The organism is Thioalkalivibrio sp. AKL9 (genome assembly GCF_000377825.1).
In the GTDB taxonomy this organism is placed as follows: domain Bacteria; phylum Pseudomonadota; class Gammaproteobacteria; order Ectothiorhodospirales; family Ectothiorhodospiraceae; genus Thioalkalivibrio; species Thioalkalivibrio versutus.
In genome coordinates this window covers 285,304-342,974 of sequence record NZ_KB905104.1, presented here as the reverse complement: position 1 = coordinate 342,974, position 57,671 = coordinate 285,304, and the positions used below count along the sequence as shown (strand labels likewise).

The window sequence follows — 57,671 nt, the reverse complement described above, 5'->3', positions numbered from 1 at the left end:
AGCTTAACAAGCGTGGCCGGATCATGCGGGCCCGCCCGGGTGCCAGCTCACCCGGTCGCCGACGCGCAGGATCCCGGAATGCGCGACTTCAAGGCAAATGCCGCTGTCGAGACCGAGGGCTCGTGCGAGGTTGTCGCCCACTAACTGGTTGAGATACCCACAGGGCGGGCGTGGCCGTCCGATCTTCAGGACCGCCTCTCCGATCCGAAGAAAGCCACTCTGGCGGGGTATGCGGTACCAGTCGGAGACCACGAGGTTGCGGCGATGTTCCCCGGGGGCGATCGGGCGGCCGCGGCGCTGTGACGCCCGTTGCAGTTCCGGGGCCGTGATCAGTGTGACCGGACAGCTCTCGACCGCATGCCAGTGCCCGCGATGGGTGGCGTAGCGATCGCCCCGGAGTCCACTGCCGGCGATGGCCTCGATGGACTCGATCGAATCCATCGGGTCGCCCGCCGCGGCACAGACGTGGATTGCCTGCAGGTGCGCGACGGGCAGACCGAACCATTCCGGGCGCCAGGCACGCAGTCGGTGGATCATTGCGGGAGGTCTCCTGTGCGGCTGAACAGGGCGATATCGGGGGCAGGCAGGTCCAGTGTGCATCCGAGGCGGGTGGCAATCCACTGGAGTGTGGCCGGGCCGTAGAAGGCGACATGGGTGGGGTCGCGGCGATAGTGCCAGCGACGAAAGCCGGCCGCCGCAGGGGGCCATTCGGTCATCACGGCCAGGACCCCGCCGGGGCGCAGTCCCGCGACCATGGTTCCCAGCGTGTTCAGGGGCGTGTGCAGGTGTTCCAGGACCTCGGTGCAGGTAAGGATGTCCCAGCCGTCGTCGGGCGGATCGGGTTGTGTGGGAGCAAAGGCCGGGTCCCAGAACGCCATCGTGTAGCCCCGGTCTTGGAGCAACCCGGCGAGCACGGGTTGCGGACCGCAACCCCAGTCGAGTCCGTGGGCCGGGGGTGGCCGCGCCTTGACCAATGGTTCGATCAGTCGCTGCAGATGGGCGCGGTAGCCGGGATCATCCGGCCGGTTCTCGTGGGTCTGGTAGTACGCCCTCTCCACCTCGCGGTGGGGCCAGGCGTTGCGTTCCAACGCGATCACGCCGCAGTGCTGACAGCGGCGATAGTCTCCGGGCGAGGCGTCGCCGATGCCGCGGTGGTGAAACGGCCGGGTGGACTGCCCGCACAACGGACAGGCGTCCGGGGCGGGAACGATCATCGGCGCAGGTACCGGAACCACGAGGCGATGTTCAGCAGACTCATCAGCGACTGCGACAGGTAGGTATAGGCCGCCGCCTTCAGGATGCGTTCGGCATGCGGGTAGTCGGGCGGGTGCAGGTAGTTGCCCTCGCGCAGCATCGGCATGGCACGGCGGAAGCTGGCGTCGAACTCGGTGGGCAGGGTGATGAAGTGGACCAGGGCGGCCAGACCCATGGACAGCACCCCGGCCAGGAAGAACAGGATCCCCGGCGCCGGGTGCCGCGCCAGCAGCGTAATGAACGGAATGGCGATCAGCAGCCAGGCGCCGATTTGCTGGCCGTAGCGTGTCATTCCGACCAGCGTGCTGCGCATGCGCAGTGGCGCATAGCCCTGGGCGTGCTGCACCGCGTGGCCGACCTCGTGGGCGGCCACGGTAATCGCCGTCAGCGAGTGGCCGTCGTGGTTCTCCGGTGACAGGCGCACGGTGCGCGAGGCAGGGTCGTAGTGATCGCCGTCCTTTGTGGTTTCCACCTGGACCTTGTGCAGTCCGTGCCGGTCCAGCAGCTCGCGCGCCAGCTCTGCACCGGTGCCATCGTAGCGGTCCGCCGGGCGGTGGTATTTCTTCATGGTGTGGCGGACCCACCAGCCCGGTGCCCAGGCAACGAGCAGGAGCAGAGGCACAAGCAGGATCAGGAGACGCATACGCTCATGATCTCCCGAAGCCCGAGGCGTCGGAAAGAGCCAGCGTCTCCCTGGGGCCTTGGGAGCGGGGTCGCCCGCGAAGCCCCTGCCCGGGAGTTGCCGCGGCAGGGGGGATTCGAGTGCACGCCCCGCTCACGGACAACCGCTTCAGTCGTCGGCCTCGTCGTAGTCGCCCTTGTGCTTCGGATTCGGGCGCGCCCGCCGGTCATCCGAGTAGTCGTCGCCATCCTGCTCGTTGGCCGGTTTGTCCTGCAGAAGCCGTAGATTGGCCGCCGGGGCGCCGCCGTCCTTCTCCTGACCGAAGTAGATGGTCTGGTGCGGGAACGGGATCTCGATGCCGGCGGCGTCGAAGTGCTTCTTGACCAGGCGGTTGAACGCGCGGCCCAGACCGAACTGGGTGCCCGGCAGGGTCTTGATCCGGACCCGCACGTTGACCGAGCTGTCGGCCAGTGCGGTGACACCGTGCACCTCCATCTCGTCGAGGATGTTGGGCCCCTGGTCGGGATCCTGCTGGAGTTCCTCGAAGGCCTCGCGCAGGCGCACGATGACCTCGTCGATGTCCTCGCGATAGGCGACGCCGTATTCGCCGACGTGGTAGGCGAACTCGCGCATGTAGTTCGCGACCGCATCCACTGACGAGAACGGGATCAGGTGGTAGGTCCCGGAGAGGTCGCGTACGCCGAGCGAACGGATGGTCAGGCGTTCCACCACGCCCGTGGTGCCGGCCACCGTGACGACGTCGCCGACGTTGATTGCGTTCTCCAGCTGGATGAAGACGCCGGTGATCACGTCCTGCACCAGTTTCTGCGCCCCGAAACCGATCGCCAGGCCGAGGACACCGGCACCGGCCAGTAGCGGGCCGATGTTCACGCCGATCTCGGCGAGCACGATCATGGTGGTCATCACGATCAGCACGATGGCCATGGCGTTGCGGAAGATCGTCAGCAGGGTGGTCTCGCGGGCGGTCGGGCCGCCGCCACCGGTGTTCGGGTTCATGCGGTGCTCGACCCAGCTGGCGAAGACCAGCCAGATGGCCAGCACGCCCAGCAGGATCAGCGCCACCGAGATCGCGGTACCCAGCACCGCCATGCCCATATCCGAGGCCAGCCATGTGGTCAGGCTGAATGCACCCCAGGCATCCGCGACCACGGCCAGCACGACCAGCAGGATCACCAGGCGCATCACCTTCAGCGCGTTGGGGATGTAGGAGTTCAGGCGCAGCTCCAGCGACGGAAACTTCTCCCGTGTCTCTTCGGGGACCCGAATCCGGCGGCCGATCAACTGGGTCAGGAGGTTCGCGACGAAGATGCCCACGAAGATGGCGAGCAGCGTCTGTCCGGTCGCCTTGGCCATGAAGGGGAGCGCATCTTCCGGCCGGGTGATGCTGACCACGGCCAGGGCCAGGAAGTAGATCAGGGCGATCCAGTGCCAGAAGTTCGCCAGCATCGAGACTAGGATGCGGGTGAAGGTGAACTGGGTCCTGTTCGCTAACGCCATCAGGCGGTCATGCACCCGCGTCCGGTTCTGTAGGATGATCACGGCGGCGTAGAGAAAAGCCGTCAGCATCACGATCAGGCCCAGGGAGCGCCCGGCCTCGGACGAGATCTGGTTGTTGGCGATTGGCACCAGTAGCAACAGGCCGTAGCCGATATACCCCACGATGCGGGCCAGCCAGGCGTTCCAGTAGGCCGCTTCGTCCCCGGCCATCGGCAGCAGGCGCAGGCCGTGGTAGCGCGTGGCGAAGATCAGGCGCAGGGCCGCCTTGGTCACCTCGATCAGCAGGAATGCGTTCAGGAACAGCGAGTGCCGGGTGTTCATCTCGCCCGAGTCGCCCAGCACGAACAGCGCCAGGGCATAGCCGGCCAGCCAGGCGAGGATGACGACGAGGAAGTCGATGGCGGCCGCCAGGACCACGGCCGGCAGCGCCCGCATCAGGCGCATGTGCTCCGCGGCATTCAGCGCCCAGCGGTCGAGCGCCGTGAACAGCGGCGCACCCATCCGGCGTAGCACCAGGAACACGGCCACGGTGAACACGATGATGATGGCGAGATCGAGCACGGCCACCCCGAACACGGTTGGCTCGATCGCGCGGACGCGCTCGGCGATGTCCGTGGCGATATCGCTCAGGGCCCGGACCTCGGCCACGGTGCCCTCGGCCAGCGACTGGGTCAGCTGGGCAATCTGGCGCGCGACGGAGTCGCTGTCGCCGGTTTCGACCGGGAGGTCATCCGTGGCGGCGTCCTCCGCGCTGGAGCCGTCGCCGGAGCGCAGGGCCTCGAGCAAGTCTTCGCGGGCCTCCTCGTTCTCCAGCGCGTCGATGAGCATCTGACGCAGATCACTGCCGGAATCCGGCTGACCGGTGTCCTGTGCGGACACGGCTCCGAGGGGCAGGAGCAGCAGTAGAGCGACGAGGACGAGCAGGCGGGAGAAGAAAATATGCGGCGCGCGCAGATGGGTCACGGCAAACCTCAATGTCTGGGAGGGGCGTCCTTGCATGCCCCCGGTGCAGGTCAGTCGGAGGCAGTCTAAAGGCTGGAAGTTCCCGGCCACAATTTCGGTGGCCTGTGCGCAGGCTTTATTCCAGCAGCATCGGATCCAGCCATGCGATGCCCAATTGGGCCATCTGTTGCTCGACCCAGACGATCCGCCGGTCAAGGTTGGGCCCCGGGCGGACCGGGTTCATGCGGCCGGGGCTGGGCAGAATGGCGGCCAGGCGCGCGGACTGGTGGCGATCGAGCTCGGTGGCGGAGATCCCGAAGTAGTGTTGGGCGGCGTTCTCGATGCCGTAAATGCCGGGACCCCATTCCGCCAGGTTGAGATAGATCTCGAGGATGCGCCGCTTCGGCCAGAGGGTCTCCATGCCGAAGGTGAACCCGGCCTCCAGCGTCTTGCGTGCCCAGGAGCGGCCGTGCCAAAGAAAGAGGTTTTTCGCGGTTTGCTGGCTGATGGTGCTGGCGCCGCGCAGGCGCCCGCCGCGTGCATGATCGCTGAGCGCCTGGCGCACCGAGCCCCAGTCGAAGCCGCGGTGGTTGGGGAAGTGCTGGTCCTCGGCCGCGATCACCGCCAGCATCAGATGGCGGGGCAGGTCGTCCAGGCGTTGCCAGTCCGGGCGCCGGTTGGAGGCGGTCTGCCAGTCGGTTGCCACCACCATGGCCATGCCGTAGGGCGGGTCGACCCGGGCGAAGAGCACCACCAGGGCGAGCATTGCCCCGATCCCCAGCGCCATTAGAAACGCGACCAGCCCGCCGGTCCAGTAGAGCAACCGGCGGAGCGGACGGCGCTTGAGGCGCGTGGCCACTACGGTCTCGCCTCTGGGTGGTGGGCGTGCGGGTGGATGACTGTCCGGAGACGGGGATTCATGGGCTGAAAGGATAACGCCTGCGCTCGCCGGGCGGGATGGGGCGTGCCCTTTCTTCTCTTCTGGAAGCACGCGCGGCGAACTGTTTTGCCGTTTCGTGGCCCAAAGGCGAAGGGGTGAGGAGGACGACCCCGTAATTTGCCTTAACAAGCCAACCGTTCGCGAAGGAGAGAGCCATGGATGTATTGCCCTATCGCTATGTCACCCCGAGCGGCGAGGCCGTGTCCTTCGATTTTTATCTGCATCCCGAGACCGGTTCCGCGGTGCGGGTGCAACAGTTGCTGGATCGCCTGACCGACACGCTGGACAGCGAGATCGGTGTGCTGGGCGATACCTGCAATGGCGACGTGCTGCAAGCGCTGGCAATGGCCCTGGCCGTGCGCACGGAGATGATCCCGGCCAACCCCGAGATGACCCAGGATCTGGCGCGTGATGTTGTCGAGCGGGCGCTCAGATCCCTCGATGGTGCCCGGCACCAGCAGACCGGGCCGGTGGGGCATGCCTGAAAACCACCAGGACCAATATTCCGAGGCCCCGGGACGACCGGTGGTGTTCTTCGACGGCGGCTGTCCGCTTTGCCGGCGCGAGATCGGCCACTACCAGCGGCTCGACACCGCGGGCGCGATCGATTGGCGTGATATCCATGCCGATGCCACACCGCTCGACGCCTGGGGGATTACCTGGGATCGTGCGATGCAGCGCATGCATGCCGTAAGCGCCGACGGGCGCATTCGCAGCGGCGCCTGGGCCTTCGTGCTGGTCTGGCGGCACCTGCCATATTACCGCTGGCTTGGCGGTGTGCTGCATCGCCTGCCGCCGATCGTCTGGCTGATGGATCGCGTCTACAACGTGATTGCGCGTTATCGCTGGCGCTCGCGCTGCGACGATGGGGTCTGTCACCCGGACCGCTAAGGTGGCCCACGCCAAGCCGCATCTACCGGAGAAGACCTGTGCGGTATGCGGCCGCCCGTTCGCCTGGCGGCGCAAATGGGCCCGGTGCTGGGATGAGGTTCGCTACTGTTCGGACGCCTGCCGGCGTCGCCGTTCGGGGAAGATCGCGTGACGAAGCGCTTTGTCGTTCTGGTGTTCTGGATCGCCGTGCTGGCGGTGCCTCTGCCCCTGGTGGCGGGCGACCTGGCGGCCGAACGCGCGATCGTCGCGCAACTACAGGAGCCCCACCGCATCCTGCTGCTGCGCCATGCCCTGGCGCCCGGCATCGGTGACCCGTCGGGCTTCGATGTGGATGACTGCGCCACGCAGCGCAATCTGTCGGCTGAAGGACGCGATCAGGCGCGCGCCAGTGGGGAGCGCCTGCGCGCGGCGGGCCTGGAGTCGATCCGGGTGTTCGCGGGTCCGTGGTGCCGCAATGTCGATACCGCGGCGCTCCTGGGGTTCGGTGAGCCCGTGGTGCTGGAGGCAATGGGCTCGGTGTTTCGCACCAATGCCCCGCATCGCGAGCGGCGCATGCAGGCGTGGCGCGAACACCTGGCGGAAGAATACCGGCAGACGGCGGGGCCGGCGGTCTACGTGACCCACCGGGCCAATATCATGGAGCTGAGCGGCCACAGCCTTGGCGCCGGGGCGATGCTGGTCGTCGAGATCGACGCGCAGGGCAATGCCCGGCCGGTGGATCAATAGCCGCGCGACCCGAAGGCGCCGGGTCGTGTGCAAGCCGGCTTACAGACGGATCTCCACGCGTTCGGCGCCGGGGGCGTCGATGCCGCGATGGAGCAGCAGGGTGCCGCTGGCGTTCAGCAGTTCGGTGGTGAGCTGACGGAAGCGCACGACCGTCTCGGTCAGGTTCAGGCGGCTCTCCAGCAGGTCGCGCTGGGCCTGGGAGACGGCCAGCGCGGTCCCGGCACCGACGCGAAACCGCGTCTGTTCCACCCGCAGCAGCTCTTCCTGCAACTCGACGGTTTCCTTCTGTGCCTGAATTTGTTCGCGGATGCGGGCCGCGTCGAACCAGCGCGCACGGACGTCCTCGATTGCCAGCTGTTCAATATTGGCGAGGGTCTCCTGGATCTGCAGGCGCGTCAGACGGGCGCGGGTGTGTTGCGCCTCGGCCGCGCGGTTGCCGATCGGCATGTCGAAGCGCAGGCCGGCGGCCAGGTCATAACCGTCGCCCTGGCTGGCGCGGAAGGTCTGGCCGAAGGTTTCGGCATAGCCGGACTGACCAACGGTCACAAAGAAGTCCAGGCGTGGCAGTAGTCCGTTACGGGTGCGGATGACCTCCAGCTCGTCGCGTTGCACGCGCAGCCGGGTCTCGTTGAGGTCGGCGCGGTGATCGCGGGCGAGAGCGACATAGGTATCCAGCGGCTCGAGGTGGTAGCGCTGCAGATCCGGCTCAGAGCGGGCCTCCAGGCGGGTATCCCACAGATCGCCGTCCCCCTGTATCAGGCGCGCCAGCGCATCCTGTGCGAGGGCCCGTTCGCTACGGGCATCGATCAGGCCCTGGCGACGCAGTGCCACCTCGGCGCGGGCCGAGACGGCCTCGGTCTCCGGGCGGTCCCCGGCACGGATACGGCGTTCTGTCTCGTCAAGCTGCTGGCTCGCGACGGCCAGGGCCTCTTCGAAGATCGCTATCTGTTCGTCGGCCAGTACGAGGTCCCAGTAGCGGCTTTCCACATCGGTGATCAGTTGTTCGACGAACCCGCGCACCTCGTATTCCGAGGCCTCCGCGTCCAGGCTGGCCTGCCGCAGGCGTACCAGGTTGGACTCGATCCGCCCCCCGCGCAGTAATGCCTGAGTCAGGCTCAGGCCGGCGCGGGTGGTGTATTCGCTCTGGTCTTGAAAAGAGCTGTTGGCACGAGAGCTGCGAACGGACAAGGTTAGGTTAGTGCCAGTCGGCAGGGACTGTTGCAATCCGACTTGGCCCCGTCTTTCGCTAAAGAAGGAATCCCGTGTAAAGCCCTCGGATTCATCAGTCTCGCGGTCGCGATAGATATCGATGTCGGCAAATAGCGCAGGGTCGAAAACCGCACGTTCCTGAACCTCAAAGGTACCGGCGATTGCAGTTTGCAGTCGCTCGGCCCGCAGGCCTCGGTTGCCTTCCAGGGCGCGCGCTACCGCTTCTTCAAGAGATAGGCTCTCTTCTGCCACTTCGTTGCGGGCGAACGGGCGTTGTTCCAGCAATTCTTCGGCGGACAGCGTCAGACGCAGGCCGTCATCGGTCGAGTCCTCTCCGTTGGCCGTTGCGGTCAGTGCCAGGATGAAGAGCGGAAGGGCAGGGGTAAGGCTACGCATGGTCGACGGGCATCCGGTAGACGGGTTCATGGCCGTGCTGTTGGCTTCGACGATGAAACAGCAGGTACAGCGTCGGGATCAGCACCAGGGTGATCAGGGTAGACGAGAGCAGCCCGCCGATCACGACCCGGGCCATTGGGGCCTGGGCCTCGCCGCCGTCGCCCATGCCGATGGCCAGCGGCGACAGCGCCAGGATGGTGGTCAGCGTGGTCATCAGGATCGGGCGCAGGCGCTCGCCGGCAGCGGCCACGATGGCCGCTTGCAGTTCCATGCCGTCTTCGCGGTGGCGCCGCGCCATGCGGTCCACCAGCAGGATCGCGTTGTTCACCACGATCCCGACCAGCAGCAGGATCCCGATCAGCGACTGCACGTTGAGCGTGGTGTCGGTGATCAGCAGCGCGCCGGTTACACCAATGAGCGCCAGCGGGATGGAGAACATCACGATCAGCGGATCGCGCAGGGACTCGTACAGGCTGGCCATGACCATGTAGACCAGCAACGTCGCGAGCAGGGTGCCCAGCAGCAGTTCGGAGAACGCGGCTTCCTGCTCCTCGATGTCGCCGGTGACCGAGAAGTCGATCTCCTCCGGCAGCGGGGTATCGGCCAGCGCCGCACGCACGTCGGCGGCGACCTCGCCCAGCGAGCGGTCGCCGATGTTCACGAACAAGGTGCTGATGCGCGCCTGTTCGCGGCGCTGGATGCTGTCCGGGCCGATTTCGGTGTCGAAGGTGACCAAACTGCGCAGTGCCACGCGCTCGCCGTCCTCGCTGCGCACGGTCAGGTTGAGGAGGTCGTCCAGCGAGCTCCGGTCGGCGTCGCGCAGCTGGACCCAGATGCGCGTCTCGTCGCCGCCCGCGCGCAGCTGGCCGGCGCCGGAGCCGCCCAGGGCGGTTTCCAGGGTCTGGGCGATGGTGCGCACGTCCACGCCGAGGTCGGCGGCGCGGTCGCGGTGGATGCGGGTGGCGAATTCCGGCTGCCCGCCGTCGGAACCGACACGGGTGTCGGTGACGCCGGGGACGTCCGCCAGCGCGCTCTCGAAGCGCTCGATGACGGCGTTCATCGTGGGCAGTTCGAAGCCGCGGACCTCGATAGACAGGCTTTCCTCGTCGGCGCCGCGCCCGAAGCCGCGGAAGAATATCCCGCTGGAGGCGCGCACGCGGATCTCGACCCCCGGCGGGCTGCCCAGCGCGTCGCGCAGGGCCGCGGCGATCTCGTCGGAGGAGCGGCTGCGGCTGTCGCGCGAGCCGACCATCACGCGCATGTTGCCGGAGGCGGGCGAGGAGGCACGGAATGCCGAGGCGCCGGAGCTGGAGACCAGGTTTTCCAGTTCCGGGACCTCGTCGTGGATGATCGCCTCGAGGCCGGACATGGTGGCGTAGAGCTCTTCCAGGGGTGTGCCGGGCTCCATGGCGACATGCACGCGCAATTCGCCTTCGTCGGTGGCGGGCAGGAATTCCGTGCCCACGCCGCGCAGCCCCGCCAGGGCGATCATCAGCAGCAGGAGGCTGATGCCGATGACCATCCACGGCTGGGCCAGGGTGCGCCGCAGCAGCCCCTGGTAGCGTTGCTCCATGCGCGCGAGGGCACTGGTGTCGCGCTTGGGCATCGGGGCGCGGGCCATCAGCATCGGGACCAGGGTCAGCGCGACAATCAGTGAGCCCGCCAGGGCAAAGGCGACCACCGCCGCCAGCGGCTTGAACAGCTGGCCGGCCAGTTCCTCGGCGAAGAACAGCGGCAGGAAGATCGCCACGGTGGTCAGGGTGCTGGCGACGATGGCGGGTGCGACGCGCCCGGTGCCGCTGATGGCGGCCTCGGCGGCGGTCTGTTCGGCATGTTCCTCGCGCCGTCGGGCGATGCTCTCGATCACCACGATGGCGTTGTCCACCATCAGCCCCACGCCCAGCGCGATCCCGCCGAGTGTCATCAGGTTCAGCGAGTAGCCGCCGAAGTAGACCAGGCCGAAGGTGGCGATCACCGCCAGCGGGATCGCGGTGGCCGCGACCAGCGTGTAGCGGATGTTGCGCAGGAACACGAGCAGCACCAGCACGGCCAGTGCACTGCCGTAGAGGATCGAACGACCGACATTGGTGATGGAGTTGCGGATGAAACCGGCCTCGTCGGTGACGGCGCGGATGTCGATCTGGGGAAAGTCGCGGTTCAGGCGCACCAGTTCGGCGTGGACCGCCTCGGAGACCTCGACGGTGTTGGCGTCGGCCAGCTTGCGCACGGCGAGCTGCACCCCTTCCTCCTGGTTGACCCGGAACCGGCGGGTAACGCGCTGGTGGGTGTCGCGCACGTCGGCCACCTGGTGCAGGTAGGTCACACCGTCCTCGCTGCGTTGCACGATGGTGTCGCGGACCTCGTCCACCGAGCGGAACTCGGCCGGCGTGCGCAGGCGGTATTCGCGGCGCCCATCCATGATCGGGCCGCCGGGGGTGATCACGTTGGCGTCGCGGATGCGGTTGCGCAGGTCGTCCAGGCCGAGGTCAATGGCCTCGATGCGCTCCGGGTCCACCTCCACGCGGACCTCGCGCTCCAGGCCGCCGAAGGTATCCACAGCTGCCACGCCGGGGATGCGTTCCAGGCGCGGGGCGATACGATTGTCGATCAGGGTGCGCAGGTGGATGGCGTCCAGTTGCGAACCGATGCCCAGACGCATGATGGGCGAGTCCTGGGTGTCGAACTGGCGCACCAGCGGGCGATCGGCGTCATCGGGCAGGCGGTCCTCGATGCGCGCCAGGCGATCGCGCAGGTCGTCCACCGCCTGGCGGATGTCCGTGCCCCAGGCAAAGTTGATGCGGACGTTGCTGTTGCCCTCGGCGGAGGTCGAGCGGATCTCCTGGGCACCGGTAATGGCGGCCGCGGCCTGCTCCACCTGGCGCGTAACGAGTTGTTCGACTTCCTCGGCCCCGGCATTGGGGTAGGACGTCATCACCGTGACCACCGGGTAGGTGATATTCGGTAGCAGATCCACCGGCAGGCGGGTCAGCGCGGTCAGGCCGAGGATCACCACGATCAGGGCCACCATGCTGGTCAGCACGGGGCGGTGGACCGTTACGCGGGCCGGATTCACGGGGTGTCCGACTCGGGTGCGTCGTCTCCATCCGGCACGTTGCGCGGGTCGGTCAGGCGCAGCGGGGTGCCGTCCGCGAGCAGGTGCTGGCCGAGCACGACGACCTCGGTCCCTTCCGGCAGCTCCGGTTCCAGCAGTTCGACCCAGTCGCCGTCACGCACGCCGGTAACCGCCTGATGGCGGCGGGCCTGCGGGCGCTCGCCGCTGCGGTCCACGCTGAACAGGGTCGGGCCGACCTCGCGCTGGATGATCGCGTCGCGTGGGATCGCCAGGACGGCGTTGCGTTCCCCGAGGGTAATGGCGGCCTCCACGAACATGCCCGGGCGCAGCTGGTCGCGTTCGTTGGGGATCTCCACCTCGACCCGCGCCTGACGCGACCCGGGCCGGAATTCCGGGGCGATGCGGGCGATGGTGCCGGCAAATCCGGCGTCCGGATAGGCGGCGGTGTGGACCTGTGCCCCCTGGCTCGGCGACAGCCGGCCGTAGTCGGCCTCGGTCACGGCCAGGATGGCGCGCACCGGCTGCAGCCGGACCAGCGCCAGTGCGGTGTCGTTGGCGCTGATGACCGTGCCGGGATCCACGTGGCGTTCGGCGACCCAGCGGGTGCTGTCGGCCGTACCCGCCTCGATGCGGGTGTAGCTCAATTGGATCTCGCGGGTGCGCAGGGCCGAGCGCCGCTGGCGGATCTGCGACTCGGCCAGGGCGACGCGCGTCTGTGCCAGGGCGAGTTCGGTTTCCGCGGCCTCCAGCTCCGAGCGCGAGGCGATGCCCTGGTCGCGCAGCTCGCGGGTGCGCTGCAGTTCGCGCCGGGTCGCATCGCGGCTGGCCAGGGCCTCGGCCAGGCTGGCCTCGGCGACTTCCAGCTCCGCCGCGGCCTGGGCGACGTCCTGCTCGAATTCCTCGGTATCCAGCTGCAGCAGCGGGTCACCGGGCTCCACGCGGTCGCCCAGGTTGACGAATACCTCGGCAACCCGCCCGCCCACGCGGGGGGTGATCTCGATCCGGTCGGCGCCCTCGATGCTGCCGGTGAAGCGCCGCCGTTCGACCAGGTCGCGGGTCTCGATGCCGGCGATGGCGACCGCGACCGGGCGGGTCTCGCCACCGCCCGGACGACCGGAAGAGGCCGCGTCGTCTTCCGGGCCCAGCAGCATCCAGGCGAGGATGCCAGCGGCCAGGAGAAACAGGAGCGCGGTGATCAGTGTGGCGGGGCGGGGCATTGCAACTCGCTTGTTTGCGGGGTGGTCAGGTTAGAGTGTCGCGTGGTTGACTGAATCGTGCATGAATTCCGTTCGGAATCCGGCGCCGATTCGATGAAGCCCGGACTAGGACCCCCGAGTACAAGGAGAATTCCGTGACGACATCCGATTCGGCCCGTCCCCCGCGCCCGCGGCGGCGCTCCTTTGCCATGGACATGCTGGGCCTGCTGGCCTGGATGGTGTTGGTCTTCGCTGTGGCGGGATTGGGTGGCTGGGCGACCAGTCTGTCGGTGGGCGACTGGTATCCGACGCTGACGCGCCCGCCGCTGAACCCGCCGGATGCGGTATTCGGCCCGGTCTGGTCCGTGCTGTTCGGCCTGATGGGTCTCGCCGCCTGGCATGTCTGGCGGCGCGTCGGCCTGACCGGCGCCCCGATGGCGCTGGGGCTGTTCCTGGCCCAGCTCGCGCTGAATCTCGGCTGGTCGGTGCTGTTCTTCGGCATCCAACGCCCGGATCTGGCGCTCGCCGAGATCCTGATCCTGTGGCCGCTGATCCTGGCCACTCTGATCGCCTTCTGGCGCATTGACCGTATCGCCGGCGCGCTGCTGGTGCCGTACCTGCTGTGGGTCGCCTTCGCTATCTACCTCAACGCGGGGATCGTCTGGCTCAACTGACGAGCCGGGTTTTCGGCGCCCGGGCGTCATGCGTTTGTCATTTGGGCGGGGTATGCTGACGCGATTTTTCGCGGGAGGGGCTCCATGGCGGTGCGCGTCGGTATAAACGGGATGGGGCGGATCGGTCGGTTGGCCCTGCGCGCGGCATGGGACCGGGACGACATCGAGGTCGTGCATCTGAACGAGGTCGCCGCGGACGGGACCGTTACCGGGCATCTGCTGGAGTTTGATTCCGTTCACGGGCGTTGGGGCCGCGAGCCCGAGGCCCAAGCGGGCCAGATCCGGATCGACGGGCGCGAGCTGCGCCACACGAGCCTGCCCGAGCCGGGGCAGGTGCCGTGGGGCGAGTCGGACGTGGACATCGTGATCGATGCCACCGGCGCCTTCCGCACCATGGACACGCTGGAGCCGCATTTCTCCCGGGGCGCGAAGCGCGTGGTGGTCGCGGCGCCGGTGAAGGACGCGCGCGCGCTGAACGTGGTGATGGGCGTGAACGACGCCGCTTACGATCCCGCGAAGCACCACGTCGTGACGGCTGCCTCTTGCACCACCAACTGCCTGGCGCCGCTGGTCAAGGTGCTGCACCCGGCGCTATCGATCCGCCACGGCACCATCCTGACCGTCCACGACATGACCGCCACCCAGTCGCCGGTGGACCTGCCGCGCGACAACCTGCGCCGGGCCCGCGCCGCCGGGCTGAACCTGATCCCGACCACCACCGGCTCGGCGAAGGCGATTGGCGACATCTTTCCCGAACTGAACGGGCGTCTGAACGGCCATGCGGTGCGCGTGCCACTGATGAACGCGTCGCTGACCGATTTCACCTTCGAGGCCGCGCGCGAGACCACGGCGGAGGAGGTCAACGGCCTGCTGCGCGAGGCCGCGAACGGCGATCTGAACGGCATCCTCGGCTACGAGGAGCGCCCGCTGGTGTCCAGCGATTTCCGCACCGACCCGCGCTCGTCCATCGTGGATGCCCAGTCGACCATGGTGGTTGATGGCACGCAGGTGAAGGTGCTGGCCTGGTACGACAACGAGTGGGGCTACGCGAACCGGCTGGTCGAGCTGGTCGCCCGCGTCGCCAAGCTCGGAGTTTGAGGCCGTTGTGAGCGGCACGGCCGACCAGCCAAACTCCGGCGGGCCGCCTACCCTGGGGCTGGGTGCCTACGCGCGGATCACCGCGAACTACTGGGCGTTCACCGTCACCGACGGCGCGATCCGCATGCTGGTAGTGCTGTTCTTCCACCAGCTGGGCTACAGCCCGCTGGAGATCGCCTTTCTGTTCCTGTTCTACGAGCTGTTCGGGGTCATCACCAACCTGACCGGCGGCTGGCTGGCCGCGCGGCTGGGGGTGAACACCACCATGATCGGCGGGACGCTGCTGCAGGTGGCGGCGCTGCTGATGCTCACGGTGCCCGAGGCCTGGCTTGGCGTGGCCTACGTGATGTTCGCCCAGGCCCTGTCCGGGATCGCCAAGGACCTGAACAAGATGAGCGCGAAGTCCGGCGTAAAGCTGGTCGCCGGCGACGGGGAGGGGCGGCTGTTTCGCTGGGTTGCGGTGCTTACCGGCTCGAAGAACGCGCTGAAGGGCGTCGGCTTCTTTGTTGGCGGGGCGCTGCTCTACAGCGTGGGCTTCCAGATGGCGCTGGTCATCCTGGCCGGGATGCTGGCGCTGGTCATGCTGTTCTCGGTGGTCGGACTGCCGCGCGGGCTGGGGCGTGTCGGCGGCAAGCCGAAGTTCACCCAGATGTTCTCCAACTCCGCCGCAATCAACGTGCTCTCGGGCGCACGCTTCTTCCTGTTCGGCGCACGCGATGTCTGGTTCGTGGTCGCGCTGCCGGTGTTCCTCAGCGCCACGCTGGACTGGAACCACATGCAGGTCGGCGCGTTCCTCGCGCTGTGGGTGATCGGTTACGGCGTCGTGCAGGCCTCCGTGCCGCGCCTCTTGGGTAAGGGCGGGGTGCATCCGACCGGGCTCACCGCGCGCCTGTGGGCCTTCATCCTGATGCTGCTGCCGATCGCCATCGTGATCGGGCTGGAGGTGGGCCTGGACCCGGCCTGGGTATTGATGGTCGGGCTGGGCGTGTTCGGCGTGGTGTTCGCGATCAACTCCGCCGTCCACTCCTTCCTGGTCCTCGACTACGCCGACGCCGACCGCGTCGCGATGAAAGTCGGTTTCTACTACATGGCGAACGCCGGCGGCCGGCTGGTCGGCACCGTCGCCTCCGGCGCCATCTTCATGGTCTGGGGCCTGGAAGGCGCCCTGATCGCTTCCACCTTCTTCATCTTCGCCACCTGGATGATCTCGTCCCTCATCCCCCGCGAAGCCGCCCGCGCCTGACCGCGCGGCTGCCGGCCTGGAAGGGGGCGGCCATCCGGTTACTGCGGCGGCTGTAACGTCTCGATGACAGCCTCCAGGGTGCGGGAGCGGTAGCGCTCGGCATGGCGGACCCAGCCGAGCTGGCGGGCGACGGGCGCGCCGGGCCAGTCGAGTACGGCGAGGTCGTCGGTGGCCATGGTGTGGGGGAGGAAGCCGATGCCGAGGCCGGCCGTGATCAGCATGCGGATGACTTCCAGGTAGGGGCTTTCCTGTGCGGCGGTGGGGTGCAGGCCCTGTGCGGCCAGGGCCTGGTCGATCTGGCGGCGGGTGGTGGAATCCGCGGGCGGCAGGATGGCCGGCCAGTCGTGCAGGCGCCGCAGGGTATCCAGCGGGGTATCGTCAGCGCGGTTGCAGGCGACCATGGGGACGAGGTCGTCGGTCCATACCGTGTGCGCCTCGGCGCCCTTCGGCAGATCCTCGGGCAGGGTGGCCAGGGCCAGGTCGGCGTCGCCGTGCATGACGGCCTCGATGCCGGCCTCGGAATCCATGAATGCCAGTTCCAGTTCCAGTTCCGGGTAGCGCTCGCGCAGGGCCGACAGTGGCGTGGGCAGGCGGTGCAGGGCGATGTGGTGCGAGGTTGCCAGGCGGATACGGCCGCGCACCACCTGGTCGAGGTCGGCGACCTGCTGCTCGATGGCGCGCAGGCGGGCGAGGATTTCGCGGGCCTCGGGCAGCAGGCGCTCCGCGACCTCCGTCGGGCGAACGCGGCGGCCCTGGCGCTCGAACAGCGGGCGCTCCAGTGTCGCTTCCAGGGACTGGATGCGCTTGCTGATTGCGGGTTGGGTCAGGTGCAGCTGTTCGGCCGCGGCGGAGAAGGCGCCGGTGTCGACGACCGCGACGAAGGCCTGCAGGGATTCGACACTCAGTTGTTCTGGGCGCATCCGTCTCTCTCCAGTCCCTGCGTGAGATAATGGTCCGTTCGATGGTCGGGCTCGGCATGACCCGGCACCTATATAACCGTATGGAATGATACGGATAAGAAAACGGATTTGAAAGAATACCGAGGTGGCCGCAGACTCCTTTAAACGGTCGTCCTGAAATGAAGTCATTGCGAGGAGCCGAAGGCGACGCGGCAACCTCCTGAGGCTGGCAGAGCGCCAGTACCGGGATCCGGTGGTTCCGGACGGAGGTTGCCACGGCCCCTGCGGGGCCTCGCAATGACGGTGCATTTGGCAATGCCGTGCAAGGGCGGGCCTGTATAGCGCCGGTGGAATGCAAGAACGACAGAACGCGGCACGGCCGCGGGAGTAGGTAATGGCTGGCAAGACCCTGTATGACAAGTTGTGGGAGGCGCATGGGGTGCGCGAGGAGCCGGATGGCTCGACGCTGCTCTACATCGACCGCCACCTGGTGCACGAGGTGACCAGTCCGCAGGCCTTCGAGGGGCTGCGGCTGGCCGGCCGCAAGCCATGGCGCGGCGATTCCGTGCTGGCGGTGCCGGATCACAACGTGCCCACGGAGAACCGCGACCAGGGGATTGCGGATCCGGTCTCGCGCATCCAGGTGGAAACGCTGGAGAGTAACGTCACGAGCCTGGGGCTGAAGTTCTTCCCGATGGCCGACGTGCGCCAGGGTATCGTGCACGTGATCGGCCCGGAGCAGGGCGCGACCCTGCCGGGCATGACCGTAGTCTGCGGCGACTCGCACACATCCACGCATGGCGCGCTGGGCGCGCTGGCCTTCGGCATCGGCACCTCCGAGGTGGAGCATGTGCTGGCCACCCAGTGCCTGTGGCAAAAGAAGACCAAGGCCATGCAGATCCGTGTGGAAGGCGAGCTGCGTCCGGGGGTCACCGCCAAGGACGTGGTGCTGGCGATCATCGGCCGCATTGGCACCGCCGGGGGTACCGGCTACGCGATCGAGTTTGCCGGCTCCGCGATCCGCAGCCTGTCGATCGAAGGCCGCATGAGCGTCTGCAACATGTCGATCGAGGCCGGGGCCCGTGCGGGCATGGTCGCGGTGGACGAGAAGACCATCGAATACGTGCGCGGCAAGCCGCAGGCGCCGACCGGCGAGATGTTCGAGCGGGCGGCCGAGTACTGGCGCACGCTGGTCTCCGACCCGGATGCCGAGTTCGACGCGGTGGTGGAGATGGATGCCGCCGAGATCGCCCCGCAGGTCAGCTGGGGCACCTCGCCGGAGATGGTCGCGCCGATCGACGGGCGGGTGCCGGACCCGGCGGCCGAGTCCGATCCGGTGCGCGCCGAGGGCATGCAGCGGGCGCTGGAGTACATGGACCTGAAGGCGAATACCCCGATGACGGAGATCCGTCCGGACAAGGTATTCATCGGTTCCTGCACGAATTCCCGGATCGAGGACCTGCGCGCCGCCGCCGAGGTGGTGAAGGGCCGCAAGAAGGCCGATAACATCAAGCTGGCGATGGTGGTGCCGGGCTCCGGGCTGGTGAAACAGCAGGCGGAGCAGGAGGGGCTGGACCGCATCTTCCTGGATGCCGGCTTCGAGTGGCGCGAGCCGGGCTGTTCGATGTGCCTGGCTATGAACGCCGACCGCCTGGAGCCGGGCGAACGCTGTGCTTCCACTTCCAACCGCAACTTCGAGGGCCGTCAGGGGCAGGGCGGGCGCACGCATCTGGTCAGCCCGTCGCTGGCCGCCGCGGCGGCCGTCGCCGGGCACTTCATTGAACCGTCCGCGTTGCAGGAGGCGTAAGTGATGCAGGCCTTTACCGTAGAGAAGGGGATCGTCGCGCCGCTGGACCGTTCCAACGTGGATACCGACGCGATCATCCCCAAGCAGTACCTGAAGTCGGTCAAGCGCACGGGCTTCGGCCCCAATGCCTTCGACGACTGGCGCTACCTGGACCCGGGCGAGCCGGGCATGGATGGCTCGAAGCGCCGGCCGAATCCGGACTTTGTGCTGAATCAGGCGCCGTTTGACCAGGCGACCATCCTGCTGGCGCGCAAGAATTTCGGCTGCGGCTCCTCGCGGGAGCACGCGGTGTGGGCACTGACGGACTTCGGCTTTCGTGCGGTGATCGCGCCGTCGTTTGCGGACATTTTCTTCTCCAACAGCTGCAAGAACGGGCTGTTGCCAGTGGTGCTGGCCGAGGACGAGGTGCAGCGCCTGTTTGATCAGGTGGAGGCGAACCCGGGCGCGCAGGTCGAGGTGAATCTGGAAGAGCTGACCGTGACCGCGCCGGACGGTACCGTATTCGACTTCACACTGGACGAGGACCGCCGCCATCGCCTGCTGAACGGGCTGGACGATATCGCCCTGACGCTGCAGTTTGCGGACGATATTCGCGCCTTCGAGGAGCGCCAGCGCCGCGAATGGCCGTGGATGGCGGAACAACAACGGTAGACGGTGCGTCTGGCACGGCCTGGATCCGGGCACCGTCATTGCGAGGAGCGAAGCGACGGAGCAACCTCCGTCCGGAACCACCGGATCCCCGTACCGGCGCTCTGGCAGCTTTGGGAGGTTACTCGCTGCGCTCGCCCTTCGGGCCGGCCTGCGGCCGTTCAACGCGCTTCGCGCTTTTGTGCCAAGGCCCCTGGCGGGGCCTCGCAATGACGGGGGGGCAGGAAGCACCGTCATCGCGAGGAGCGCAGCGACGTGGCGATCTCTGTGGGTGGCCCCGGCGTCGGCCGCGGCGAGCGTCGGGGGGCGTTGGGAGGTTGCCACGTCGCCTGCGGCTCCTCGCAATGACGTTGCCACTGGGAATGTATAGGTAAAGAATAATAGTTACTTGGGAGAGGTTTGTGAGCCGAATTCTGGTATTGCCCGGGGACGGGATCGGGCCCGAGATCGTGGCCGAGGCGCTGAAGGTGCTGGAGCGCGTGGGCGAGATCGGCGGTCTGGATCTGGAGATCGAGCAGGGCCTGATCGGGGGCGCGGCGCATGACGCGGCCGGGCACCCCTATCCGGAGGCCACCCGCGAGGCGGCGCGTCGTGCAGATGCGATCCTGCTGGGGGCGGTGGGTGGCCCGCAATACGAGTCGCTGGAGCGCGACCTGCGTCCCGAGCGTGGGCTGCTGGGCATCCGCTCGGATCTGGGCCTGTTCGCGAACCTGCGCCCGGCGATCCTGTATCCGCAGCTGGCCTCGGCCTCCACGCTGAAGCCCGAGGTGGTCAGCGGGCTGGACATCCTGATCGTGCGCGAGCTGACCGGGGGGATCTACTTCGGCCAGCCACGCGGGATCGAGGAACGCAATGGCGAGCGGGTCGGGTTCAATACGCTGGTCTATAGCGAATCGGAGATTGAGCGGATCGCCCGGGTCGGCTTCGAGGCGGCGATGAAACGGGGCAAGCGTCTGTGCTCGGTGGACAAGGCCAACGTGCTGGAGGTCTCCGAGCTGTGGCGCGAGGTGGTCGAGCGTGTCGGGAAGGAATTCCCCGAGGTCGAGCTGTCTCACATGTATGTGGACAACGCCGCGATGCAGCTGGTGCGTGACCCGAAGCAGTTCGACGTGATGGTGACCGGCAACATGTTCGGGGACATCCTGTCCGATGCAGCGGCGATGCTGACCGGCTCCATCGGCATGCTGCCGTCCGCCTCGCTGAACAGCGAGGGCGTGGGTCTGTACGAGCCGATCCACGGTTCGGCACCGGATATTGCGGGGCAGGGCAAGGCCAACCCGATGGCGACGGTGCTGTCGGTCGCGATGCTGCTCCGTCATAGTCTGAACCGCAACGACCTGGCCGAACGCATCGAGGCGGCTGTGGGTCGGGTACTGGATCAGGCCTTGCGTACCCCAGACATCTTCGGTGAAGGCATGAAGCTGGTCGGTACGCAGGGGATGGGGGATGCCCTGGTGGCTGCGTTGGACGATTGAGGCGGCCTCACGAACGGGGCTTGTATCACGCGCAAGTGTAGGATGCGTTGAGCGCAGCGAAACGCATCATTGCCTCCGCTGGGGAAGAGATTGATGCGATTCGCTGCGCTCGTCGCATCCTACGGTTCAATAGAACTATCAATAGCTTGAAGATCAAAATTAAACCGGGAATTAACGATGAGTGACCGCAAATTTGACGTGGCCGTGGTCGGGGCAACGGGCGCCGTTGGCGAGGCCCTGCTGTCCATCCTGGCCGAGCGCGACCTGCCGATCGGGCGCGTGCATGCCCTGGCCAGCTCGCGGTCGGTGGGCAAGACGGTGGACTACGGCCGGCGCGAGTTGGAGGTCGAGGACCTGGCGACTTTTGATTTTTCCACGGTGCAGATCGGGCTGTTCTCGCCGGGCGCCTCGGTGTCCGCGGAATATGCGCCCAAGGCGGCGGCGGCCGGCTGCGTCGTGATCGACAATACCTCCCAGTTCCGCTACGACCCGGAAATCCCGCTCGTGATTCCGGAGGTGAACCCGGACGCGGTGGGCGATTACACGAAACACGGGATTATCGCGAATCCGAATTGCTCCACCATTCAGATGCTGGTGGCGCTGAAGCCGCTGCACGATGCGGTGGGCATTGAACGGATCAACGTGGCGACCTACCAGGCCGTGTCCGGTACCGGCAAGGAGGCGATCGAGGAGCTGGCGCACCAGACGGCGGCGTTGCTGAATGGCCGTCCGGTGGAGTGCAACGTGTACCCCAAGCAGATCGCGTTCAATGCCCTGCCGCACATCGACGTCTTCCAGGACAATGGCTACACCAAGGAAGAGATGAAGATGGTCTGGGAGACCCGGAAGATCATGGGCGACGAGTCCATCCTGGTGAACCCGACCGCGGTGCGCATTCCGGTGTTCTACGGACATTCCGAGGCCCTGCATATCGAGACGCGCGAGAAGATCACTGCGGAGAAGGCGCGCGAAATCCTCTCCGGCGCACCGGGGATCACGGTGCTGGACAAGCACGAGGACGGGGGCTATCCGACTGCGGTGACCGAGGGTTCCGGCAAGGATGCGGTGTTCGTCGGCCGCATCCGCGAGGACATTTCCCACCCCCGCGGACTGAACCTTTGGGTGGTCTCGGACAACGTGCGCAAGGGGGCTGCGCTGAACACGATTCAGATCGCGGAGGTTTTGATCCGCGATTACCTGTGATTTAATCCGGGAAAACGCCGGGGACACTACCCGGTACATCCGTGGCCAGGGGGTCATCGGCCGTGTCGGCCGAGGCAGTACGGCCAGGTGGCATTTTCAGGGGGAATTCGTGCGCAAGTTTTTGGTTGGGTTTTTGTTCTTGCTGCTGGTGGCCCCGGCGTCCTCGAGTTCCGTGGGCTTCGGCGAAATTAATCTTCAAACCTTCCTGAATCAGCCCTTGCGGGCGGAGATTCCCTTGCGGGGGGCGGCGGCTGCCGGCGACTCCCTGCGAATTCGCCAGGCTTCCGAGGATGCATACCGCCGCGCCGGTCTGAACCGTGGCGGTGTTCCGGGGGACCTGAACATCCAGGTCGAGGGTGACCGCATCATCCTGACCACACGCCGGCCGGTGCGCGAGCCCTATGTGGGCATGCTGCTGGAGGCGCGCTGGGATGGCGGGCGCGCCATGCGCGAGGTCTCGTTGTTGCTGGATCCGCCCGGCACGATGCCTTCCGGAACTTCTGCGCCGGCCGTGAGCGGGGACCCCGGCGCGGCGCCGCGTGCGACCCGCGAAGGCGAAACCATCCGGGTGCGTAGTGGCGACACCCTCTACGCGGTCGTGCGCCGCAGCGGTGTCTCGGGATACAGCGACGAGCAGGCCATGCTCGCGTTCCTCGACGCCAATCCGCAGGCCTTCATGGGTAACAACATCAATTCGCTGCGCGCGGACGCGGAATTGCGTACGCCGTCCCGCGAACAGTTGGACGCGCGTAGTACCGCCGAGGCGCGGGCCGAGGTTGCCGACCAGACCCGCGCCTGGCAGGAATCCACTCGCGTCGCCCGCGAAGAACCGGAGCCGGCTCCGGCCGCGGCTGAGGAGGGTGTCGAGGGCGAGGCGCTGGCCGAGGACGAAGAAGCGGCTGTTACGGAGGACGCTGCCGCGGCGGTTGAGGACGACGAATCCGCAGTGGCCGAATCGGACTCGGCCGTGACCGAGGACGAAACGGCGGTGGGCGACGAGGCCGCGACCGAGGAGGTTGCGCCCGAGGATCGCCTGGAGATCGTCGCCGATCTGCTGCCGGAAGATGCGGAAGCTGGGGCAACCCAGGGGGGTTCCGAGGAGCTGCTGCAGGAAGCCCTGCTGTCCCAGCGCGCCGAAATGGACGGAATGCGCGACGAGCTCTCCGAATTGCGCGAGGAGCTTGGCGAGCGTGGGCGTCTGGCCGAGATCTCCAGCGAGAACATGGCTGGGCTCGAGGAACAGCTGAGCCAGCTGCGCGCCGAGCGCGAACAGCTGCGCACCCGTCTGGATCGTGCGGATGCTGAACGCAATGCCCCGCTGCACGAACGCATCATGAACGATCCGTTGCTGCTGATGATGGCGATTGCGCTGGTCATTCTGCTGCTGCTGGTGTTGCTGGCTTTTGCCCGCGGCGGCCGCCGCGAGGTGATGGTCGACGAACACGGTTCCGGCCTGAAGCCGCGGGCCGACAACAGCGGGGTGCAGGCGTCGACCGTGGGTGCCACGGGGTACGAGGCGCGTGAAGTCCAGGGCGGCGGCGAACGAGGCGCGGGTTCCGGGGTGTCCGGGGCCGCGACCGCGGCTGCGGCCGGAACCATTGTGGGAACGGCCGCTTCGCGCTCCGACGAGTCTGCAGAGACCGCGCAGGAAGAATCCGCGCATCCACCGGCCCAACCCGAAGAAGAGGTAGGCGAAGTGGTGGTCGCCAGCACCAGCGAGGGTGCGGCGGGCGCGGACGACGTGCTGGCCGAGGTGGATGTCTGCCTGGCCTATGGCATGAATGACCAGGCGGTCGAGACGCTGAACGCCGCCCTGAAGGAGAACCCGGACAACAATCAGTACCGGCTCAAGCTGGTCGAGGCCCATGTGGCGCTTGAGGACGAAGCGGGCGCACGCGAGGCGGCGATGGCCCTGCGCGATCGCCTGGGTGCGGACGACGATGCCCTGCGCGATCGTCTCTCGGAGCTGGAGTCGAAGTTGGGCGGTGCCTCCGGGGCGGCCGGCCTGGCCAGCGCCGATTCCCTTGACGAGCCGGCTTCGGTGGACCCCGGGGTCGCGGGGGGCGACGCTGACAGCAACGAGATCGATTTCTCCGATCTGGAGCTGCCGGAATCCGACGATGCGGAGCCGCGTGCCGATGCGCAAGAGCCGGGTACGGCAGAGGATCAGGGGCTTTCGTTTGATATCGACGACAACCTGGAACAGGACCTCGCCAGTGCGGCCGAAGAGACTGCGGAAGAAGGCCAGACAGACGATGACCTGAACAACCTGTCCTTCGATCTCGAGGAGAACGAGCTTCCGGACCTTGATGCGCCCGCCAGTGGCGGTGACAGTGGTGAAGGCCAGGAGACCGGGCTGGAGATGGACGAGGATCTGCCGGCTTCGGGCGAGGCATTCGCCGCGCCGGAATCGGCCGATGCCGGGGAAGGTACGGATGGGGCCGGCGATGACGAGAACGTGACGCGGCTGAGTCTGGCCCAGGCCTATGCGGACATGGGCGATGCGGAGGGCGCCCAGGAGCTCATCGACGAGGTTCTGGCCTCCGGTACCGACGAACAGAAGCGCGAGGCCGAGGCGATCCGGGATCAGATTCAGGGAAGCTGATTGCTGGAGCCGGGTCGTGTCGGGCTGGTGATGCCGGCGCCGTGAACCGATCATGGCTACGATGTGTGGCCCCGCCCGGGGGGATCTCTCGGGCGGGGCCTTTTGGTTTCGAGGATGGGGATGGGCGCTGAGTGGCGATGAGCGCGGAAGAGCCGATGAGGTCGGCCCCCGCTGAGGGCGATGCCGGAGCCGCGGCAGCGGCGCTGCTGGGTGTGCTGGGCGTTTCTGCGGCGCTAGTGCCGGCCGAGCCGCAGGTAGTGGCCGTCGCGGGTGTAGTGGCCGGAGGGCTGGCCTTGACCGGTCTGGACTGGGGCCGTGCGGGCCGGCTGTTGCTGCGTTTGAAATGGTTTTATCTCTCGCTCGTGGTGTTCTACGGGGTGTGGCCGACGGGGGGTGGAGACTGGGGCACGGGACTGCAGGTGGCCGGATGGCGTATTGCTGCACTGATGCTCGTGGTGGTGCTGGTGGTCTGGATGACCGGACGCTTCCCGCGGCCGGCACTGGTGCGTGCCCTTGGGGGCATTCTGGGCGGCCCACGCCAGGTGCTGGGGGGCTGGGGCGAGCGCTTCGCGCGACGTCTGTTTCTGGCACTGGCCATGTTCGAGGGTGAACGGGTCGCACTGGAGCAACGCCGGGCGGGCCTGCGCGGAGTGCGCCGTGCGCGCTTGGCACAGGTCCGGGAATGGCTTGTCCTGCGCCTGGATCAGGCCCTCGCAGGGGGTGGCGCTGTCGCGGCAGAGCTCCCGGCGGAATCCGCGATGATCTCGGGCTGGCGAATCCCCAAGGCTGCGCTGGCCTGGCTGTGGGCGGGCGTGGTGGCGGTCTGGTGGACGGTACTGGGGGCTGGGTTTTGAATAGCGACCAGATGTCGGTGTCATCCGGGGGGGGAACGGGGCCGGCCACGCGCCAGCGTTGGGCGCTGGGTGTCGAATACGATGGCCGCGGGCTGCTGGGCTGGCAACGGCAAAAGGATGGTCCGAGCGTACAGGGCCACCTGGAGGCGGCGCTGGGCTTCGTGGCGAATCACCCGGTGGAGCTGAACTGTGCCGGGCGTACCGATGCGGGGGTCCATGCCACCGCCCAGGTGGTGCACTTTGACACCCCGGCACAACGCGAACCACGCGCCTGGATCCTGGGAAGCAACAGTCGTCTGCCGGGTGCGATTGCGCTGACCTGGGCGCAGCCGGTACCCGATACCTTCCACGCCCGGTTCGGCGCGTTCGGGAGGCGCTACCGCTATGTGATCGCGAATCGCGAGATCCGTCCGGCGCTGGAGGCCGGGCGGGTATCGTGGTGGCGACGGCCGCTGGATGCCCGGCGCATGCATCGGGCCGGTCAGGCCTTCGTGGGGGAGCACGATTTCAGCAGCCTGCGAGCGGCGGCGTGCCAGGCCAAGTCGCCCGTGCGCCGGGTGCATTCGCTGTCGGTGCGCCGGCGCGGCTCCTACGTCATTCTGGATATCCACGCGAATGCCTTTCTGCACCACATGGTGCGCAACATCGCCGGCGTTCTGCTGGCGGTGGGGGATGGTCGGGCCGAAGTGGGCTGGCCGATGGAGGTTCTGGCGGCGCGGGATCGGCGCGCGTCGGGGATCACCGCGCCGGCCGGCGGGCTCTATTTCGTGCATGTGGATTATCCGGTGGAGTTCGAGCTGCCGATCACCGCGGGGCCGGTCCTCGATGGCGTCCCGGGGAATGCGCCGGGGTGATTGCGGGAAAGCCGGATCGCGTGCCGGGTTCTGGTAGGCTTTGCGACCGGATAGAGGAGGCCGGCGGGCGCATGCGTTATCGGGTGAAGATCTGTGGAGTGACGAGCCCGGAACAGGCACGTGCCGCGGCGGCGGCTGGGGCCGATGCCATCGGGCTGGTGTTTCATGCAGCGAGTCGGCGGGCGGTAGAGCCGGCGCAGGCCGCGGCCATCGCGGCCGCGCTGCCCCCGTTCGTGACCACGGTGGGATTGTTTGTGGACCCGGATCCGTCACGCGTCGAAACGGTATTGCAGACGGTAGGGCTGGATTGCCTGCAGTTTCACGGGCACGAGACGGCGCCGTTTTGCGCGCGCTTCGGGCGGCCTTATCTGAAGGCCATCGCCATGGGCGAAGGGCAGGATCCACGCCCGGTGATGGAGCAGCACCCGGATGCCCAGGGGTTTCTCCTGGACAGTCATGGCGGGGGGCGCAGCGGCGGATCGGGGCATCGCTTCGATTGGCAGCGGGTCCCCGACGCACTGGAACGGCCCTGGCTGCTGGCCGGGGGACTGGATTCGGACTCGGTGCGCGCTGCGCTGGAACACCTGCGTCCGTACGGGGTCGATGTGAGTTCTGGGGTGGAATCCGCGCCCGGAATCAAGGATGCACGACGCATGCGGGCCTTCGTGCAGGCGGTGCGTCAATGCGAGGTAGAGACTGATGAACAAGATTGACTGGGCGGCTTTCCCGGATGCCCGTGGGCATTTCGGGCCGTATGGCGGGCGCTTCGTGTCCGAGACCCTGATGGGGGCGCTGGACGAGCTGCAGGCGGTATACGAGCAGTACATGCAGGATCCCGACTTCCTGGCGGAGCTGGATCATGACCTGAAGCAGTTCGTTGGGCGGCCGAACCCGCTCTACCACGCCGAGCGCATGTCGCGGGAACTGGGTGGGGCGCAGGTCTACCTCAAGCGCGAGGATCTGAATCACACCGGCGCGCACAAGGTAAACAACACGATCGGCCAGGCCCTGCTGGCCAAGCGCCTGGGCAAGAAGCGAATCATCGCCGAGACCGGTGCCGGACAGCACGGCGTCGCGACGGCCACCGTGGCCGCGCGGCTGGGGCTGGAATGCGTGGTCTACATGGGCGAAGAGGACACCCGGCGCCAGACACAGAACGTCTATCGCATGCGCCTTCTGGGCGCCGAGGTGGTGGCGGTGAAATCCGGGACCCGCACCCTGAAGGACGCGTTGAACGAGGCGATGCGCGACTGGGTGACCAACGTCGACGACACCTTCTACATCATTGGGACCGTGGCAGGGCCGCACCCGTATCCGGCGATGGTCCGGGACTTCCAGGCGGTGATCGGCCGCGAGGCGCGCGAGCAGCACCTGGAGATGACTGGCCGCCTGCCGGATACCCTGGTCGCTTGTGTTGGCGGCGGGTCCAATGCCATCGGGCTGTTCCATCCGTTCCTTGGCGATGAGTCGGTGGAAATGGTCGGGGTCGAGGCCGGGGGCGACGGGGTCGAGACCGGGCGCCACTCTGCGCCGCTGTGCGCCGGGCAGCCGGGCGTTCTGCACGGCAACCGGACGTACCTGATGGAAGACGAGAATGGCCAGATCATCGGCACGCACTCGGTCTCGGCGGGCCTGGACTACCCGGGCGTCGGGCCGGAGCATGCGTGGCTGAAGGACATCGGCCGGGTGAACTACGTGTCGGTAACGGATGACCAGGCGCTGGCCGGCTTCCACCGCATGACCCGCACCGAGGGCATCATCCCGGCGCTGGAGACCAGTCATGCGATTGCCCATGTGCTGGACCTGGCCCCGCAGATGCGTCCCGATCAAAGCATCATCATCAATCTGTCCGGGCGGGGCGACAAGGACCTGAACACCGTGGCCGAACGCGAGGGGATTATGCTATGAGCCGCATCGAGCAGCGTTTTGCCGAACTGCGCGAACAGAATCGCGCGGCGTTGATCCCGTACGTGACGGCGGGCGACCCGGAGCCCGGGGCCACCGTACCCCTGATGCATGCATTGGTGGAGGCCGGGGCCGACCTGATCGAGCTGGGCGTCCCGTTTTCCGACCCGATGGCCGATGGCCCGGTGATCCAGAAGGCCTGCGAGCGGGCCCTGCGTTTTGGCACCGGGTTGCGCGACGTGCTGGCGATGGTGGCGGAGTTCCGCAAGACCGACACCACCACGCCGGTGGTCCTGATGGGCTACCTGAATCCGGTCGAGCGCATGGGGTACGAGACCTTTGCCCAGACCGCGAAGGCGGCCGGGCTGGATGGGCTGCTGACGGTGGACCTGCCGCCGGAGGAGAGCGAGGACGTGGTGGGACTGCTGGAGCAGGCCGGCATCGATCCCATCTTCCTGATCGCGCCCACGACCTCGGAGGCGCGTATCGATCATGTGGCCCGGGCGGCGCGCGGCTTCGTTTACTACGTATCGCTGAAGGGCGTGACCGGTTCGCAGACCCTGGATACCTCGGCACTGGCCGCGCGCCTGGAAGGTCTGCGTCGCCACACCGGGCTGCCGTTGGGCGTCGGCTTCGGCATTCGCGATGCCGAGACCGCGGGGAGGGTGGCGCAGGTGGCCGATGCCGTGGTGGTGGGCAGCGCGATCGTGCGCCTGGCCGAGGAGCACGACGGAGATGCCGACGGCTTCGCCCGTGCGGCGGCGGCGGTGGTCAGTGAGATGCGTCATGCCATGGATGCGGCGCGCTCCCCGGGCGCGGCAGCCACGGTGTAGAATGCGCGGCGCCGATTCGAATTACGGGGAGACGGCATGAGCTGGTTCGAGAAGTTGATGCCTTCGCGCATCCGCACCGACAATGCGACCAAGCGGGGGGTCCCGGAGGGCCTGTGGGTCCGTTGCGAGGGTTGTGACGCGACGCTTTATCGCCCCGAGGTGGAACGCAACCTCGATGTCTGCCCGAAATGCAGTCATCACCGCCGCATGAGCGCACGCCGGCGCCTGGAGACCTTCCTGGATGCCGAGGGCCGCGAGGAGATCGCGGCGGATATCGAATCCTCCGATGTCCTGAAATTCCGCGATTCCAAGAAGTACAAGGATCGCCTGGTGGCTGCCCAGCGGGCCACCGGCGAGCGCGATGCCCTGGTCGTGATGCAGGGCCAGCTTCTGGGGCGCCCCTTGGTGGCGTCTGCCTTCGACTTCCGCTTCATGGGCGGTTCCATGGGCTCCGCGGTGGGCGAGCGCTTCGTGCGCGGCGCCAACCGCTCGCTGGAACAGGGCATCCCGCTGGTGTGCTTCAGTGCCTCCGGTGGTGCGCGCATGCAGGAGGCGTTGTTCTCGCTGTTGCAGATGGCCAAGACCAGCGCGGTGCTGGCGCGCATGCAGGAAGAACGCATCCCGTTCATCTCGGTGATGACCGATCCGACCATGGGGGGTGTGTCCGCGAGCCTGGCCATGCTGGGTGATCTGAACGTGGCCGAGCCGAATGCCCTGATTGGCTTTGCCGGGCCGCGCGTGATCCAGCAGACCGTGCGCGAGACCCTTCCCGAGGGCTTCCAGCGTTCGGAATTTCTGCTCGAGCATGGCGCGATCGACATGATCGTCGATCGCCGTGACATGCGCAGCCGTCTGGCTGCGGTGCTGGGCATGCTGACCCACGCCCCGGCGCCGGGCGCCGACCCAGCCGCAGATGAGGCGGAGGGCGAGGGGTCCGTCGAGGTTATCAGTCCCGAAAACGGGGCGGACGGCGAGCGCGTCGACGCGCCGCGCCCCGCCTGAGGCAGCCGGTGCGCTGCACGACCCTGGCGCAGTGGCTCGCCTTCCAGGAGCAACTGCATCCCGTGGGAATGGATCTGACCCTGGAGCGCATTGCCCTGGTGGCCGATCGCCTGGGGCTGCGTGGGGCCGACAGACCGCCCACCGTGATCGTGGCCGGGACCAACGGCAAGGGGACGGTGGCGACGCGCACCGCGGCCCTGCTGCAGGCGCAGGGGCTGAAGGTCGGGCTGTTCACCTCGCCGCACCTGCTGCGCTACAACGAACGCATCCGCATCGACGGCGAGCCCGTCTCCGATGCCGCCCTGTGCCGTGCCTTCGAGGCGATCGACCAGGCTCGCGGCGAGGATTCCCTGACCTATTTCGAATTCGGTGCACTGGCCGCGGTCTGGCTGTTCCGCGAGCAGGGAGTCGCGGTACAGGTGCTGGAGGTGGGGCTGGGCGGGCGCCTGGACGCCGTCAACATCTGGGATGCCGACGTCGCTGCGATCACCGCGGTGGACCTCGATCATCAGACCTGGCTGGGCGACAGTCGCGAGGCGATCGGCCGCGAGAAGGCCGGTATCATGCGCCCCAATCGCCCGGTAGTGCTGGGCGAGCCCGAACCGCCGGCCAGCGTGCTGGAGCATGCCGCACAACTGGGGGCGCAGGTCCTGCGCAGTGGGCGTGATTTCGCCCTGACGCGCGACGCGACGACGCTACGATGGCAGTGGCAGGGGACGGCGCGCGAATGGCGGGTCGAGGGCGCAGCCGCCCGGATTGATGGTGCGGCGCTCCTGAACACGGCTACGGCCCTCGCTGTGGTCGAATCACTGGGACTGGCCCGGGGGCTCGACGATGGTGTCGTCAGTCGGGCCCTGGCGATCTCGGCGCCGGGCCGTCTGCAGCGGCTGCACGGCGAGCCGGAATGGCTGCTGGATGTTGCCCACAACGTGCATGCGGTCAACGAACTCGCGCGCTGGCTGGAGGCGCATTCCGCCCCGGGTGCGGTGGTGGCCCTGGTCGCCGTCATGGCGGACAAGGAGCGGGCCGCCATGTGGAGTCGTCTGGATGGCCTCGTCGATGCCTGGGTGCCGGTCCCGCTGGACCTGCCGCGGGCATTGCCCGCCGCGGCGCTGGCCACCGAGTTGGAGGCGAGCGGACAACGCCGGGTGTCCCGCGTGGATGACGTCGCGGCGGCCATCGCAGAAGCAACGCGTTGCGCCGGACCTTGCGGCCGGGTGGTGGTGTTCGGTTCGTTCTACACCGTGGCGGCGGTACTGGAGCAGTCGCAGGACCTGGCTGAGCTGGCACTGTCCGGGCAGGCCGAGGCGCTTGGTGCTGCGGGCGAGGTTGTGCATGCCCTTTGAGCGTCAGGAGCGTCATGCCCGACGGCTTGCGACGCCGGCGCGAGCGAGCGTACTGTCACAGGCGTGTAGTGTTTCCTTAACTGGCCCTGGCGCCGCCCTCGGATGACCGCATGACCAGCAGCGACAATCCCATCCGCTTTCGCCTGGTTGGCGCGGTCATCCTGATCGTGCTGGCGGTCATCTTTCTGCCCTGGTTGTTCGACGGGGCAGGTTACGAGTACATGAGCGGGATCGATGACCCGGTGCCCGCGGCGCCCACCTTTGCCGAGCCCGATATCGCCCTGCCATCGGAGCGCCCGGCTGCACGTCGGGACGCGGCACCCGCCGCGCCGGCGGCGGAACGCGACAGGCCGGTTGCCGAGTTGCACAGCCTGGAGAATGGCGAGGGCGCGCGGGCGGCCGCTGGGGAGCAGGGAGGTTCCGCGGCCCGCCAGGATGCGCCGGTGCGCTCGGTCGAGCCAGACGAGCCGGTGCAGGCCGGGTGGGCGGTGCAGGTCGGGAGCTTCCGCGGCGAGGACAACGCGCGCGAGCAGGCGGCCCGCTTGCGCGACACGGGCTGGCCGGCCTTCATCGATGACTCCATGGCCGATGGCCGCCCGATTTACCGGGTGAAGGTCGGTCCGCTGGCGCAGCGCGAGGAGGCCGTGAAGCTGGGCGAACGGCTGCAGGACGAGCTGGAGTTGTCCGGTATCGTGGTGGCACACCCCTGATGGCCATGACGACCGGGGCACCCTGCGAGGAACCGATGGCTGGGGTAAACTACGCGCCCTTTCAGCACGCGATGCCGGCCCCGTGAACTGGATCGACCTCATCATCATCGCCCTGATCGTTGTGTCAGGGCTGATCAGCCTTTTCCGTGGCTTCGTGCGCGAGTCCTTTTCGCTCGCCACGTGGATCGTGGGCGTGTGGCTGGGTATCCGCTATGCGGCCGAGGTGGCGGAACAAATCCCCCAGGCGGTTTCGGATGCCACCCTGCGCCTGGGCATTGGCTTCGCCCTGATCTTTATTGGCGTCCTGATTGTGGGCGGCATTCTCGGAGTAGTGGCCAACCGCCTGGTGAAGGGGACCGGGCTGACCGGTACCGACCGCTCGCTGGGCGTGATCTTCGGGCTGCTGCGCGGTGTGCTGCTGGTGGCGGTGCTGATCTTCCTTGCCTCGCTGACCTTGATGCCGGACGAGTCCTGGTGGGAAAACAGCCGCCTGATCCCGGAGTTCGAGCGCCTGGTGGATTGGCTGATTGCCCAATTGCCGGAAGGCTGGCAGGAACAGATCCATGATCTGCTGGCGAGTGACGAGCCGGTTGAAGAAGTAATCCCCGACGCCGACGAGCCGGCGACGCCCTAGAAGCGAGCTGCAACCGGCATTTGCAGTGCAACGTGTGCTGACGGGCCGTGAACGGCTTTGGTCAGCGTTTGCAAAACCCTGGAGCCTGAAAGCGTATGTGTGGAGTTGTCGGAATCGTCGGGCGCAGCCCGGTGAACCAGCCCCTTTATGACGCCCTGCTGGTCTTGCAGCACCGGGGCCAGGATGCCGCAGGCATTGTGACCTGTGACGATGACGGGCGGCTGCATCTGCGCAAGGACAACGGTCTGGTGCGCGATGTGTTCAACAACCAGCACATGCAGAGCCTGACGGGCCATATGGGTATCGGCCACGTGCGCTACCCGACGGCCGGTTCGTCGAGCTCGGCCGAGGCGCAGCCGTTCTACGTGAACTCGCCATTCGGGATTACGCTGGGGCACAACGGCAACCTGACCAACGCGCGCGAGCTCAAGCAGGCGCTGTACGCCACGGATCGCCGGCATATCAATACCGACTCGGACTCCGAGATCCTCCTGAACGTCTTTGCCCAGGAGCTGCTGCGCTTCCTCGACAACGGGCTGACGCCGGATTCCGTGTTCGATGCGGTGGAGCGCGTGCACCAGCGGGCCGAAGGCGCCTACGCGGTGGTCGCGATGATCGCCGGGGGCGGTTTGCTGGCGTTCCGCGATCCGCACGGCATTCGACCCATTGTTTATGGCTCGCGCGAGGCCGAAGAGGGCGGGCGCGAATGGATGGTCGCCTCCGAAAGTGCCGCGCTGGAGTCCCAGGGCTTTGATCTGGAGCGGGACCTGGCGCCGGGCGAGGCGGTGTTTATCACGCCGGACGGCGAGGTCAGCACGCGCGTGTGTGCCGAGGGGACTCGCCTGAACCCGTGCATCTTCGAGCACGTCTACTTCGCGCGCCCGGACTCGGTGATCGACAACGTGTTCGTCCACCGCGCGCGCATGCGCATGGGGACCGCGCTGGGCGAAAAGATCCGGCGCATCTGGCCGGATCACGACATCGACGTGATCGTGCCGATCCCCGACACCGGCCGTACCGTAGCGCTGGAGATGGCGCACGAGCTGAACATCAAGTACCGCGAGGGGTTCATCAAGAACCGCTACATCGGGCGTACGTTCATCATGCCGGGCCAGACCAAGCGGCGAAAATCCGTGCGCCAGAAGCTCAACGCGATATCGCTGGAGTTCCGCGGCAAGAACGTGATGCTGGTGGACGACTCCATCGTGCGTGGCACGACCTCGCGCGAGATCGTGATGATGGCGCGCGAGGCGGGAGCGAAGAAGGTCTATTTCGCCTCGGCGGCGCCGCCTGTGCGCTTTCCCAACGTGTACGGGATCGACATGCCGGCCGCCGACGAGCTGATTGCCCACGGTCGGGACGAGGCCCAGGTGTGTGAGGCGATTGCCGCCGACCGCTTGATCTACCAGGACCTTGAAGACCTGCAAAAGGCCGTGCGCCGCGGCAACCGGAACATTCAGGAGTTCGACTGCTCGGTCTTCACCGGGGAGTACGTGACTGGATTGCCTCCGGACTATCTGGAACACCTCGCGGCGCTGCGCGGCGACGGGCTGGTGAACACGCCGGTCGCCGGCGAGGTGCTGGATCTGGCCAACAAGAAGTAGACGCGAGGTGCTCTTGCCCAGTCTCCAATGGATCGAACCCGTCGTCCGGGATGCCCGCGAACGAGCCCCCAATGCGGATGATGTCCCGGTGGTGGTGGTCCGGGTGGACCAGCAGCGGCTGTACGTCTGGGAGGCCGGGCGGGTGACGGAGATCTTCGATGTATCGACCTCGGCGCGCGGGGTAGGTTTCGAGGAGGGCACCTTCAAGACACCGCTGGGCCTGCATCGGATTGCCGAGCGCTTCGGTGATAGCGCGCCGCGGGGCACGATCTTCCGTGCCCGTGGCAACACCGGCCAGATCGCGGAAATCCTGACCGAGCCGGGCGCGCAAAGCCCGCGCGACAACATCACCTCGCGGATCCTCTGGCTGGAAGGGCTGGAGCCGGGCATCAATCGGGGCGGCAATGTGGATTCGCTGCGCCGGTACATCTACATCCACGGGACCGACGAGGAGGGACGCATTGGCGAACCGGCCTCGGAGGGCTGTGTGCGTATGCGCAACGATGAAGTGATCGAGCTGTTCCCGCGCCTGCCGGTCGGGACGCTGGTGATGATCCTCGAGGGTCCGTCCGTGCCGGAGCTCAGTCGGCCGTCCGGCTGACAAGCCAAGTGCCCGGACGGGCACGTCCGTCATCTCCGGTACCCATCGGAAAAGCGCGTCTCCGCTCGGGCATATCGTCTCTTCGTCCTTCCTCCCCCCTGCCTTCTGCCAAGGCTGGCCCGTTGCCGATTCGCTCTTGTGCCGGGGAACTCCGTTGCATGGAACGGTTCTGAATACCTACGTTAGCATTCCGTGATCTTTCTTCATTCGCCTGCTAGAATGAGGGAATTATTCCCGACTACCATTGTCAGGTAAATAAGGAATTATTCTTGACAGGCGTTGTCAGGAATTAAGAATGGATGCCAGCCTGCGAACGGATGTCGAGCAGGACACATACTCAAGGTTATTCGGAGGCAACAAGCATGAAACTCTCAACCAAGGGCCGCTATGCAGTGACGGCCATGATGGATCTCGCGATTCACGACCGGATCGGGCCCGTGACGCTTGCCGACATCTCGCAGTGCCAGGGCATTTCGCTGTCCTACCTCGAGCAGCTGTTTGCCAAGCTGCGCAAGGCCGATCTGGTGGAAGGCGTGCGGGGCCCGGGTGGCGGTTATCGCCTGGCTAAGCGTGCGGACCAGATCAGCATTGCCAACATCATTACGGCGGTGGATGAATCCGTCGACGTGACGCGCTGCAAGGGCCACAAGGACTGCCAGGACGGCGATCGCTGCCTGACCCACGAGCTGTGGGACGACCTGAGCCAGCAGCTCTACGACTTCCTCGACGGGATTACCCTGGCGCAGTTTGCCAACCGTCCCGAGGTGCAGAAGGTCGCGCGGCGTCAGGACGAGCGGCGTGGTGCCCGGCACCACTTCATCTTCCGTAACGACGCGGCATAAGGCGTCACGCGGGCCGATTCGCTCACGCGGATCGTGGACAGGAAACGGGGCCGTCCGGGTCAGACAGACCGGGCGGCCCCGAGTCGTTTTGGGGCGCCGGAAACACGGGCGCGCATTACGCGTGGGCAGGGTCCGGTCCGGGCGCGGGTGGCTTCCCGCGCGGTACCGCGTACAGCAGGCCGCGCAGGTGACGCAAATCCTCCCGGCGTTGTTCGGGCGTCAACGGGGCGAAACGCTGGCGGTTGTAGGCCTCTGCGAAGGCCTTCAAGGATTCCCTCAGATCCGGGCGCGCCCGTGCGACGCGGCGGGACCAAGCATCCACAGGTTCGTGGGCCTGGCGCGCCAGGCGGCGGTCGTGGCGCGCGATGCGGCGCGATAGTTGTTGCAGCACGCGATCGGCGGGTGCGTGCCGCTGGCGTGGCCGGCGCAGCCCTACCCAGGTCAGGGCGATCAGTGCCAGGCTGCCGAACCCAGCCCCCAGCGCGATCAGGACCGAGCGCCAGTCCTGCGAATCCAGCCCGAGGCGAGCGAACAGCTCGCGCTGGCGTTCGGGGTCGAAGGCCAGCACCCAGCTTTCCCAGCGAAAGCGTACGAAGTCGCCCCAGTCGTCCATCCCGAAGCGCGCCCGCTGCAGCCAGGAGAGCCCCTCCCCGCGGCGAAGAAAGCCGGGTATCTCCTCGCCGGTGTCGCTGGCCAGCCCGGGCAGCCCCTGTTCGATGCGTTCGGGTGCGATGGCGGCGGTGGGGTCGACCCGGATCCAGCCTTCGCCATCCAGCCAGACCTCGTTCCAGGCGTGGGCATCGGCGTTGCGCAGGCGCAGGTATTCGCCACGGGCCTGCCATGCTCCGCCCTGGTAGCCGGTGACGACGCGGGTCGGGATATCGGCCGCGCGCATCAGCACTGCAAACGCGGAGGCATAATGCTCGCAGTAACCGGCCTGGGTCTCGAACAGGAAGGTGTCGGTGGTGTCGTCTTCGAGGCGTGGCGGCTGGAGAGTGTAGCGGTATGGCTCGGCGCTGAAGCGTTGCAGGGCCGCCTGGATGATGGCGCGATCGTCGTCTCCGTGGGTGGCGCGCCACAGGGCAACCTCGGCCCGCGACCGGGGCGCGGCGGAAGTCGGCAGGTGCAGTGCGCGGGTACGCTCCTGTGGATCCAGTGTGGGTTCGCCCGCTCCGGGTGGGGTGGTCAGGGCGGCCTCGGCGCTGTACTGGATGCGGCTGGTCACGGGGCGATCGCGCAGGACTTGGTAGTTCGCGCGCAGCTCGGCATCCTCGGGCAGGGCGCTTGGGTAATCCAGCATCGGCAGATAGCGCGCTCGGGTGGGCTCCAGGGTGGCGGTGTAGCGGATGACGTTGTCGGTGTCGGCGGCCGTGGGCTGGATCACCGAGCGATTTTCGTCTGCGGACCAGCGCCGGCCATCGAAGTCCGTCATGACCAGGGCGCGCCAGTATTGCGCCCGCAGGGGCGGCACTTGGCGGTCGAATTCGACCCGCAGCGCGGTCGATTCGTCCTGCAGCAGGTTGGCGATATCGCCGGGATTGAGCTCGCCGGACAACCCGGTGCGCGCGGTCTGCTCGCGTTGTGGGTCGCCCCACAGCGGACCCTCGACGCGCGGAAAGACGAAGAACAGGATCAGCATGAAGGGCAGGGCATGCAGCAGCATGGCGCCCGCCTGCCGCGCGAGGCGCGGGCGGGGGATCACGCGTCCGGCATGCACCTGGATCAGCGCGGCGGTGAGCAGCCAGGTGGCCAGGAGCGAATAGGCCGCGATCAGGATGGATTGGTCGAAGAAATAGGTGGTGACCACCACGAAGTAGCCGAGGAACAGTGCGATCACGATGTCGCGGCGGTTGCGGGTCTCCAGCAACTTGAAGGCGATCATCACCAGCAGCAGCGCGGTGCCGGCCTCCTGGCCGAATACGGTGCCAAACTGCGCGAAGGTCAGGCCACCGGCGATCACGGCCAGTACGCTCATCACGCCCAGCGAAGGCGCGGGGCGGCCCGTGCCCAGCAGCCACGCCCGCGCGGCGATCGCGAGCACGACCAGCGCGGTGATCCACGGTGGCTGATGCCAGACGTGTGGCAGGGCGGCGACCGGCAGGGCGACCAGGGCCAGCTCCAATCCGCGCAGATCCGTGTGGTCTGCAGGCCTGGCGGTCTTGTCTCTCATGGGCCCGGCTCCGGGTTCATTTCGACCGGGGTGCTGCGGAACCGCGCAAGGGCATGCAGGCAGTGATCGCGGTGAACGACCCCCTGGGCCGGCTCCAGGGCCTGGTCGGGCAGGCGCAGGCCGAAGACGCGGCCCTCCGCGTGGGCCGCGAGTACCTGATGGCACAGCATGGACAGGCGGGTCTCGGTATCGGAGGCGGGCATGGCCCCCCATTCCAGCCACAGGCGATCACCCTGGCCGCTGGCGAATTCACGGACATGCAGCTTGCCGCTGCGGGCGAAGGCCTTCCAGACGATGCGACCGGGTGGATCGCCTGTGCGGTAGGGGCGGATCTGGTCGGGCGCATCGCCCTCGCGCCGGTCGTACGCCCCTGCGGCTTCTTCGCCATCGTCCCCGGCGGTGTGTCCCGGATCGATCGGCGCCGGGTAGACCACGATCTCCGGCGCCAGGGTCAGCCAGCTCCAGACCTCCAGGATGCCCAGCGGGTAGCGTGTGTCCAGCCGCTGGCGTGGCAGGCGGTAGACGCCGCGTGCGAGTCCGGGCAGCTCCAGCTGTGCGGTATGGGTCCCCTGTGCCGGGACCGGGAAGGGGGCGCTGGATTGCGTCCCGATGCGCAGGACCAGGGCCTCGCGGGCCCGTCCAGCGGTCTCGCTCAGGCGTAGCGGGAGGGTCAGCGGTTGACCGGCAAATACCGCAGGGACGGGCAGGGTGGAGACCTGCAGACCCAGCAGGTTGCGATGGGTGTACCACATGGCGTTATGGCCGATGCCCACCAGCAGGAAGGTCAGCAGGAACGCCATGTTGTTGGAGTAGTTGATCGATCCCAGGAGCATCACCAGGATGATGCCGAACAGGGTGTACCCGGCACGCGTGGGCAGGATGTAGATGCGGTCGCGCCCGAGGTGCGCCTGGTCGCCATCGTGTGCGTGGCGCCGGGTGATCCAGCGGATGGCATCGTCGCGCAGGCGGGCCATGCGGCCGCGCGAGCGAGCGGGGCCGGTCATGGAGTCGGGACGCATTCCATCAGGCGCGCGACCGTGCGTTCGGGGGCCTCCGGCTCGCGTGCGCGCACCCGATGCCCGGCAACGGCTGGCAATACGTGGGCGATATCGTCGGGTGTCGTGTAGTCACGGCCCTCCAGGAAGGCGTGGGCCCGGGCCGCACGCAGCAGTCCCAGCCCGGCACGCGGTGACAGGCCGTGGGCGAAGCGCGCTCGGTCGCGGCTGGCACTGATCAGGCCCTGGAGATAGTCGAGGACCTCAGCGCCGGCATGGACCTCGGCCACCCGGTCCTGCCACTCCCGCAACTGGTGCGGGGCCACCAGGCTGGGCGGGGTGGGGTGGCTCTCCGCCACCGGTGCGGCCGCGGGGGCGGGCCCGCTGCGTTCCAGCAGGGCCCGTTCGGCACCGGCGTCCGGGTAGCCAAGCTGGATGCGCATCAGGAACCGGTCGAGCTGGGATTCCGGCAGCGGGTGGGTGCCGACCTGCTCCTCCGGATTCTGGGTGGCGATGACGAAAAATGGCACCGGCAATTCGCGGGTGGCGCCCTCCACGCTGGCCTGGCGCTCTTCCATTGCTTCCAGCAGGGCACTCTGCGTTTTCGGGGGCGCGCGGTTGATCTCGTCGGCGAGCAGGACCTGGGTGAAGATCGGCCCGGGGTGGAAGCGGAACTGGCCGCTGGCCTGCTCGAAGATGGAGACGCCGAGGACATCGCCGGGCAGCAGGTCACTGGTGAACTGCACGCGCTGGTACTCGAGGTTCATCGCCCGGGCCAGGGCGTGGGCCAGGGTGGTCTTGCCCACCCCGGGCACGTCCTCGATCAACAGGTGCCCATTGGCCAGCAGGCAGGCCAGCGCCAGGCGGACCGGCTCGGGTTTGCCAAGGAGGACCTCGTTCAGTGCGTGTTCTACCTGTTGCAGGGCGTCCTTGGCCGATGACATTCGAGCCTCGTTGTTGGTTGCGGCGGATGGATTGGCAGTCTGCCTTGAAGAGTTCTTCACCGGCGAATGGTTCCAGGTGCCAGGATGCGGCTACCATGAAGGCTCGTTCTCCGCGAGTCACGCGATGGATTCCACGGCCGCCAGTGCGGAACCCCCGTTCGAATATGATGCCACAGTCGATCCCGCACCCCGGCTGCGCCTGTCGGGGCGGCTGGACGTGCATGCCGTGGAGCAACACTGGGGCTCGCTGCGGCGCCGTGCCCGCGATCTGGGGCAGCAGGCGGCGGGTGCGGTGCTGGTGGACCTGCGGGGCGTCGAGTACTGCGACGGGGCGGGGGCGGCGTTGCTGCATGCGCTGGAGCAAGACTTCGCGCGTGCAGATGCGGAGGTCCGGTTCGAGGGTATGGGCCGGATGGTCGAGGAGCAGCTTGCCCCGTACCGCGAGCTGGATGCGGTCGAGCCGGCTCGCGCTGCGGATGGGCGTGGCTGGTGGCAGGGCTGGATGGACGGCGTGGACCGGGTGGGGCGTGCGGCACACTCCCAGTTCAGCTTTGTCGGCGAGTTGACCCGAGCCGTGGGCAGTGCCCTGCGCCACCCGCGCCAGGTGCGGTGGGGCGATACCCTGCGGGTGGCGGAGGCGGCGGGCTTCCAGGCCTTGCCGATCGTTTCGCTGATTGCCTTCCTGCTGGGCGTGATCCTGGCCTTTCAGTCGGCGATCGCGATGCGCCAGTTCGGGGGCGAGATCTTCGTGGCCAACCTGGTGGCGGTCTCGCTGTTCCGCGAACTGGGGCCGTTGATGATGGCGATCCTGCTGGCGGGCCGCTCGGGGGCCGCCTTCGCGGCCGAGATCGGCACGATGAAGGTGAACGAAGAGGTCAACGCCCTGAAGACAATGGGGCTGGATCCGGTGCGTTTTCTTGTGTTGCCGAAGGTGCTCGCGGGGTTGCTGGTTGCGCCATTGCTGGCCCTGTACGCGAACATGATCGGGCTGATCGGCGCTGCGGTGGTGATGCAGGGCTTCGGCATTCCCTGGGTGGCGTTCTTCAATCAGGTGACGTCCGCGCTGTCACTTTCGGACCTGTTTTCCGGGCTGGTCAAGGCGGTGGTGTTCGGCCTGGTGGTCGCCGGGGTAGGCTGTCTGCGCGGATTGCAGACCGGCAGCGGGGCTGCCTCGGTCGGGCTTTCCACCACCAGCGCGGTAGTGACATCCATCATTCTCATTGTGGTGCTGGACGGCGTGTTCGCCGTGCTGTTCTACCATCTGGGGGTCTGAGGCATGACCGACGCGGGCATGACCGTCCCGGATGGCACGCAAGGCGAAGTGGTTATCCGTGTTCGCGGGCTGACCATGGGTTTCGATGACCTTGTGCTGATGCGCGATCTGAACTTCGATGTTCGCCGGGGCGAGATCTTCGTCATCCTGGGAGGCTCCGGTAGTGGCAAGAGCACGCTTCTCAAGCACATGATCGGGCTTAACCGGCCGCAGGCCGGGCATATCTGGGTAGCCGGGTCGGATATCGCCGAAGCGGAGGGCGCGCAGCGCGAGGCGATTCTGCGGCGGGTCGGCGTTATGTACCAGATGGGCGCATTATTCGGGTCGATGACCCTGCTGGAAAACGTGCGTCTGCCGTTGGAGGTGCATACGAAATTGCCGCGCCAGGCCATGGACGCCATCGCGCGCGCCCGTCTGCAGCTGGTGGGGTTGGGTTCGTTTGCCGAGTTCATGCCCTCGGAGATCAGCGGTGGCATGCAGAAACGCGCGGCCATCGCGCGCGCCATGGTGCTGGACCCGGAGGTCCTGTTCCTGGACGAGCCCTCGGCCGGGCTGGATCCGATTACCTCGGCGGACCTGGATCGGCTGATCCAGCGCCTGGCGCGGACCCTGGGCATGACCATGGTGATTGTCAGCCACGAACTGGCCAGCATTTTTGCGATTGCCGACCGGGTGATTATGCTCGACAAGGAAAGCCAGGGGATTGCAGCCGAGGGCGACCCGGCGACCCTGCGTGACACATCGAATCATCCGTGGGTGCAGCGGTTCCTGCGGCGGACGGATTCCGACGAAGAGAGGCCCGCATGAGTGCCCGACATCATTTCCGGCTGGGGTTGTTCATCCTCGGCGGGCTGGCGGCCCTGGTGGCGGCATTGCTGATCCTGACGGCGGGTAACCTGCTGCGTCCGTCGGTCCAGATCGAGACCTACATGGACTCATCGATCCAGGGCCTGGAGATCGGGGCGCCGGTGAAGTTTCGCGGGGTGAACATCGGCGAGGTGACCGATCTGACGTTTACCTCGGTGGTCTACGAATCCGATGTGGCCCCGCGTGACCGCAAGCGCTACGTGATGGTGCGGGCAAGGCTGTATCCCGACCGCTTTGCCGCGAGCGCACAGGAGGGCGAGTTCCGGATCGATGTCTTCCAGACCCTGATCGATGCCGGGTTGCGGGTCCGCATGGCGGCCCAGGGCATCACCGGAATGAACTACCTCGAGGCCGACTTCGCGGACCCGGGGGCGCACCCGCCGCTGACCCATGACTGGGAGCCGGAGGCCGTCTACATCCCGTCGTCGCCGAGCACGGCGATGCAGTTTCTGGAGTACGCGGAGAGTTTCCTGCGACGCCTCGAAGAGCTGGATATCGAGGGGGTCGTCGACAACCTGACGAACCTGCTGGTCACGGTGGATTCGACTATCGGCGACCTCGACACCGAGCGCCTGGCCGGCCAGGCGGGTGAGATGATCGAGGAACTGAAGGCCACGACGCGTACGGCGAACCGGGTAATGGAGTCGGTGGAGCGTCTGGTCGAACACCCGGATACCCAGGCACTGCCCAGCGAGACGCGCGCCGCGCTGCGCGAGTTGCGCGAGACGGCCGAGGCCGCCGATGTCGGACGTCTGGTGGACCGGATGGATTCGATGGTGGAGCGCCTGAATCGTGGAATGGACGTGAGCGAGGGCAAGTTGCTGGAAACCCTCGACGAACTGCAGGCCGCGATGGGTGGACTGCGTAGTCTGTCGGACGATGTTCGCCGTAATCCGGGCGGTGCACTGTTTGGTGCGCCGCCGCCGCGCAGCACGATGGACGAGGAGTAACTGATGATCCGATGGGCCTTACCCGCCGTACTGCTGACGGCCTGGCTTCTGGGCGGTTGCACGTTGATTCCCGAGCGCGATGCGGTGGACCGGTCATGGTTCCTGCTGGAGTTGCCGGCCGAACCGGCCCCTCTGCAGGCCGAAACGGATCGTCCCCTGGCGGTCGAACTGGGCTCGGTGCGCGTGGCGCCGGCCTACTCCGGCAAGGGGTTGGTCTACCGCCTGGGCGACCATCGTTACGAATCCGACTACTACAACGAATGGTTTCTGACCCCGGGCGAACAGATCGAGCAGCTGTTGCGCGAGCGCTGGACGCGGGAGGGTGCGGCCGTCGAACTGGTCGGTAGCGCGGCCGACGTCCGGGCCGAGGGGCGACCCGCAGTGGAGCTTCACCTGCTGGTGACGGCCCTCTATGGCGATCTCGACGCCGCGAACCTGGACGCGCTTCCGGCGGCGGATGCCGAACAACCTGTGCGGGGAATGGGCCGCGTGGGCCTGCGTACCCAGTTGCGCACGGCGGAGCGTTCCCGTCTGGTCCACATGGAGGCACAGCACACCATCGACCGGCGCTCGGCGGCGCGCCTGGTCTCCGCGTTGTCGCAGGCGACCGCTGATGTCCTCGCGGAGCTGGAGCACGAACTGCTGCGCGAAGCCGAAGGGGAGGCCCGCGAATGAGCGACGTTTTCGACTTTTCCGCGCCGTTGCCGGAGGGAGGCGAGCAGCCGCTGGCGGACTGGCGGGGTGATGTCCTGCTCATCGTGAACGTCGCGAGCGAATGCGGTTTTACCCCCCAGTACGAGGGCCTGCAGGTCCTGCATGATCGCTACGCCGAACAAGGGTTCCGGGTGCTGGGATTTCCCTGCAACCAGTTTGGCGGGCAGGAGCCGGGTGATGCGGACCAGATTCGGGCCTGCGGGGTGAGATTCGGGGCCTCGTTCCCGGTATTCGCCAGGATCGAAGTGAACGGGGACGGTGCGCATCCGCTCTACCGGCACCTCAAGGCACAGGCGCCGGGTGCCCTGGGCACGCAGGGCATCAAGTGGAACTTCACCAAGTTCCTGGTCGGCCGCGACGGCCGCGTGATCGACCGGTTCGCCCCGCAGAAAAAGCCGGCCGACCTGGCGAACGCGATCGAGTCGGCGCTGGCCAAGCCCGGACCGCAGGCCGATGGCGGACGCTAGTCCGGCGCCCGCCGGGGCTGATGGACCTCGGCCGGAGCAACCGGAGGCCCACGACTTCTGGATGGCCCGGGCCCTGGAAGAGGCCGGACGTGCCGCCGAATTGGGCGAGGTCCCGGTCGGGGCGGTGCTGGTGGCCGCCGATGGAACCTGTTTGGCGTCCTGTCACAACGCCCCGATCGCGCAGCACGACCCGACCTCCCACGCCGAGGTCCGGGTGTTGCGTGCGGCCGGCGAAAGACTGCGGAACTACCGGCTTCCGGGTACCACGCTCTATGTGACTCTGGAGCCATGCAGTATGTGTGCCGGAGCCATGATTCACGCAAGGGTGGCGCGGCTGGTTTTCGGCGCAGTCGACCCCCGCACAGGCGCTGTTGGCGGTGCCCTGGACCTGATTCACCATCCCTCTCATAACCACCATATCGAGGTATTGCGCGGTGTTCGGGGAGACGAGGCGGGCGATCAGCTGCGTCGTTTCTTTCGCGCCCGCCGGCGCGTTAATTCGACGTTAGTCGATGGGTAGTGATCGCCTTGTGCTGGCAGGGTCGCCCGAGGCAAAGTTGTGACGCAATCGACATAACGGGGGGGGCGTTGATGGATCGGGCACCCGCCCCCGCTTTGACGCTGCCTTCTGAGGGATACCTATCAACCGCCACGATGCCGATGAACCGGACGATACCGCGAGGTCGAAACCGGACCAACAAGAGGCCGCAGCAGGGCCTGTGGGCGATGCGACGGCCGCCACGGAATCTCTCCCGGTTTTGGATGCAAGCGATCGTCCCGATCCCCTTCTGGGCGGGCTGATCCTCATAGCGCGTACCCATGGCCTGAACCTGACGGCGGATTCGGCCCGTGCCGGCCTTCCCCTGGAAGACGGGCGTCTCAGCCCGGGCCTGGTGGATCGTGCCGCGCGGCGCGCGGGGATGACCACGCGCACGGTGACCCGCGAGCCGCGGGCGCTGAAAGAGGAGCTCCTGCCGGCCCTGCTGCTGCTCGACAACCACGAGGCCTGGGTCCTGGTGGGCTGGAACGAGGACAAGAGCGTGGCCCGCGTCGTCGACCCGGAGGTGGGTGACGCGGTGATCGAAGTCCCGCTCGATCGTCTGAAGGCACGCTATCTGGGCCGCGCGATCTACGTTCGCCCCGAGTTCCGCCTGGACGCGCGGGCACCACGCGTGTCGAAGGAAGACAAGGGACACTGGTTCTGGCGGGTCATTCGCGAGAATCGGCCGTTGTACCGCGACGTGCTCGTGGCGGCGGTCATGATCAACCTCTTTGCCCTGGCGATGCCGCTGTTCGTGCTGAACGTGTACGACCGCGTCGTCCCCAACCACGCGACGGAAACACTCTTCATGTTCGCCGCGGGCGTGGTGATCGTGCTGATCGCCGATCTGGTCTTGCGCACCATGCGCAGTCATTTTGTCGACAAGGCCGCGATGCGGGCGGACGTAAAGCTGTCCTCGCACATCATGGAGCGGGTGCTGGGGCTGCGCATGGAGCATCGGCCGGCCTCGGTGGGCTCGTTCGCGTCCAATATCGGCGCGTTCGAGTCGGTGCGCAGCTTCATCTCTTCGGCGACGATCATCGCTTTTGTCGATCTGCCGTTTGCGCTGTTGTTCATTGCGATCATCGCGCTGATCGCCTGGCCGCTGGCGGTACCGGTGGTGATCGGTGCGCTGGTGTTGTTGCTGTACGCGACGGCGATCCACCGCAAGCTGCATGCGCTGGCGGAGGAGAGCTACCGCGTCGCAGCGCAACGCAACTCCACGCTGGTGGAAAGCCTTGCCGGTGCGGAGACCCTGAAGGCGCTGAGCGCCGAGGGGCGAGTCCAGGCGACCTGGGAGCGTTCGACGGCGCATCTGGCCCGCACCAGTGCGCAGAATCGCCTGCTCACGGCGAGTGTTACCCATACCGCGCTATGGGCGCAGCACACCGTCGGGGTGGCCATTATTGTCCTTGGCGTGTTCCTGCTGATGGAGGGCGATCTGTCGATGGGCGGCCTGATTGCCGCCTACCTGATTTCCTCCCGGGCGATGGCGCCGATCAGCCAGACCGCGGGGCTGTTGATGCAATATCACCAGGCTTCCACCGCGCTGGGCTCCCTTAACGAGATCATGACGCTGCCGGTGGAGCGGCCACCGGAATCGAATTTCCTCAGCCGCGATCGCTTCGAGGGGGCAATCGATTTCCGCAATGTGGACTTTGCCTACCCCGAGCAGCCCAACCCGGCATTGCGCAACGTCTCGTTGCGCATCCAGCCGGGGGAGCATGTGGCGATCCTGGGGCGGGTCGGTTCCGGCAAGAGCACACTGGCCAAGCTGATCATGGGCCTGTACCAGCCAACCGGCGGCGCGGTGATGGTCGACGGCATCGACGTGCGTCAGCTTGACCCGGCGGAGCTGCGGCGTTCCTTGGGGTATGTGGGTCAGGAGGTGACGCTGTTCTACGGCAGCCTCCGGGAAAACCTGGTCGCCAGTGATCCGCTGGCTTCGGATGAGGCGATTCTCAAGGCGATCGGGATATCCGGTATCGAGGACCTGATCAACACCCATCCGCAGGGCATCGACATGCAGGTCGGGGAGCGCGGCGGGCGTCTGTCGGGAGGCCAGAAACAGAGTGTCGGGGTGGCGCGTGCGGTGCTGCACGAGCCGAACATGCTCCTGCTGGACGAACCCACCAGCTCCATGGACAACTCGACCGAGCAGGCGATGAAGCGTCGTCTGGCCGAATTCATGGAGGGCCGCACGGCGGTGATCGTGACGCATCGCACCTCGCTGCTGGAGCTGGTGGACCGCATCATTGTGCTGGATCAGGGCCGCGTGGTGGCGGACGGGCCGAAAGACCAGGTGGTCCAGGCCCTGCGGGAAGGCCGCGTCGGGAAGGCACAGGCGTGAGCAAGCGAAAGGAAGGACAGGGGTTCGAAGACCTCGGGCGCGGGATGGATCGCGCCGGCAAGGTCGGCGCGCCCATGGTGGACCGGATCTTTCGGCCCTGGCTGACCAAGGAGGGCGCGGACCACCGGAACTGGGCTTCGGATGCCGACTGGACCCAGATTCAGGAAAAGCCGTTGCGTGCCCGTGCGCTGCTGTACGGGATTCTGGTGACGCTCGCCTTGCTCGTGTACTGGGCCTCGGTGGCGGAGATCGACGAGGTCGCGCGTGGCGATGGGCGCGTGATCCCCTCGCAGAACCTTCAGGTGCTGCAATCAATGGATGGGGGCGTCGTCTCGGACATCCTCGTGCGCGAGGGCGATGTCGTTGAACGCGGCGATGTCATGGTCCGTATTGATCCCACACGCTTTCTTTCCGATCTGGGCGAGGCCCGCGCCAGCGAGTTTTCGCTGCGGGCCCGGCAGGCGCGCCTGATCGCGTTGCTTTCGGATACGCCCTTCCTGGTGACGCCGGAGTTGCAACAGGGCCCGCCCGCCATCGTCGAGCAGGAACAGCAACTGTATGAAGAAAGCCTGGCGGAACTGAACTCGCGCATCCGGATTGCCGAGGAACAGATGCGCCAGCGCCAGGAGGAGTTGAACGAGGTACGGGCGCGCCGCACCCAGGCTGTGCGGGCACTGGAACTGGCCAGCCGGGAACTGGACGTTACCGAGCCGCTGGTGCAAAGCGGGGCGGTTTCAGAGGTGGAAGTGCTCCGCCTGCAGCGGGAGGTGTCCAACGCGCGTGGGGATCGCGACCAGGCCACGGCGCAGATCGCCCGCCTGAATGCCGCCATCGAGGAGGCGGAAGAGAAGATCCGCGAGGTGCGGCTCAATTTCCGCAACCAGTGGCGCGCCGAGCTGGCCGACACGCTTGGACGCCTGCAGGAGCTGGCCGAGGGGACCGAAGGGCTCGAGGACCGTGTGCGCCTGTCCGAGGTGCGCTCCCCGATGACCGGGATTGTGCAGAGGATGTTCGTGACCACTCGGGGCGGCGTGATCTCGCCGGGGCGCGAGGTGGCGGAGGTGGTCCCGTTGGAGGACGAACTCCTGATCGAGGCCCGAGTATCGCCACAGGATATCGCCTATCTACGGCCGGGCCTGCAGGCGCGGGTGAAGTTCACGGCGTATGACTTCGCGATCTATGGCGGGCTGGAGGCGACGGTCGAACACATCAGCCCGGACACGATCACGGACGACGATGGCAACACCTTCTACAAGGTCCGCGTGCGGACCGAAGAGACCGGCTTTGACGACGAACATCAGATCATGACCGGCATGGTCGCCCAGGTGGATATCATCACCGGTCGGCGAACGATCCTGCAGTACCTGCTGAAGCCGATCCTCCGCGCGGGCGATCTGGCCTTTACGGAGCGCTGAGAGACATGCAGATCTTCCTGATCGATCAAGATTCGCGGCCGTCGCAGCGCTGGGAGGCGGCGTTTCCGGACGCGCAGGTACTCCGGCCGCCGTTTCCCGCGGCGTTGCCCGAGGGCGCCGAGGCGTGCTGGGTGGGCACGGATCTGGCCGACTGGGAGCAGCACGTCAAGCAGCGCACGCGGGTGCACCGGGTGATCGTGCACTCCCGCCACCCGAACGACGAAGAAGGCATCCGTGCCTTCGACGCCGGCGCGCACGGTTACTGCCACACCCTGGCGAACGTCGCCCAGCTGCGAACGATTGCAGCCACCGTCACCGGGGGCGGTCTGTGGGTGGGCCCGGATTTGATGACCCGCATGATCCGCACAGTGCGCAGCGCGCAGCCGCGTGATCCGGAAACACCGCCCGAGGGCTTCGAGGAACTGACCCCGCGCGAACGCCAGGTCGCCCTTGCCGTGACCACAGGCGCGCACAACAAGGAAATCGCACGCCAGCTCGGGATGACCGAGCGCACGGTCAAGATGCACCTAGGTTCGGTCTTCAAGAAGCTCAACGTCGACGATCGCGTCCAGCTCGTCCTGCACCTTACGCGTCTGCGCGAGTCCTGGCCCACGGCCTGATCCGGTCCAGGCGATCCTTCTGGTCGTCGTCCGGGGGTGATGGGGTTCGCGACCCACATGACCATCCTGCGGGCCGCGCCGCCTGACGGGTGGCTCGCCTTCGGGGCTCGACTCGCTCGGTTCGTGGATGTGGCGAATCATCTCGCCCGAAATCGAGACCCACATCGTTACGAGTGCATCTGGTTTTCCCGGTCGAGTCCTACGGCCGTTCCTTCTGCCCCCCCCTGTACTTCAGTACAGCTGTCGCGCCAGCGGCTGCTTCCCTAGCATCTTATCCAGCAAAAACTTTCAACTAGTACCGTATCCAAGGGGATCGTCATGTCCGAAGTCGTCGTAGCGACCGTTGAATCCATTGTCGGCACTGTCATTGCGCGGGACGAGGACGGCAACACCCGCGTCCTGCAGCCGGGCGACCAAATCTTCCATGGCGAAGAAGTGATCGCCGAAGACGGCGCCTTCATCGAAATGGCCTTCGAGGACGGGTCCACCATGACGCTGGCCGGCAACGAATCGGCCACCATCACCCCGGACCTTGCCGAATCCGCCGAACCCGAACCCCAGGACGCCGAGGTGGCCGACGCCACCGTTGAGGAGATCATTGCGGCTCTGGATCGGGGCGAAGACATCACCGATCTGATCGAGGCCCCGGCCGCCGGTGCTGATGGTGGCGATGGTGGCGGCGCCAGCTTTGTTCGAATCGCTCGGGTGGCAGAGGAGCCACTTGCTGTGCAGTACGAGTTTCCGAGTAATAGCTTCGGCGAGCCGGGGTCCGTTGGAGGAAATGATTCCGGTACCTTGGCCGATGGCGACGATAATGATTCCGAAAACAACGGCAATGATCCTTTGAACGATGAGCCGGGTGACGATGAGCCGGGTGACGATGAGCCGGGCGATGATGAGCCGGGCGATGATGAGCCGGGTGACGATGCGCCGGGTGACGATGAGCCGGGCGATGATGAGCCGGGCGATGATGAGCCGGGCGATGATGAGCCGGGCGATGATGAGCCGGGCGATGATGAGCCGGGCGATGATGAGCCGGGCGATGATGAGCCGGGTGACGATGAGCCGGGTGACGATGAGCCGGGCGATGATGAGCCCGTCGGTCCATCGACTTGGTCAGTGAGTGCCCATACCGTCGGTGCAAGTGACGTCCGCGGGACGATGGCTAAAGCGCATGACCTGAAAAATACCAATGACCAAAGTGCCGATTGGACTCGGGATGACGACGGCTTTTTTGCGGTTGACCACAGCGGAAATAACGACCCGACAGCAATCGAAGGTGGAGAAGCGCTGCTTTTCGGTTTGCCTGGATCTGTTTCGGGGGCAACCTTCCAAATTGAAGGAAAAGCATCTGGTGGTTCGTACCACCTTTACAACCATGAGGGAGTGCGCCTCGGTGGCGCCCGTGATCTGGCGGACGACGTGAGCGAAGAGGGCCTCCTGAGCGTAAGCGAACCCTTTGCTTACATCGCTTTCCAGGGGGGCTCGACAGGCAACGGAAACAGTGGCGATGAAAGTGCCTATTCGGTGAAGCCGATCGATGTGACCCTGGCAGGAGTTGACGGTTCCACTTTGTTGGGTGTTGATGGTGACGATATCTTGGTCGGGACGGAGAGTGATGACCTCATCATTGGCGGTGCGGGAGATGACATTCTAACCGGTGGTTCGGGTAACGATACCTTCAAGTGGAACACTGGGGATCAGGGTATCGAGGGTAAGGTTGCCAACGATGTTGTGACGGACTTCGGTAATGGGGGTAATGTCCTGGATGTTTCCGACCTTCTGGATAATGCTAGCGAATTAAATATCGCAGATTTCATCATCGCTGAAGAAGATGGAGGTGATACGGTTCTGTACATCAGCTCCGTTGGTGATCTGGACGGCAATACGAATAAGGCCGATCAGACCATCCGGTTGGAAGGGAAGTCGTTTAGTGACTTCGGCGGAGGTGGTGCCGAGGATGTGATCAAACATTTGTTGAGTAACGACCAGCTCAAGATCGACCAGTAAGCGGTCGTGTTGGGAGCCCCGCCGGTCTGGATCGGCGGGGCTTTTTCGTGTCTGGAGGTGTAGTCTGGCAAGCGGAGTCGGAAACGGCCGGAGGGGCCGCGCATGTATGTGAGACGGGATACGGAAGGCAGGATCGACCAGGTGAGCCGCGAGGCGGATGCCGCTTGCACGGAGTTCGTGGCAGCGGATGCACCGGAGATGGTGGCGTTTCTCGGCGGGGATGTCGGCGAGCCCGCGCCGGCCGTGTTGCAGGCCTCCGACCTGGAGCTGATTCGAGTGCTGGAGGACCTGGTCGAGGTGCTCACGGACAAGGGCGTGATCCGGTTTACGGATCTCCCGGAGGCGGCACAGAAGAAGCTGTTGGGGCGCAAGGATCTTCGTGCCTCGGCGCAACGTCTGAACTTGGTGGAAGACGATGAGGGCTTGCTTTAGACCGGTCGGGAAGTAGATCGGGCGCGATAGGGTCGAGTGTGTCCGTGGTGCCACAATCGGGTGATCCGCGACAGCTGGATTGAAAAGTTACAGGTGAGCGTTCGTATGGGCCGGTCTGCAGGATCGGCGTAGGAGGGGGAGAATGGCTGTGAATGCTGTGGTAGCTACTGTTCAGGCGTTGACCGGGACGGTGATAGCCCGGGACGCCGAGGGCAACTCGAGAGTGCTTGGCGTGGGCGATCCGGTGTATGCGGGCGAGGAAGTGATCCCGCTGCGCGGCGCGTCGGTGGAACTGGAAGGGATGGACGGTGTCGGCGTTTCGCTTGGCGAGGGCCAGCAGGCCCTGATGGGCGAGGCCCTGGCGGAGAGCGGGCGGGCCGATAATCCGGAGATCCCGACGGCGGAAGAGGTGATTGCCGCCCTCGACCGGGGTGAGTCGCTGGATGCGCTGATCGCACCTCCCGCAGCCGGCCTGGAGGGCGGTGAGAGCGAAGGGGGCGGGTTTGTCCGCGTCGCGCGCATTAGCGAGCCTGTGGAGCCGATTAACTACACGTTCCCGGTGAACGCTTTCGATCGGCCGGATGCCTTGGGCGAGACGGTAGCCGTCCCCGGGGGCGAAGCGGTCGAGACGGGCATTCCACCCGGTACGCCACCGACCGATCCATCGGTAGATCCCCCTCCGGTGGAACCGCCGCCTGTCGATCCGCCGCCCGTGGATCCCCCTCCTGTCGCGAACCCGACCCTTGCAGTATCCGTTTCGGTGACAGCGGGGTATGGCTACGAAGAGGCGAATGACGCCGCCGCGGGTGACGTGGTTTTCGATGTGTCTCACGTCCTGAATCTGGACGGGTTGGACCCGTCACTGGCCGGGGCGATCGCCTACAGCATCGTGGGTGGGGATACAGCCTACCTGGCGCTGGCCCAGGACGGCTCGGGTAACTGGGTGGTGGTTCTGACCGAGGCCGGGGCGGCAGCGATTCGAGCCGGTCTGGTGGATGGCAATCAGCTGAATGTAACGATCGAGGGCACCGTGGTCCTGTCCGGGATGGACGATCTCGTGGATACCGGTAGTGGCGTGGCTCCCGTGCCCGAGCCGAGTGGCGAAGAGCCGCCGGACCCGGTTCCGGATCTGTTGGCTTCTGCCCATACGGTGGGCGGCAGTGATGTTCAGGGGACGATGGCGAATGCGAACAACCTGAAGGAGACCGGTTCGCAGAGTGCAGCCGTCTCGCATCAGGACGGCTTTTTCGCGATCGACCATCAGGGGGCTTCGGATGACCCCAACGCGATCGAGTTCGGCGAGGCCTTGCTCTTTACGCTGGTCAGCCCGGCCGATATGGCCGTGTTCCAGATCCAGGGCGCCATTAACGGCGGCTCCTATCACCTCTACGACGGCGAGGGTGTCCGGATCGGTGATGCCCGTGATCTGGCAAGCGATGTGAACGAGAATGGCTTCCTGGAGCTCAGTGGCGAGACGTTCTCCTTTATTGCATTCCAGGGTGGGAGTACGGGTCCTGGAGCCAGTGGGGACGAAAGCGCGTTCGCGGTGAAGCCAGTCGATCTTTCGGTGCAGGTGGGTCAGGGCGAGGATGCGGAGTTCTATCCCGCGGGTGGCGAAGAGGCGCTTGCCGCGGAAGTGGTCGATGCCCTCGGTGACGCCGATGACTTCGGGGCGAATTTCCTGACGGTCGATTCGGATCAGGACATCTTTGTCGTGTCGCAGGGTGGTGAAGGCAGCATGGAGGATCCAGCACGCTTCATGATCCAGGGCTTCAGCCTGGAGAGCAACGATCCCGGTGCCCAGATCACGCTCGGTGAGCTCCTGTCCAGCGCGAGCCAGGAGACGATCGACCAGTACCTGATGGCGGAAGCGCAGGGCGAGGATACCGTGCTGCACATCAGCTCGGGCGGCATGCTGGGGAGTGACACGGGCGGTGCCGATTACGCCATCACGCTGGAAGGGGTCAGCATGAATGGCTTCGACTCGTCGTACGACTTTATCCAGACCCTGATCGAAACCGGGCATCTCTCCATCGATCAGTAGCGGTCCCTGCCATCGGAATCAAGGGCCCGGCGCCGCGGTGCGGCCCGGGCCTTTTTCTTTTCCGGAATGGAATCTCCGAGCAAGTGAAGTCCGGATTAGAAACGAGGATCAGCCAGTGGCGGGGCTCATTCGGGGACGTGCATGGACCGTTCCGGGCCACTTTGAGTCAGGCCTTCTTGGGAATGTCACCCTCCTGAGGCCCCTTACCCCTGCCCAGTCATCCCGGCCGGAGCGAAGCGAAGAGCCGGGATCTCCCCCGTTGGGGCAACCCCAAGCGCGGAGATCCCGGATAACCGCTACGCGGTTTCCGGGATGACGAAACAGGGGGGGGCAGCTGGAGACGCGAGCTCGACCCTGGCCCGCACGGTCCTTGGGCCTAGCTGACTCTCGTTGCTAATCGGGAGGAGGGTTCGTGCTGGGCGAGTAGCGGACTGTCGTTCCGGCCTGGGGCCGGTCGGACAGTTGGCTCCGTGCACGGGTGACCATGCAGACGCCTGCGATCCGGCACGATGCCCTAACGCGTCGGTTCCCGGACCGCGCTACCCGTGATGGCATCGATGCCGGCATCCATCAGCGGATCGATGTCGTCGCTGCTGTCACAGCCTTCGGCGATCACAAGGATCCCGATGGAGTGCGCCAGGGTGCAAAGCCCGCGTATGAGGGCCTGGGTCTCGCTGGAGCGATGCACGCCGTGGGTCAGGGAAGCCTGCAGTTTGACGTAATGGAGGCCAAAGGTGGTCAGGTCGTGCGCCTGAAAGGCTTCCGGTCCCGCGTGCTCGAGCCCCACGGTGAACCCCGTCAGGCGGGCGATTCGACAGAGATCGCGTAGTTCCGCAGGGTGTGCAAGTGCACCACGAGCCGGGAACTCGACCCACAGGCGTCCCGCCGCTTGGGGGTCCAGTTGCAACCGGGCCTCGAGGGCCTGACGGAAGTGGGTGTCACGCAGGCTGTCCACCGAGAGGTTGATGGCCAGGCGTTCGTCGGGCGATTGCAGCCGGGACAAGGCCCGTTCCAGGACGGCGTCGTCGAGCCGGCGGATCAGATCGAGGCGCACCGCCCAGGGCATGAAATAGCCCACGGGTCGCAGTTCGCCGTCGAGTAACAGGCGCATCGGCGCTTCGTGATGCATCAGCTGTTGGTCGGCATCGATCACTGGAAACCGACCCAGCTCCACCCCGTGCTGGTCAAGCGCGTCGGTGATGGCCGCCCGCCATTGATGCTGGTCCGAATAGGGAAGGGCGGCATGGGGCTCGTGGGCGACTGCATCGCCGGGCTCCAGTTCCGCCCGCGCCAAAGCGAGATCCGCTCGCGCAAGAACCTCCCCGGTGGTGTCTTCGGGATGGTAGAGCGTCGCGGCAACATGAAGCGCCAGGGCGTCGGGTGCGTCGTCGCCGAGCGTATCCCGAACGCCGCCCAGCAGGGACTGTGCGAAGCGGTGACTGTCCGCGATGCTGTCACCAAAGACCGCGATGTCGGAGCCGTTGAGCCGTCCGGCGGCACCATACTCGGTATGGGCGACGGCCTGTTCCACGACCTTCGCGATTCGCGCGAGCAGCGCATCGAGATTCTGGTGGCCGACGATCTGGTTGATCGTGGCCAGGTCGTGGATGCGGAGCACCACGAGGCTGCCGGAAGAACCGGCATGTCGGTTATCCAGCGTGGCCTGCAGGCGGGCGAGAAAGGGCTCCCGGGCCAGCAGGCCCGTCACGTCATCGTGCTGCAGTCGGGTCTTCAGGCGTTCCAGTCGTCTCGACTCTTCAACGAGCATGGCGCGGACATGCTCGGTCAGTTGGTTCATCGCGCGTACCAGGGCGCGGAATTCCCATGTGCGCGGTTCCGGGGTGGTGATGAAGCGGCGTGCACCTACCGCTTCGGCCTGCTCTACGACTTGCCGGAGGGGCTGGATGAGTCGTCCGAGCAGGAACGACCCCAGTAGACCGATGACCAGGAGCCCCACCGTGAAGATTGCCGTCAATCGAAGGGTGCCGGCCCAGAGTTCTTCGTATGCGTAATTGGTCTGGCTCTCGACGATCAGCGTGCCAAAGGACGACCAGCCATCGGACACCTGTGCCACCCCGGGGCGGACATCGAAATTCAGGGTGTCGATGAACCACATCGGGACACCCCGAGGCGCTTCGGGATTGCGTCGTTCCAGCATGAGCTCGCCCGTGGGATCCTCGAGCCGGATATGGCGGTAGTGGCCGGTATCGAACTGGGAGGAAATCTGCAATTCAACGGTCGTATCGTCCTTGGGCAGCTGGGACAGCGACAGTGCCAGCGAGGCGGCATTGTCGATGTTCTTGGTCAGGAGCTGCTGGGCCAGGTAGTTGCGCGCCGAAAGGGTGCTCGCCACGATGCTTACCAGCAGTGCGAGCAACATGATGATTGCGATGGCAACCCAGAGTTGTTTTCTCAGTGTCATGGCTGCGCCCTTGTTTATGGGGTCGGGTTGATCGGTTGGTTGAGGTCCAGGCCGTACTCATCCAGTTGGTCCAGGACTCGGCGCCACCTGGACAGGCGGGCGGTGGGGTCGCCTGCGGACTGGGTGGTTCCATCGGGCCACAGGCCCTGGCTATTGAACGAGAAGATAGGCGTGAGATCGTCGCGCTGCGAGGCGCGTTCGACGCGGGTGATCAGGTTGTCTAGGACTTCGGGCTCGCCTCGGGGGTCCGTGAAATACCCGAGCACCATGTGCGCCTGACTGATGTTGCTGCCCGGCCCACCCATACGCGCCCGCACGTAGAAAAGGCGAAGGCGCTCATCCGGAATTCCCAGTTTGCGCAGGCTCACGTACTTGGCAATGCTGAAGTCTTCGCAGTCGGCGGCGCCCTTGTCCATGGCTTCCAGCGGGGTCGCCCAGAAATCCTCCTGGCCCCAGGTGATCTGGTCATCCTGGTAGCGAAGCATGCGATTGAAAAACTCGTTCACCCGCGCGACTTGCACCCGTTCGTCTTCACTGGCTAACTCCTCGAGCAGGTTGCGCCACTGCCGGACCCGTTCGGCGGCCTCGGGACCGTAGCGGATGGCCGCGACCTCTTCGAGTTGCGCCAGGTCATCGAGCCCCGCTTGTGGGGTGCCCAAGACCCATGCCGACATCGCCAGAACCAGAGCAAAGGCCAGGTGCTTGATGACGAGCGGCGAATTGCGGGCACGAGAGCGGAGCACGTTGGCGTGCCCTCCGGTGGCTGAGAATGGCGCTGTTAGGCAAATGATGGGCCACGTAAGCCGGGAAAGCCAGAAACAGACGGGCTACACGAGTTGAAGGTGGTGGTCCGCGGGGCTTTCAGGCGTTTGCCAAGCGTTAGGTGGGATCTTTGCTTCTGTTTGCGCAGCGAAAGAGCAGCCCATAGCCTGAAGACTTTTTTGCAAGTAGTTTGTTCGAGTAGTGAAGCGCGTTTGCCCGCGAACCAATGGGTGAACTTTCAAGTGACATGTGGGGGGGACACATCATGGTGAATGGATTTGGGTTTACGGCCGGCAAGGGAACCTTGCTGGCACTGACAGCAGCCGTAGCGATGGTCGTCGGCGGGACAGCACAGGCCGAGCCGCCAGAACCGCTGCGGGACGCCGCGATGGAAGCGGTGCTTTCCAACCCGGACGTACAGTCACGCTGGCACGCATTTCGTGCGGCGGGCGAGGAGCAGACCGGGGCGCGTGGCCGGTTTATGCCCGAGATCGATCTGAACGCTCGTGCTGGGTACCAGAGCCAGCGGTCCAACGGCAACTTCGACAACTTCTCGCGCAACCCGCGCGGGGTAGACATCACGCTGACGCAGATGCTGTATGACGGCTTCGAAACGGCCAGCGAGGTTGGGCGGCTGGGCGAGATCCAGCGCGTGCGCTACTTCGAGCTGCGTGAATCGACCGAGGAGACCGCGCTGGAAGCGGTGCGGGCCTTTGCCGATGTGCAACGCCAGCGCGCCTTGGTTGAGCTTGCGCAGGAAAACTACGACGCCCACAAGGACGTCTACGATCAAATCGTGGATCAGACCGATCGGGGTGTTGGCCGGGGTGTGGATCTCGAACAGGCCTCTGGCCGTTTGGCCCTGGCGGAGTCGAATCTGCTGACCGAGCGGCAAAACCTTCACGACGTCAACGCGCGTTACTACCGCGTGGTCGGGCAGATGCCGGCAGACGAACGTGTGGATCTCGTGGGTACGTTCTCCGACGAGCCGATTCCAGCCACGGCGCAGGAGGCCCTGACCGAGGCGATCACCAAGAACCCGGCGATGTTCGCCTCGCTGCGCAACATGGAGGCCGCCCAGCAGCAGCGCA

General features: G+C 66.4%; 51 protein-coding genes (1 of these 51 running past the window's edge). 37 read left to right on the top strand and 14 right to left on the bottom strand.

The window, feature by feature from the left end; all coding sequences use genetic code 11:
• Positions 1-21: 21 nt before the first annotated feature.
• From D573_RS0103750 to mtgA, 5 genes are all read right to left on the bottom strand, one after another.
• Positions 22-537: an MOSC domain-containing protein gene (locus tag D573_RS0103750; protein WP_018169587.1), complete on the bottom strand. Its 516-nt coding sequence runs from the start codon at positions 535-537 to the stop codon at positions 22-24.
• Positions 534-1,184 (bottom strand): class I SAM-dependent methyltransferase, encoded by a 651-nt coding sequence (locus D573_RS0103745; protein WP_018937768.1) that lies wholly within the window; start codon positions 1,182-1,184, stop codon positions 534-536. The genes D573_RS0103750 and D573_RS0103745 overlap by 4 nt, the downstream gene beginning before the upstream one ends.
• A gap of 26 nt (positions 1,185-1,210) precedes the next feature.
• Entirely contained in the window at positions 1,211-1,897 is a 687-nt protein-coding gene (locus D573_RS0103740; protein ID WP_018937767.1) for a zinc metallopeptidase, read from the bottom strand.
• A 147-nt stretch (positions 1,898-2,044) separates the two neighbouring features.
• Complete coding sequence (locus D573_RS0103735; protein WP_018937766.1) at positions 2,045-4,357, bottom strand: mechanosensitive ion channel domain-containing protein; 2,313 nt, start codon at positions 4,355-4,357, stop codon at positions 2,045-2,047.
• A gap of 115 nt (positions 4,358-4,472) precedes the next feature.
• On the bottom strand, positions 4,473-5,195 hold the full coding sequence (mtgA, locus tag D573_RS0103730) for a monofunctional biosynthetic peptidoglycan transglycosylase (protein WP_026287914.1): 723 nt from the start codon (positions 5,193-5,195) through the stop codon (positions 4,473-4,475).
• Positions 5,196-5,431: 236 nt separating this feature from the next.
• Between mtgA and D573_RS0103725 the strand changes: the two genes are divergently transcribed.
• From D573_RS0103725 to D573_RS0103715, 4 genes are read left to right on the top strand one after another with little or no spacing between them, the layout of a single operon-like run.
• Complete coding sequence (locus tag D573_RS0103725; protein ID WP_018169592.1) at positions 5,432-5,761, top strand: hypothetical protein; 330 nt, start codon at positions 5,432-5,434, stop codon at positions 5,759-5,761.
• Positions 5,754-6,167 carry a thiol-disulfide oxidoreductase DCC family protein gene (locus D573_RS0103720; RefSeq protein ID WP_018169593.1) on the top strand — a complete coding sequence of 138 codons (414 nt, stop codon included), beginning with the start codon at positions 5,754-5,756 and terminating at the stop codon, positions 6,165-6,167. The genes D573_RS0103725 and D573_RS0103720 overlap by 8 nt, the downstream gene beginning before the upstream one ends.
• Complete coding sequence (locus D573_RS14940; RefSeq protein ID WP_077276949.1) at positions 6,142-6,318, top strand: DUF2256 domain-containing protein; 177 nt, start codon at positions 6,142-6,144, stop codon at positions 6,316-6,318. Before D573_RS0103720 ends, D573_RS14940 begins: the two co-directional genes overlap by 26 nt.
• Complete coding sequence (locus D573_RS0103715; RefSeq protein WP_018937764.1) at positions 6,315-6,893, top strand: histidine phosphatase family protein; 579 nt, start codon at positions 6,315-6,317, stop codon at positions 6,891-6,893. Before D573_RS14940 ends, D573_RS0103715 begins: the two co-directional genes overlap by 4 nt.
• A 39-nt stretch (positions 6,894-6,932) precedes the next feature.
• Here the strand turns inward: D573_RS0103715 and D573_RS0103710 are convergent, their stop codons facing one another.
• From D573_RS0103710 to D573_RS0103700, 3 genes are read right to left on the bottom strand one after another with little or no spacing between them, the layout of a single operon-like run.
• Positions 6,933-8,498 (bottom strand): TolC family protein, encoded by a 1,566-nt coding sequence (locus D573_RS0103710; protein ID WP_018937763.1) that lies wholly within the window; start codon positions 8,496-8,498, stop codon positions 6,933-6,935.
• A complete protein-coding gene (locus D573_RS0103705; protein ID WP_018937762.1) occupies positions 8,491-11,571 on the bottom strand; it encodes an efflux RND transporter permease subunit in 3,081 nt (1,026 codons plus the stop codon). The genes D573_RS0103710 and D573_RS0103705 overlap by 8 nt, the downstream gene beginning before the upstream one ends.
• Positions 11,568-12,788: an efflux RND transporter periplasmic adaptor subunit gene (locus tag D573_RS0103700; RefSeq protein WP_018937761.1), complete on the bottom strand. Its 1,221-nt coding sequence runs from the start codon at positions 12,786-12,788 to the stop codon at positions 11,568-11,570. The genes D573_RS0103705 and D573_RS0103700 overlap by 4 nt, the downstream gene beginning before the upstream one ends.
• A 194-nt stretch (positions 12,789-12,982) precedes the next feature.
• Here D573_RS0103700 and D573_RS0103695 point away from each other — a divergent pair, with 194 nt between their 5' ends.
• The 3 genes from D573_RS0103695 (at position 12,983) to arsJ (ending at position 15,782) form a co-directional block, all read left to right on the top strand.
• Positions 12,983-13,441 carry a TspO/MBR family protein gene (locus tag D573_RS0103695; RefSeq protein WP_038039631.1) on the top strand — a complete coding sequence of 153 codons (459 nt, stop codon included), beginning with the start codon at positions 12,983-12,985 and terminating at the stop codon, positions 13,439-13,441.
• Between the two features lie 84 nt (positions 13,442-13,525).
• Positions 13,526-14,539 carry an ArsJ-associated glyceraldehyde-3-phosphate dehydrogenase gene (locus tag D573_RS0103690; RefSeq protein WP_018937759.1) on the top strand — a complete coding sequence of 338 codons (1,014 nt, stop codon included), beginning with the start codon at positions 13,526-13,528 and terminating at the stop codon, positions 14,537-14,539.
• Positions 14,540-14,546: 7 nt separating this feature from the next.
• Positions 14,547-15,782, top strand: coding sequence for an organoarsenical effux MFS transporter ArsJ (gene arsJ / locus D573_RS0103685; protein WP_018937758.1), 1,236 nt, complete (start codon positions 14,547-14,549; stop codon positions 15,780-15,782).
• A 38-nt stretch (positions 15,783-15,820) separates the two neighbouring features.
• Here arsJ and D573_RS0103680 read toward each other — a convergent pair whose 3' ends face one another.
• Entirely contained in the window at positions 15,821-16,702 is an 882-nt protein-coding gene (locus D573_RS0103680) for a LysR family transcriptional regulator (RefSeq protein WP_018937757.1), read from the bottom strand.
• A 373-nt stretch (positions 16,703-17,075) separates the two neighbouring features.
• On the opposite strand from D573_RS0103680, the gene leuC reads away from it, so the two are divergent.
• The 17 genes from leuC (at position 17,076) to iscR (ending at position 35,604) form a co-directional block, all read left to right on the top strand.
• The gene (gene leuC, locus D573_RS0103675) at positions 17,076-18,488 is read left to right on the top strand and encodes a 3-isopropylmalate dehydratase large subunit (RefSeq protein ID WP_018937756.1); all 1,413 of its coding nucleotides are present in this window, start codon (positions 17,076-17,078) and stop codon (positions 18,486-18,488) included.
• Positions 18,489-18,491: 3 nt separating this feature from the next.
• A complete protein-coding gene (leuD, locus tag D573_RS0103670) occupies positions 18,492-19,139 on the top strand; it encodes a 3-isopropylmalate dehydratase small subunit (protein ID WP_026287913.1) in 648 nt (215 codons plus the stop codon).
• Positions 19,140-19,537: 398 nt separating this feature from the next.
• Complete coding sequence (gene leuB, locus D573_RS0103660; RefSeq protein ID WP_018937754.1) at positions 19,538-20,611, top strand: 3-isopropylmalate dehydrogenase; 1,074 nt, start codon at positions 19,538-19,540, stop codon at positions 20,609-20,611.
• A gap of 177 nt (positions 20,612-20,788) precedes the next feature.
• Complete coding sequence (locus tag D573_RS0103655) at positions 20,789-21,814, top strand: aspartate-semialdehyde dehydrogenase (protein WP_018937753.1); 1,026 nt, start codon at positions 20,789-20,791, stop codon at positions 21,812-21,814.
• Positions 21,815-21,923: 109 nt separating this feature from the next.
• The gene (locus D573_RS0103650; protein WP_018937752.1) at positions 21,924-24,419 is read left to right on the top strand and encodes a FimV/HubP family polar landmark protein; all 2,496 of its coding nucleotides are present in this window, start codon (positions 21,924-21,926) and stop codon (positions 24,417-24,419) included.
• Between the two features lie 137 nt (positions 24,420-24,556).
• Positions 24,557-25,273 carry a hypothetical protein gene (locus D573_RS0103645; RefSeq protein WP_018939169.1) on the top strand — a complete coding sequence of 239 codons (717 nt, stop codon included), beginning with the start codon at positions 24,557-24,559 and terminating at the stop codon, positions 25,271-25,273.
• Between the two features lie 11 nt (positions 25,274-25,284).
• A complete protein-coding gene (gene truA, locus D573_RS0103640; protein WP_018937750.1) occupies positions 25,285-26,127 on the top strand; it encodes a tRNA pseudouridine(38-40) synthase TruA in 843 nt (280 codons plus the stop codon).
• Between the two features lie 71 nt (positions 26,128-26,198).
• Positions 26,199-26,840 carry a phosphoribosylanthranilate isomerase gene (locus D573_RS0103635; protein WP_018937749.1) on the top strand — a complete coding sequence of 214 codons (642 nt, stop codon included), beginning with the start codon at positions 26,199-26,201 and terminating at the stop codon, positions 26,838-26,840.
• Positions 26,827-28,035 carry a tryptophan synthase subunit beta gene (gene trpB, locus D573_RS0103630; protein ID WP_018937748.1) on the top strand — a complete coding sequence of 403 codons (1,209 nt, stop codon included), beginning with the start codon at positions 26,827-26,829 and terminating at the stop codon, positions 28,033-28,035. The genes D573_RS0103635 and trpB overlap by 14 nt, the downstream gene beginning before the upstream one ends.
• Positions 28,032-28,865 carry a tryptophan synthase subunit alpha gene (gene trpA / locus D573_RS0103625; protein WP_018650236.1) on the top strand — a complete coding sequence of 278 codons (834 nt, stop codon included), beginning with the start codon at positions 28,032-28,034 and terminating at the stop codon, positions 28,863-28,865. Before trpB ends, trpA begins: the two co-directional genes overlap by 4 nt.
• 36 nt (positions 28,866-28,901) lie before the next feature.
• Positions 28,902-29,867 carry an acetyl-CoA carboxylase, carboxyltransferase subunit beta gene (gene accD, locus D573_RS0103620; protein ID WP_018937747.1) on the top strand — a complete coding sequence of 322 codons (966 nt, stop codon included), beginning with the start codon at positions 28,902-28,904 and terminating at the stop codon, positions 29,865-29,867.
• 8 nt (positions 29,868-29,875) lie between these two features.
• On the top strand, positions 29,876-31,213 hold the full coding sequence (gene folC / locus D573_RS0103615; RefSeq protein WP_018937746.1) for a bifunctional tetrahydrofolate synthase/dihydrofolate synthase: 1,338 nt from the start codon (positions 29,876-29,878) through the stop codon (positions 31,211-31,213).
• 110 nt (positions 31,214-31,323) lie between these two features.
• Positions 31,324-31,923, top strand: a complete 600-nt coding sequence (locus D573_RS0103610) for an SPOR domain-containing protein (RefSeq protein WP_018937745.1) — start codon at positions 31,324-31,326, stop codon at positions 31,921-31,923.
• Positions 31,924-32,005: 82 nt separating this feature from the next.
• A complete protein-coding gene (locus tag D573_RS0103605; RefSeq protein WP_018169615.1) occupies positions 32,006-32,557 on the top strand; it encodes a CvpA family protein in 552 nt (183 codons plus the stop codon).
• 95 nt (positions 32,558-32,652) lie between these two features.
• Positions 32,653-34,161 (top strand): amidophosphoribosyltransferase, encoded by a 1,509-nt coding sequence (gene purF, locus D573_RS0103600; protein WP_018937744.1) that lies wholly within the window; start codon positions 32,653-32,655, stop codon positions 34,159-34,161.
• Between the two features lie 13 nt (positions 34,162-34,174).
• The gene (locus D573_RS0103595) at positions 34,175-34,762 is read left to right on the top strand and encodes a L,D-transpeptidase (protein WP_018937743.1); all 588 of its coding nucleotides are present in this window, start codon (positions 34,175-34,177) and stop codon (positions 34,760-34,762) included.
• Positions 34,763-35,124: 362 nt separating this feature from the next.
• Positions 35,125-35,604: a Fe-S cluster assembly transcriptional regulator IscR gene (iscR, locus tag D573_RS0103590; protein WP_018145846.1), complete on the top strand. Its 480-nt coding sequence runs from the start codon at positions 35,125-35,127 to the stop codon at positions 35,602-35,604.
• A 115-nt stretch (positions 35,605-35,719) separates the two neighbouring features.
• Here iscR and D573_RS0103585 read toward each other — a convergent pair whose 3' ends face one another.
• The 3 genes from D573_RS0103585 to D573_RS0103575 are packed head-to-tail and all read right to left on the bottom strand — an operon-like array spanning position 35,720 to position 39,713.
• Positions 35,720-37,726 (bottom strand): transglutaminaseTgpA domain-containing protein, encoded by a 2,007-nt coding sequence (locus D573_RS0103585; protein WP_018937742.1) that lies wholly within the window; start codon positions 37,724-37,726, stop codon positions 35,720-35,722.
• Positions 37,727-37,770: 44 nt separating this feature from the next.
• Positions 37,771-38,793, bottom strand: a complete 1,023-nt coding sequence (locus D573_RS0103580; protein ID WP_026287912.1) for a DUF58 domain-containing protein — start codon at positions 38,791-38,793, stop codon at positions 37,771-37,773.
• The gene (locus D573_RS0103575) at positions 38,775-39,713 is read right to left on the bottom strand and encodes a MoxR family ATPase (RefSeq protein ID WP_018937740.1); all 939 of its coding nucleotides are present in this window, start codon (positions 39,711-39,713) and stop codon (positions 38,775-38,777) included. The genes D573_RS0103580 and D573_RS0103575 overlap by 19 nt, the downstream gene beginning before the upstream one ends.
• A 124-nt stretch (positions 39,714-39,837) precedes the next feature.
• Here D573_RS0103575 and D573_RS0103570 point away from each other — a divergent pair, with 124 nt between their 5' ends.
• The 12 genes from D573_RS0103570 (at position 39,838) to D573_RS0103515 (ending at position 53,396) form a co-directional block, all read left to right on the top strand.
• Entirely contained in the window at positions 39,838-40,986 is a 1,149-nt protein-coding gene (locus tag D573_RS0103570) for an MlaE family lipid ABC transporter permease subunit (RefSeq protein ID WP_018937739.1), read from the top strand.
• A gap of 3 nt (positions 40,987-40,989) precedes the next feature.
• Positions 40,990-41,793: an ABC transporter ATP-binding protein gene (locus D573_RS0103565; RefSeq protein ID WP_018937738.1), complete on the top strand. Its 804-nt coding sequence runs from the start codon at positions 40,990-40,992 to the stop codon at positions 41,791-41,793.
• The gene (locus D573_RS0103560) at positions 41,790-42,803 is read left to right on the top strand and encodes an MlaD family protein (protein WP_018937737.1); all 1,014 of its coding nucleotides are present in this window, start codon (positions 41,790-41,792) and stop codon (positions 42,801-42,803) included. The genes D573_RS0103565 and D573_RS0103560 overlap by 4 nt, the downstream gene beginning before the upstream one ends.
• A gap of 3 nt (positions 42,804-42,806) precedes the next feature.
• Positions 42,807-43,478 carry a membrane integrity-associated transporter subunit PqiC gene (locus D573_RS0103555; RefSeq protein ID WP_018937736.1) on the top strand — a complete coding sequence of 224 codons (672 nt, stop codon included), beginning with the start codon at positions 42,807-42,809 and terminating at the stop codon, positions 43,476-43,478.
• A complete protein-coding gene (locus tag D573_RS0103550) occupies positions 43,475-43,984 on the top strand; it encodes a glutathione peroxidase (protein WP_018937735.1) in 510 nt (169 codons plus the stop codon). Before D573_RS0103555 ends, D573_RS0103550 begins: the two co-directional genes overlap by 4 nt.
• Positions 43,971-44,504: a tRNA adenosine(34) deaminase TadA gene (gene tadA / locus D573_RS0103545; protein ID WP_018937734.1), complete on the top strand. Its 534-nt coding sequence runs from the start codon at positions 43,971-43,973 to the stop codon at positions 44,502-44,504. Before D573_RS0103550 ends, tadA begins: the two co-directional genes overlap by 14 nt.
• A gap of 238 nt (positions 44,505-44,742) precedes the next feature.
• The gene (locus D573_RS0103540) at positions 44,743-46,875 is read left to right on the top strand and encodes a type I secretion system permease/ATPase (RefSeq protein WP_018937733.1); all 2,133 of its coding nucleotides are present in this window, start codon (positions 44,743-44,745) and stop codon (positions 46,873-46,875) included.
• Positions 46,872-48,290 carry an HlyD family type I secretion periplasmic adaptor subunit gene (locus D573_RS0103535; RefSeq protein WP_018937732.1) on the top strand — a complete coding sequence of 473 codons (1,419 nt, stop codon included), beginning with the start codon at positions 46,872-46,874 and terminating at the stop codon, positions 48,288-48,290. The genes D573_RS0103540 and D573_RS0103535 overlap by 4 nt, the downstream gene beginning before the upstream one ends.
• Before the next feature lie 5 nt (positions 48,291-48,295).
• The gene (locus D573_RS0103530; protein ID WP_018937731.1) at positions 48,296-48,910 is read left to right on the top strand and encodes a response regulator transcription factor; all 615 of its coding nucleotides are present in this window, start codon (positions 48,296-48,298) and stop codon (positions 48,908-48,910) included.
• Between the two features lie 318 nt (positions 48,911-49,228).
• Positions 49,229-50,920, top strand: coding sequence for a retention module-containing protein (locus D573_RS0103525; protein WP_018939167.1), 1,692 nt, complete (start codon positions 49,229-49,231; stop codon positions 50,918-50,920).
• 102 nt (positions 50,921-51,022) lie between these two features.
• Entirely contained in the window at positions 51,023-51,352 is a 330-nt protein-coding gene (locus D573_RS0103520) for a hypothetical protein (protein ID WP_018937729.1), read from the top strand.
• Positions 51,353-51,494: 142 nt separating this feature from the next.
• The gene (locus tag D573_RS0103515) at positions 51,495-53,396 is read left to right on the top strand and encodes a retention module-containing protein (protein ID WP_026287910.1); all 1,902 of its coding nucleotides are present in this window, start codon (positions 51,495-51,497) and stop codon (positions 53,394-53,396) included.
• Positions 53,397-53,910: 514 nt separating this feature from the next.
• Here the strand turns inward: D573_RS0103515 and D573_RS0103510 are convergent.
• Both D573_RS0103510 and D573_RS0103505 read right to left on the bottom strand, forming a co-directional pair.
• Positions 53,911-55,818, bottom strand: a complete 1,908-nt coding sequence (locus tag D573_RS0103510) for a LapD/MoxY N-terminal periplasmic domain-containing protein (protein WP_026287909.1) — start codon at positions 55,816-55,818, stop codon at positions 53,911-53,913.
• A gap of 14 nt (positions 55,819-55,832) precedes the next feature.
• Complete coding sequence (locus tag D573_RS0103505; RefSeq protein WP_231367857.1) at positions 55,833-56,492, bottom strand: transglutaminase-like cysteine peptidase; 660 nt, start codon at positions 56,490-56,492, stop codon at positions 55,833-55,835.
• Between the two features lie 419 nt (positions 56,493-56,911).
• On the opposite strand from D573_RS0103505, the gene D573_RS0103500 reads away from it, so the two are divergent.
• On the top strand, positions 56,912-57,671 hold the 5' portion of the coding sequence (locus D573_RS0103500) for a TolC family outer membrane protein (RefSeq protein WP_018937725.1). 626 nt of this gene lie beyond the right edge of the window; only the first 760 of its 1,386 coding nucleotides appear in the window; its start codon is at positions 56,912-56,914; the stop codon falls past the right edge of the window.

Coding starts and splice junctions, on each gene's coding strand:
- D573_RS0103505 (WP_231367857.1), bottom strand. CDS start 56,492: ATGTCGGCATGGGTCTTGGGCACCCCACAAGCGGGGCTCGATGACCTG.
- D573_RS0103515 (WP_026287910.1), top strand. CDS start 51,495: ATGGCTGTGAATGCTGTGGTAGCTACTGTTCAGGCGTTGACCGGGACG.
- D573_RS0103645 (WP_018939169.1), top strand. CDS start 24,557: ATGAGCGCGGAAGAGCCGATGAGGTCGGCCCCCGCTGAGGGCGATGCC.
- D573_RS0103680 (WP_018937757.1), bottom strand. CDS start 16,702: ATGCGCCCAGAACAACTGAGTGTCGAATCCCTGCAGGCCTTCGTCGCG.
- truA (WP_018937750.1), top strand. CDS start 25,285: ATGTCGGTGTCATCCGGGGGGGGAACGGGGCCGGCCACGCGCCAGCGT.
- tadA (WP_018937734.1), top strand. CDS start 43,971: ATGGCGGACGCTAGTCCGGCGCCCGCCGGGGCTGATGGACCTCGGCCG.
- accD (WP_018937747.1), top strand. CDS start 28,902: ATGAGCTGGTTCGAGAAGTTGATGCCTTCGCGCATCCGCACCGACAAT.
- D573_RS0103550 (WP_018937735.1), top strand. CDS start 43,475: ATGAGCGACGTTTTCGACTTTTCCGCGCCGTTGCCGGAGGGAGGCGAG.
- D573_RS0103530 (WP_018937731.1), top strand. CDS start 48,296: ATGCAGATCTTCCTGATCGATCAAGATTCGCGGCCGTCGCAGCGCTGG.
- leuD (WP_026287913.1), top strand. CDS start 18,492: ATGCAGGCCTTTACCGTAGAGAAGGGGATCGTCGCGCCGCTGGACCGT.
- D573_RS0103610 (WP_018937745.1), top strand. CDS start 31,324: ATGACCAGCAGCGACAATCCCATCCGCTTTCGCCTGGTTGGCGCGGTC.
- D573_RS0103520 (WP_018937729.1), top strand. CDS start 51,023: ATGTATGTGAGACGGGATACGGAAGGCAGGATCGACCAGGTGAGCCGC.
- purF (WP_018937744.1), top strand. CDS start 32,653: ATGTGTGGAGTTGTCGGAATCGTCGGGCGCAGCCCGGTGAACCAGCCC.
- trpA (WP_018650236.1), top strand. CDS start 28,032: ATGAGCCGCATCGAGCAGCGTTTTGCCGAACTGCGCGAACAGAATCGC.
- D573_RS0103725 (WP_018169592.1), top strand. CDS start 5,432: ATGGATGTATTGCCCTATCGCTATGTCACCCCGAGCGGCGAGGCCGTG.
- D573_RS0103740 (WP_018937767.1), bottom strand. CDS start 1,897: ATGCGTCTCCTGATCCTGCTTGTGCCTCTGCTCCTGCTCGTTGCCTGG.
- D573_RS0103525 (WP_018939167.1), top strand. CDS start 49,229: ATGTCCGAAGTCGTCGTAGCGACCGTTGAATCCATTGTCGGCACTGTC.
- D573_RS0103555 (WP_018937736.1), top strand. CDS start 42,807: ATGATCCGATGGGCCTTACCCGCCGTACTGCTGACGGCCTGGCTTCTG.
- trpB (WP_018937748.1), top strand. CDS start 26,827: ATGAACAAGATTGACTGGGCGGCTTTCCCGGATGCCCGTGGGCATTTC.
- D573_RS14940 (WP_077276949.1), top strand. CDS start 6,142: ATGGGGTCTGTCACCCGGACCGCTAAGGTGGCCCACGCCAAGCCGCAT.
- iscR (WP_018145846.1), top strand. CDS start 35,125: ATGAAACTCTCAACCAAGGGCCGCTATGCAGTGACGGCCATGATGGAT.
- D573_RS0103750 (WP_018169587.1), bottom strand. CDS start 537: ATGATCCACCGACTGCGTGCCTGGCGCCCGGAATGGTTCGGTCTGCCC.
- D573_RS0103695 (WP_038039631.1), top strand. CDS start 12,983: ATGCTGGGCCTGCTGGCCTGGATGGTGTTGGTCTTCGCTGTGGCGGGA.
- D573_RS0103560 (WP_018937737.1), top strand. CDS start 41,790: ATGAGTGCCCGACATCATTTCCGGCTGGGGTTGTTCATCCTCGGCGGG.
- D573_RS0103690 (WP_018937759.1), top strand. CDS start 13,526: ATGGCGGTGCGCGTCGGTATAAACGGGATGGGGCGGATCGGTCGGTTG.
- D573_RS0103655 (WP_018937753.1), top strand. CDS start 20,789: ATGAGTGACCGCAAATTTGACGTGGCCGTGGTCGGGGCAACGGGCGCC.
- D573_RS0103720 (WP_018169593.1), top strand. CDS start 5,754: ATGCCTGAAAACCACCAGGACCAATATTCCGAGGCCCCGGGACGACCG.
- D573_RS0103635 (WP_018937749.1), top strand. CDS start 26,199: ATGCGTTATCGGGTGAAGATCTGTGGAGTGACGAGCCCGGAACAGGCA.
- leuC (WP_018937756.1), top strand. CDS start 17,076: ATGGCTGGCAAGACCCTGTATGACAAGTTGTGGGAGGCGCATGGGGTG.
- D573_RS0103710 (WP_018937763.1), bottom strand. CDS start 8,498: ATGCGTAGCCTTACCCCTGCCCTTCCGCTCTTCATCCTGGCACTGACC.
- D573_RS0103510 (WP_026287909.1), bottom strand. CDS start 55,818: ATGACACTGAGAAAACAACTCTGGGTTGCCATCGCAATCATCATGTTG.
- D573_RS0103565 (WP_018937738.1), top strand. CDS start 40,990: ATGACCGACGCGGGCATGACCGTCCCGGATGGCACGCAAGGCGAAGTG.
- D573_RS0103570 (WP_018937739.1), top strand. CDS start 39,838: ATGGATTCCACGGCCGCCAGTGCGGAACCCCCGTTCGAATATGATGCC.
- D573_RS0103575 (WP_018937740.1), bottom strand. CDS start 39,713: ATGTCATCGGCCAAGGACGCCCTGCAACAGGTAGAACACGCACTGAAC.
- D573_RS0103700 (WP_018937761.1), bottom strand. CDS start 12,788: ATGCCCCGCCCCGCCACACTGATCACCGCGCTCCTGTTTCTCCTGGCC.
- D573_RS0103580 (WP_026287912.1), bottom strand. CDS start 38,793: ATGCGTCCCGACTCCATGACCGGCCCCGCTCGCTCGCGCGGCCGCATG.